Origin of the sequence: Streptomyces aurantiaciflavus, from assembly GCF_049808595.1 — a bacterium.
GTDB lineage: Bacteria > Actinomycetota > Actinomycetes > Streptomycetales > Streptomycetaceae > Streptomyces.
This window is the reverse complement of sequence record NZ_JBNCAQ010000014.1, coordinates 101,411-158,511: the sequence shown is the minus strand read 5'-3', so window position 1 is coordinate 158,511 and position 57,101 is coordinate 101,411. Positions and strand designations below refer to the sequence as shown.

The 57,101-nt window shown below is 70.4% G+C and carries 50 protein-coding genes and 1 tRNA gene (1 of these 51 cut by a window edge); 30 read left to right on the top strand and 21 right to left on the bottom strand.

From position 1 onward, the window contains the following. The 4 genes from ACPT94_RS19155 to ACPT94_RS19140 all read right to left on the bottom strand — a co-directional run. A protein-coding gene (locus tag ACPT94_RS19155; protein ID WP_425246379.1) for a helix-turn-helix transcriptional regulator crosses the window boundary here: on the bottom strand, positions 1-1,306 show its 5' portion. Its footprint begins 1,487 nt before the window's first position; only the first 1,306 of its 2,793 coding nucleotides appear in the window; its start codon is at positions 1,304-1,306; the stop codon falls past the left edge of the window. Continuing rightward, positions 1,296-1,748, bottom strand: a complete 453-nt coding sequence (locus ACPT94_RS19150; RefSeq protein ID WP_360333224.1) for a helix-turn-helix domain-containing protein — start codon at positions 1,746-1,748, stop codon at positions 1,296-1,298. Before ACPT94_RS19150 ends, ACPT94_RS19155 begins: the two co-directional genes overlap by 11 nt. Before the next feature lie 553 nt (positions 1,749-2,301). Beyond that, positions 2,302-2,916 carry an FMN reductase gene (locus ACPT94_RS19145; RefSeq protein ID WP_425246378.1) on the bottom strand — a complete coding sequence of 205 codons (615 nt, stop codon included), beginning with the start codon at positions 2,914-2,916 and terminating at the stop codon, positions 2,302-2,304. Continuing rightward, positions 2,913-3,998: an LLM class flavin-dependent oxidoreductase gene (locus tag ACPT94_RS19140; RefSeq protein ID WP_425246377.1), complete on the bottom strand. Its 1,086-nt coding sequence runs from the start codon at positions 3,996-3,998 to the stop codon at positions 2,913-2,915. The genes ACPT94_RS19145 and ACPT94_RS19140 overlap by 4 nt, the downstream gene beginning before the upstream one ends. A 398-nt stretch (positions 3,999-4,396) precedes the next feature. Here ACPT94_RS19140 and ACPT94_RS19135 point away from each other — a divergent pair, with 398 nt between their 5' ends. The 6 genes from ACPT94_RS19135 to ACPT94_RS19110 all read left to right on the top strand — a co-directional run bounded on the left by ACPT94_RS19135 (position 4,397) and on the right by ACPT94_RS19110 (position 10,942). Then, positions 4,397-5,764 (top strand): cytochrome ubiquinol oxidase subunit I, encoded by a 1,368-nt coding sequence (locus ACPT94_RS19135; RefSeq protein WP_425246376.1) that lies wholly within the window; start codon positions 4,397-4,399, stop codon positions 5,762-5,764. Then, positions 5,757-7,046, top strand: coding sequence for a cytochrome d ubiquinol oxidase subunit II (locus ACPT94_RS19130; RefSeq protein ID WP_425246375.1), 1,290 nt, complete (start codon positions 5,757-5,759; stop codon positions 7,044-7,046). The genes ACPT94_RS19135 and ACPT94_RS19130 overlap by 8 nt, the downstream gene beginning before the upstream one ends. Continuing rightward, entirely contained in the window at positions 7,043-7,942 is a 900-nt protein-coding gene (locus ACPT94_RS19125; RefSeq protein ID WP_425246374.1) for a 6TM ABC transporter family protein, read from the top strand. Before ACPT94_RS19130 ends, ACPT94_RS19125 begins: the two co-directional genes overlap by 4 nt. Beyond that, positions 7,876-8,775 (top strand): ATP-binding cassette domain-containing protein, encoded by a 900-nt coding sequence (locus ACPT94_RS19120; protein ID WP_425246373.1) that lies wholly within the window; start codon positions 7,876-7,878, stop codon positions 8,773-8,775. The genes ACPT94_RS19125 and ACPT94_RS19120 overlap by 67 nt, the downstream gene beginning before the upstream one ends. Continuing rightward, on the top strand, positions 8,772-10,409 hold the full coding sequence (locus ACPT94_RS19115; protein WP_425246372.1) for an ATP-binding cassette domain-containing protein: 1,638 nt from the start codon (positions 8,772-8,774) through the stop codon (positions 10,407-10,409). The genes ACPT94_RS19120 and ACPT94_RS19115 overlap by 4 nt, the downstream gene beginning before the upstream one ends. A gap of 140 nt (positions 10,410-10,549) precedes the next feature. Further along, positions 10,550-10,942: a hypothetical protein gene (locus ACPT94_RS19110; protein ID WP_360333203.1), complete on the top strand. Its 393-nt coding sequence runs from the start codon at positions 10,550-10,552 to the stop codon at positions 10,940-10,942. Between the two features lie 154 nt (positions 10,943-11,096). Here ACPT94_RS19110 and ACPT94_RS19105 read toward each other — a convergent pair whose 3' ends face one another. The 4 genes from ACPT94_RS19105 to ACPT94_RS19090 all read right to left on the bottom strand — a co-directional run bounded on the left by ACPT94_RS19105 (position 11,097) and on the right by ACPT94_RS19090 (position 13,723). Continuing rightward, complete coding sequence (locus ACPT94_RS19105) at positions 11,097-11,690, bottom strand: O-methyltransferase (protein WP_425246371.1); 594 nt, start codon at positions 11,688-11,690, stop codon at positions 11,097-11,099. 122 nt (positions 11,691-11,812) lie between these two features. Next, positions 11,813-11,888, bottom strand: a tRNA-Trp gene (locus tag ACPT94_RS19100). 58 nt (positions 11,889-11,946) lie between these two features. Beyond that, entirely contained in the window at positions 11,947-12,618 is a 672-nt protein-coding gene (gene lexA / locus ACPT94_RS19095; RefSeq protein WP_360333198.1) for a transcriptional repressor LexA, read from the bottom strand. Positions 12,619-12,826: 208 nt separating this feature from the next. Then, positions 12,827-13,723, bottom strand: coding sequence for a helix-turn-helix transcriptional regulator (locus ACPT94_RS19090; RefSeq protein ID WP_489686586.1), 897 nt, complete (start codon positions 13,721-13,723; stop codon positions 12,827-12,829). A 186-nt stretch (positions 13,724-13,909) separates the two neighbouring features. On the opposite strand from ACPT94_RS19090, the gene ACPT94_RS19085 reads away from it, so the two are divergent. The 4 genes from ACPT94_RS19085 (at position 13,910) to ACPT94_RS19070 (ending at position 16,470) form a co-directional block, all read left to right on the top strand. Continuing rightward, positions 13,910-14,692 carry an SDR family oxidoreductase gene (locus ACPT94_RS19085; protein WP_425246370.1) on the top strand — a complete coding sequence of 261 codons (783 nt, stop codon included), beginning with the start codon at positions 13,910-13,912 and terminating at the stop codon, positions 14,690-14,692. A gap of 188 nt (positions 14,693-14,880) precedes the next feature. Further along, complete coding sequence (locus ACPT94_RS19080) at positions 14,881-15,096, top strand: tautomerase family protein (RefSeq protein ID WP_360333190.1); 216 nt, start codon at positions 14,881-14,883, stop codon at positions 15,094-15,096. A gap of 153 nt (positions 15,097-15,249) precedes the next feature. Beyond that, positions 15,250-16,047, top strand: a complete 798-nt coding sequence (locus tag ACPT94_RS19075) for an SDR family oxidoreductase (protein ID WP_425246369.1) — start codon at positions 15,250-15,252, stop codon at positions 16,045-16,047. Between the two features lie 300 nt (positions 16,048-16,347). Continuing rightward, positions 16,348-16,470, top strand: a complete 123-nt coding sequence (locus ACPT94_RS19070) for a hypothetical protein (RefSeq protein ID WP_425246411.1) — start codon at positions 16,348-16,350, stop codon at positions 16,468-16,470. Here ACPT94_RS19070 and ACPT94_RS19065 read toward each other — a convergent pair. Beyond that, a complete protein-coding gene (locus ACPT94_RS19065; RefSeq protein ID WP_425246407.1) occupies positions 16,418-16,828 on the bottom strand; it encodes an aldehyde dehydrogenase family protein in 411 nt (136 codons plus the stop codon). The two genes, ACPT94_RS19070 and ACPT94_RS19065, sit on opposite strands and share 53 nt — an antisense overlap. A 975-nt stretch (positions 16,829-17,803) precedes the next feature. On the opposite strand from ACPT94_RS19065, the gene ACPT94_RS19060 reads away from it, so the two are divergent. Together ACPT94_RS19060 and ACPT94_RS19055 are read left to right on the top strand one after the other, a co-directional pair. After that, positions 17,804-18,772: a beta-xylosidase family glycoside hydrolase gene (locus tag ACPT94_RS19060; protein ID WP_425246368.1), complete on the top strand. Its 969-nt coding sequence runs from the start codon at positions 17,804-17,806 to the stop codon at positions 18,770-18,772. A gap of 55 nt (positions 18,773-18,827) precedes the next feature. Continuing rightward, positions 18,828-20,864, top strand: coding sequence for a glycoside hydrolase (locus ACPT94_RS19055; protein ID WP_360333178.1), 2,037 nt, complete (start codon positions 18,828-18,830; stop codon positions 20,862-20,864). A gap of 276 nt (positions 20,865-21,140) precedes the next feature. Here ACPT94_RS19055 and ACPT94_RS19050 read toward each other — a convergent pair whose 3' ends face one another. The 5 genes from ACPT94_RS19050 to ACPT94_RS19030 form a co-directional block, all read right to left on the bottom strand. Then, positions 21,141-23,525, bottom strand: coding sequence for a beta-xylosidase/alpha-l-arabinosidase (locus ACPT94_RS19050; RefSeq protein ID WP_425246367.1), 2,385 nt, complete (start codon positions 23,523-23,525; stop codon positions 21,141-21,143). 172 nt (positions 23,526-23,697) lie between these two features. Then, complete coding sequence (locus ACPT94_RS19045) at positions 23,698-24,516, bottom strand: carbohydrate ABC transporter permease (RefSeq protein WP_360333172.1); 819 nt, start codon at positions 24,514-24,516, stop codon at positions 23,698-23,700. Next, positions 24,513-25,424: a carbohydrate ABC transporter permease gene (locus ACPT94_RS19040; protein ID WP_425246406.1), complete on the bottom strand. Its 912-nt coding sequence runs from the start codon at positions 25,422-25,424 to the stop codon at positions 24,513-24,515. The genes ACPT94_RS19045 and ACPT94_RS19040 overlap by 4 nt, the downstream gene beginning before the upstream one ends. 41 nt (positions 25,425-25,465) lie before the next feature. Further along, complete coding sequence (locus ACPT94_RS19035; RefSeq protein ID WP_360333169.1) at positions 25,466-26,749, bottom strand: ABC transporter substrate-binding protein; 1,284 nt, start codon at positions 26,747-26,749, stop codon at positions 25,466-25,468. Positions 26,750-27,005: 256 nt separating this feature from the next. Beyond that, positions 27,006-28,052 carry a LacI family DNA-binding transcriptional regulator gene (locus tag ACPT94_RS19030; RefSeq protein WP_425246366.1) on the bottom strand — a complete coding sequence of 349 codons (1,047 nt, stop codon included), beginning with the start codon at positions 28,050-28,052 and terminating at the stop codon, positions 27,006-27,008. A 226-nt stretch (positions 28,053-28,278) separates the two neighbouring features. Between ACPT94_RS19030 and ACPT94_RS19025 the strand changes: the two genes are divergently transcribed. Next, positions 28,279-30,546, top strand: a complete 2,268-nt coding sequence (locus ACPT94_RS19025; RefSeq protein ID WP_425246365.1) for a glycosyl hydrolase family 95 catalytic domain-containing protein — start codon at positions 28,279-28,281, stop codon at positions 30,544-30,546. Positions 30,547-30,827: 281 nt separating this feature from the next. Here ACPT94_RS19025 and ACPT94_RS19020 read toward each other — a convergent pair whose 3' ends face one another. Both ACPT94_RS19020 and ACPT94_RS19015 read right to left on the bottom strand, forming a co-directional pair. Further along, on the bottom strand, positions 30,828-31,328 hold the full coding sequence (locus ACPT94_RS19020; RefSeq protein ID WP_425246364.1) for a ricin-type beta-trefoil lectin domain protein: 501 nt from the start codon (positions 31,326-31,328) through the stop codon (positions 30,828-30,830). An 8-nt stretch (positions 31,329-31,336) separates the two neighbouring features. Further along, complete coding sequence (locus ACPT94_RS19015; protein WP_425246363.1) at positions 31,337-32,083, bottom strand: RICIN domain-containing protein; 747 nt, start codon at positions 32,081-32,083, stop codon at positions 31,337-31,339. A gap of 556 nt (positions 32,084-32,639) precedes the next feature. On the opposite strand from ACPT94_RS19015, the gene ACPT94_RS19010 reads away from it, so the two are divergent. Both ACPT94_RS19010 and ACPT94_RS19005 read left to right on the top strand, forming a co-directional pair. Next, positions 32,640-33,290 (top strand): DsbA family protein, encoded by a 651-nt coding sequence (locus tag ACPT94_RS19010; RefSeq protein ID WP_425246362.1) that lies wholly within the window; start codon positions 32,640-32,642, stop codon positions 33,288-33,290. A gap of 43 nt (positions 33,291-33,333) precedes the next feature. Next, positions 33,334-34,986 (top strand): aquaporin, encoded by a 1,653-nt coding sequence (locus ACPT94_RS19005; protein ID WP_425246361.1) that lies wholly within the window; start codon positions 33,334-33,336, stop codon positions 34,984-34,986. On the opposite strand, the gene ACPT94_RS19000 is transcribed toward ACPT94_RS19005, so the two are convergent. Continuing rightward, on the bottom strand, positions 34,916-35,869 hold the full coding sequence (locus ACPT94_RS19000) for a helix-turn-helix domain-containing protein (RefSeq protein ID WP_425246360.1): 954 nt from the start codon (positions 35,867-35,869) through the stop codon (positions 34,916-34,918). The two genes, ACPT94_RS19005 and ACPT94_RS19000, sit on opposite strands and share 71 nt — an antisense overlap. A 286-nt stretch (positions 35,870-36,155) precedes the next feature. Between ACPT94_RS19000 and ACPT94_RS18995 the strand changes: the two genes are divergently transcribed. The 9 genes from ACPT94_RS18995 (at position 36,156) to ACPT94_RS18955 (ending at position 46,634) form a co-directional block, all read left to right on the top strand. After that, entirely contained in the window at positions 36,156-38,435 is a 2,280-nt protein-coding gene (locus ACPT94_RS18995) for an ATP-binding protein (protein ID WP_425246359.1), read from the top strand. A gap of 45 nt (positions 38,436-38,480) precedes the next feature. Next, positions 38,481-38,675, top strand: a complete 195-nt coding sequence (locus ACPT94_RS18990) for a ferredoxin (RefSeq protein WP_425246358.1) — start codon at positions 38,481-38,483, stop codon at positions 38,673-38,675. Next, the gene (locus ACPT94_RS18985) at positions 38,672-39,799 is read left to right on the top strand and encodes an NAD(P)/FAD-dependent oxidoreductase (protein ID WP_425246357.1); all 1,128 of its coding nucleotides are present in this window, start codon (positions 38,672-38,674) and stop codon (positions 39,797-39,799) included. Before ACPT94_RS18990 ends, ACPT94_RS18985 begins: the two co-directional genes overlap by 4 nt. A gap of 35 nt (positions 39,800-39,834) precedes the next feature. Next, entirely contained in the window at positions 39,835-41,019 is a 1,185-nt protein-coding gene (locus ACPT94_RS18980; RefSeq protein WP_425246356.1) for a cytochrome P450, read from the top strand. 126 nt (positions 41,020-41,145) lie between these two features. After that, the gene (locus ACPT94_RS18975) at positions 41,146-41,313 is read left to right on the top strand and encodes a hypothetical protein (RefSeq protein ID WP_425246355.1); all 168 of its coding nucleotides are present in this window, start codon (positions 41,146-41,148) and stop codon (positions 41,311-41,313) included. A gap of 227 nt (positions 41,314-41,540) precedes the next feature. After that, positions 41,541-42,782, top strand: a complete 1,242-nt coding sequence (locus ACPT94_RS18970) for a PP2C family protein-serine/threonine phosphatase (protein ID WP_360333141.1) — start codon at positions 41,541-41,543, stop codon at positions 42,780-42,782. Between the two features lie 173 nt (positions 42,783-42,955). Then, complete coding sequence (locus ACPT94_RS18965) at positions 42,956-45,010, top strand: DEAD/DEAH box helicase (RefSeq protein WP_425246354.1); 2,055 nt, start codon at positions 42,956-42,958, stop codon at positions 45,008-45,010. 330 nt (positions 45,011-45,340) lie between these two features. Beyond that, positions 45,341-45,736, top strand: a complete 396-nt coding sequence (locus tag ACPT94_RS18960) for a GNAT family N-acetyltransferase (RefSeq protein ID WP_425246353.1) — start codon at positions 45,341-45,343, stop codon at positions 45,734-45,736. Positions 45,737-46,085: 349 nt separating this feature from the next. Then, positions 46,086-46,634, top strand: coding sequence for a tellurite resistance TerB family protein (locus tag ACPT94_RS18955; protein ID WP_360333131.1), 549 nt, complete (start codon positions 46,086-46,088; stop codon positions 46,632-46,634). Positions 46,635-47,068: 434 nt separating this feature from the next. Here ACPT94_RS18955 and ACPT94_RS18950 read toward each other — a convergent pair whose 3' ends face one another. After that, positions 47,069-47,620 carry a GNAT family N-acetyltransferase gene (locus tag ACPT94_RS18950; protein ID WP_360333128.1) on the bottom strand — a complete coding sequence of 184 codons (552 nt, stop codon included), beginning with the start codon at positions 47,618-47,620 and terminating at the stop codon, positions 47,069-47,071. A gap of 51 nt (positions 47,621-47,671) precedes the next feature. On the opposite strand from ACPT94_RS18950, the gene ACPT94_RS18945 reads away from it, so the two are divergent. Continuing rightward, on the top strand, positions 47,672-48,304 hold the full coding sequence (locus ACPT94_RS18945) for a TetR/AcrR family transcriptional regulator (protein ID WP_425246352.1): 633 nt from the start codon (positions 47,672-47,674) through the stop codon (positions 48,302-48,304). Between the two features lie 144 nt (positions 48,305-48,448). Here ACPT94_RS18945 and ACPT94_RS18940 read toward each other — a convergent pair whose 3' ends face one another. After that, positions 48,449-49,366: an alpha/beta fold hydrolase gene (locus ACPT94_RS18940; protein WP_360333122.1), complete on the bottom strand. Its 918-nt coding sequence runs from the start codon at positions 49,364-49,366 to the stop codon at positions 48,449-48,451. 117 nt (positions 49,367-49,483) lie between these two features. Between ACPT94_RS18940 and ACPT94_RS18935 the strand changes: the two genes are divergently transcribed. The 3 genes from ACPT94_RS18935 (at position 49,484) to ACPT94_RS18925 (ending at position 52,457) form a co-directional block, all read left to right on the top strand. Next, a complete protein-coding gene (locus ACPT94_RS18935; RefSeq protein WP_360333119.1) occupies positions 49,484-50,128 on the top strand; it encodes a TetR/AcrR family transcriptional regulator in 645 nt (214 codons plus the stop codon). A gap of 362 nt (positions 50,129-50,490) precedes the next feature. Then, positions 50,491-51,282 (top strand): aminoglycoside adenylyltransferase family protein, encoded by a 792-nt coding sequence (locus ACPT94_RS18930; RefSeq protein WP_425246351.1) that lies wholly within the window; start codon positions 50,491-50,493, stop codon positions 51,280-51,282. A 545-nt stretch (positions 51,283-51,827) separates the two neighbouring features. Beyond that, a complete protein-coding gene (locus ACPT94_RS18925) occupies positions 51,828-52,457 on the top strand; it encodes a hypothetical protein (protein WP_360333113.1) in 630 nt (209 codons plus the stop codon). Positions 52,458-52,801: 344 nt separating this feature from the next. Here ACPT94_RS18925 and ACPT94_RS18920 read toward each other — a convergent pair whose 3' ends face one another. Continuing rightward, positions 52,802-53,305, bottom strand: a complete 504-nt coding sequence (locus ACPT94_RS18920; RefSeq protein ID WP_360333110.1) for a GNAT family N-acetyltransferase — start codon at positions 53,303-53,305, stop codon at positions 52,802-52,804. Positions 53,306-53,448: 143 nt separating this feature from the next. Here ACPT94_RS18920 and ACPT94_RS18915 point away from each other — a divergent pair, with 143 nt between their 5' ends. After that, on the top strand, positions 53,449-55,284 hold the full coding sequence (locus ACPT94_RS18915; protein WP_425246350.1) for a glycoside hydrolase family 15 protein: 1,836 nt from the start codon (positions 53,449-53,451) through the stop codon (positions 55,282-55,284). A 333-nt stretch (positions 55,285-55,617) separates the two neighbouring features. Here the strand turns inward: ACPT94_RS18915 and ACPT94_RS18910 are convergent, their stop codons facing one another. Continuing rightward, the gene (locus ACPT94_RS18910) at positions 55,618-56,325 is read right to left on the bottom strand and encodes an alpha/beta fold hydrolase (protein ID WP_425246349.1); all 708 of its coding nucleotides are present in this window, start codon (positions 56,323-56,325) and stop codon (positions 55,618-55,620) included. Between the two features lie 126 nt (positions 56,326-56,451). Here ACPT94_RS18910 and ACPT94_RS18905 point away from each other — a divergent pair, with 126 nt between their 5' ends. Continuing rightward, a complete protein-coding gene (locus tag ACPT94_RS18905; RefSeq protein ID WP_360333104.1) occupies positions 56,452-57,021 on the top strand; it encodes a TetR/AcrR family transcriptional regulator in 570 nt (189 codons plus the stop codon). Positions 57,022-57,101: the final 80 nt, after the last annotated feature.

Here is a 57,101-nt window from a genome sequence, read left to right as displayed (position 1 = left end):
ACAGCTCACCGACCCACGAGGGATCGCCGGTGTTCTGGGCGGCTCGCAGCGCCATCGCATACCGGCGCGCCCGGTCAGCGGGCGCGGGGCTGCACTCGGCGGACCGCTGCAGCGCCTGGGCCACCGTGAACAAGGCGCCACGCAGCTCAACGAGTGCGGCGGTGTCCTCCAGGGCCGCCGCCACCGACTCGTCCTGGCCCACGCATGCGGCGGCCAGGTGCCAGGCACGGCGGGCCGGGTCATCCGTGAGGGCGGCCGCCAGGTCCCTGTGCGCCTGCTGCCGCAGGCCGGCGGGCGCTGAGTGATAGGAACCCGCGCGGGCCAGCGGATGCCGGAAGACGACCCGTCCTTCCGCGACGGTCACGAGCCCGGCTTCCTCGGCGGGTGTCCAGGCCCCGAGATCCTGCCCCGCTCCCGCTGCGGTCATGATCGTGGGGAGGTCCTCGTCCGACGCCGCGGCGTACAGAAGGAGTCGCTGGGCCGCCGTCGGCAGGCCGCGCAGGCGGGAGGCGTACAGCTCTTGGATGCGTTGCGTCTGCGGCACTCCGCCGCCGGGCAGTACGCCTGCCCCGCCCGTTCCGGCCGCACGGCACAGTTCGATGACGGCAAGGGGGTTTCCATCGGCCTGCCGCAGCAGCTCGATCCGCGTCCGGCCGGTCGGGACGTGCGGCTGTGCGTCCAGTAGTTCGGCCGCGGCCTGTGCGGTCAGCGGCCCCAGCAGCAGGGTGCGCAGGTCCGCCGGAAGCCCGTCCGGGGGTGTCTGCCCGCGTGCCGCCAGCAGGACCGGCATGTCCTGTGCCGTGACACGGCGCATCACGAAGCTGAGAACGTCGAGGGAGTCCCGGTCGAGGTGCTGGACGTCGTCGACGGTCAGCAGCACGCGCTGCCGCCGGCAGACCTCGGTCAGCAGCGTCAAGACCGCCATGTGGAGGGACATGGGGTCGGCAGGCCTGTCGGCGGGAGCCATGCCGAACGCCGTCTCGAGTGCCGTCCGCAGATGGTCGGGCAGCGCGGCGACGTCGGGCAGAACCGGGAGGAGCAACTGGTGCAGGGCCGCGAAGGAGCGTCGTGACTCGGCCTCGATGCCCTGACACGCCAGCACGAGCGTTCCGTTGTCTCGTGCGTGGTCGACGGCGACCGCCAGCAGCCTCGACTTACCGGCGCCGGCCTCACCGAGCAGGAGCAGCGTCCGCGGTGCGGTCCTCCCCTTCCCGAGGGTGTCGAGGATCTGAGCGATCTCCACTTGTCGGCCCACCAACGGTAGGCCGGGTACGGGGCGATGGGTGGTGCCGTGCTCAGTTCCCATGCTGGTCCTCGTCGGTTCGGCCGGCCCCCGGCCGGCAGGTGTCACGCCACTCTCTGGGGGAGATCCCGTACTCGGCCCGGAAAGCCCGACTGAAGTGGGCGGCGCTGGTGAAACCCCACCGGCGTGCCACTGCGGCAATGGTCAGACCCGTCGCCTCGCGGTGCCCCAGGTCCCGCAGGGACGCCTCCAGTCGGCGGCTGCGGATCCACCGGCCGACCGTCGTACCCTCGCCCTCGAAGAGCTTGTGCAGGTAACGCACGGAGATGTGATGGGCGCGGGCGATGGTCTGCGGGGTCAGATCCGGATCGGCGAGATGCCGGCCGATGTACGCCCGGATCCGCAGCAGCATCACCGTGTCCCCGCTCCGGGCTCCCTCGGAGATCCTGCCGAGCCGTTCGTCGGCCAGGACGGTCAGGATGTCCACGACGAGGCGGGCGATCACCTCGCGGGTGTGCGCTCGGTACGTTCCCGTCGTGTCCGCGAGCCGGGTCAGACAGGCGGACAGCAGCCCGCCCAGCGCGGTGTCGGGGTCGAGGGGAGACGCCGTGAGCTGCCGCAGGTCCGACTCGCTCAGGCCCAGGACCTGTCGGGGCCGAGCGGCACGAACTGCTCGTCGGGATCCGCGCCGCCCCGGAACGCCCGGAGACCTTGCCGCACCGCGGCCGCGTACCCCTCCGCCAGGAGCCGGGTCTTGCCACTGCCTGGGGCGCCCTCGACGCACACGACCCCGCCGTGGCCACGGGCAAGGGCGTGAGTCGCGTGTCGATGAATGCGAGTTCCTCGTCCCGGCCGCGGACCGGCGCCTGTGCGGCACCCGTTCTGCCGGAGGGGAGCCGTGTCGTACTCCGGTCCACGAGCCATCCCGGAAAGCCATGGCCGCGCGGAATGCAGCTGTGGCAGGCGTGCGGCGCGCTGAATCTGCGCGAAGCATGCCATACCAGTGTGAACAGCTGGAATGTCCTACGACGCCTCCCGATCGGGTGACTCTTACGTCCTCAGTCGAACCGCAGGTCGGAGAGCTGCCGCTCGAGCGCGGTGATGTCGTCCTCGGGCGTCTCCTCGGCCGGGCGGGCGGCCACCAGGGCAGCCAGTTCGCCGCCCGCCCGCCGGATGCGCGCGGGCAGGCCCTCGGTGTACTCGTCGCCGCCGGATCCCCAGTCCTCGGACGCCGCGTACACCGCGGTGGGGACGACGACGGCGCGCAGGTAGGCGAAGAGCGGGCGCAGGGCGTGTTCCAGGACCAGTGAGTGGCGGGCCGTGCCTCCGGTAGCCGCGACGAGCACCGGCCTGCCGGTGAGGGCGGCCGGGTCGATCAGGTCGAAGAACGACTTGAAGAGCCCGCTGTACGAGGCGGTGAACACGGGCGTCACGGCGATCAGGCCATCGGCGCCCGTCACCGCGTCGATCGCGGCGGCCAGCGGCGGCGGAGGGAAGCCGGTCACGAGGTTGTTGGCGACGGCGACGGCCAGCTCCCGCAGTTCGATGACCTCCGTCTCCGCGTCGTGGCCCTGACCGGCGAGCTCGTCACGCGCCGACTCGGCAAGACGGTCGGCGAGCAGACGGGTGGAGGACGGGGTGCTCAGCCCGGCGGACACGGCGACGAGCTTCATGCGGCGGACACCTCCTGAACGCGCCGCAGCGACTCGTGGGTGGGAGCGTCCGGCACATCGGCCGGGCGACCGATCGCGAACTCCTTTCGCAACACAGGCACCACTTCCTCACCGAGGATGTCGAGCTGCTCCAGGACGGTCTTCAGGGGCAGCCCCGCGTGGTCCATCAGGAACAGCTGCCGCTGGTAGTCGCCGACGGTCTCGCGGAAGGACAGCGTCCGCTCGATGACCTGCTGGGGAGAGCCCACCGTCAGCGGGGTCTGCTCGGTGAAGTCCTCCAGCGAGGGGCCGTGCCCGTAGACGGGCGCGTTGTCGAAGTAGGGGCGGAACTCCCGTACGGCGTCCTGGGAGTTCTTCCGCATGAAGACCTGACCGCCGAGGCCGACGATGGCGTCCTCGGGCCGGCCGTGCCCGTGGTGGGCGTACCGCCGCCGGTACAGCTGGACCATCCGCCTGGTGTGCTCGGCCGGCCAGAAGATGTTGTTGTGGAAGAAGCCGTCACCGTAGAAGGCGGCCTGCTCGGCGATCTCCGGGGAGCGGATGGAGCCGTGCCAGACGAACGGCGGCACGCCGTCCAGCGGCCGGGGCGTGGAGGTGAACCCCTGCAAGGGCGTACGGAACGTGCCCTCCCAGTCGACGACGTCCTCGCGCCACAGCCGGCGCAGCAGCGCGTAGTTCTCCTTGGCGAGGTTGATGCCCTGCCGGATGTCCTGCCCGAACCACGGGTAGACCGGGCCGGTGTTGCCGCGGCCCATCATCAGGTCGACGCGCCCGTCGGCCAGGTGCTGGAGCATCGCGTAGTCCTCGGCGATCTTCACCGGGTCATTGGTGGTGATCAGCGTCGTGGCGGTCGAAAGGATCAACTTCTCGGTCCGCGCGGCGATGTAGCCGAGCATCGTGGTCGGCGACGACGGCACGAACGGCGGGTTGTGGTGCTCGCCGGTCGCGAAGACGTCCAGGCCGACCTCCTCCGCCTTCACCGCGATGGCGACCATCGCCTTGATGCGCTCACGCTCCGACGGGGTACGGCCGTTGGTCGGGTCGGGGGTCACGTCCCCCACCGAGAAAATTCCGAATTGCATGGGGGCCTCTTCGTTCCGGCAACTGTTCGGGTGCCCGCAATGTAGGCACCGGTCGAACGGCCGTCATGCCTGTGCGCGCAGCGGAGCTTGCCCGTCAGCGCCCTCTCCGGCCGGGCGTGGTCCGCCGCTGCCTGTGCGACCGCAAGTATGCAGCGTCGGGCAAGTGCAGGGGCGCTCGTGGGCAATCGTCGTACCCGGTCAGCCGTCTAGCGTGGCTGGGTCACAGGGTGGTGATCACGTCCCGCCCCCTGGTCGGCACGGCCGCGGCGACGGACCCGCACGCGACAGGCGGCCCCGGCGAAAGCCCACCGGGGTGCCCCGTGCCTGATGCCTCGCCCAGCGCGGGCCGTGAACACGCGCGGGCCCCGCCAAGAACCGTTGCCTCCCCGGGAGTGCCCATGGCTTCGTCAACCGTCGTCGAACTGTCCCGGTGGCAGTTCGCGATCACCGCGATCTTCCATATGACCTTCCCCGCGCTCACCGTCGGCCTCTCCGTGCTCCTCGCCGTCGTGTACACGGTCCACGTGCGCACGGGGAACCCGCTGTACCTGCAGATCTTCCGGTTCTGGAAGAAGATCTTCGCCGTCGGCTTCGGCCTGGGCGTCGTCGCGGGCACGGTGATGACGTTCGAGTTCGGCCTCAACTGGGGCGTGTACGCCCACGCGGTCGGGCCGGTCATCGGAGTCACCATCGGCATGGAAGTGATCACCGCCTTCTTCCTGGAGGCGGGGTTCATCGGCCTGATGCTCTACGGGGACGGGCGGATCCGCCCGCGCACCATGGCCCTGGCCAGCTGGATGGTCGCCTTCGGAACCCTGCTGTCCACCACCTGGATCCTGTCGGCCAACAGCTGGATGCAGGACCCCGTGGGCTACGAGAGGGTCGACGGCCAGTTCCACGCCAGGGACTGGATCAACATCCTGCTCAACCCCGCCTTCGCCCACCGCTTCCCGCACATGCTGCTGGCCGTGCTGATCAGCGCCTCCTGGTTCGTCGGCGGGATCTCCGCCTGGTACCTGGTGAAGAACCGGGTCCACGCCCAGCCCATGGCCCGCCGCTGCCTGTCCGTCGCGCTCGGCGTGCTGGGGGTGTTGATGCCGGTGCAGTTGTACGTGGGGGACGGCACGGCGGTCTTCATGGGGCAGCACCAGCTCCCCAAGCTGGAGGCGTTCGAGGGCAACTGGAAGAGCGACAACAACGGCTACAACCTGCTCGTCGTCCCCGACACGGGCAAGGGCGAGAACAGACTGCACGTCGAGATTCCCCACCTCGGCTCGGTCATCGCCCAGGACCTCAGCGGCAGGACGACGACGCCCGGCCTCCTGCAGACCCCGCCCGACGAGCGCCCCAACATGTGGACCACCTTCTACGGCTTCCGCGCGATGTACTTCACCGCGCTGCTCATGTTCGGCACGGCCTTCGCGGGCGTGGTCCTGCGCATGCGGCGGCGCCTGTTCGACTCCCCGCGCTTCCTGCGGTGGATGGTGTGGATGACCCCGGCCGGAATCATCGCCATCACCGGCGGCTGGATCGTCGCGGAGACGGGTCGGCAGCCGTGGGTGGTCTACGGCCAACTGCGCACCGCCGACGCGGTCTCCCACCTTTCCGTGTTCGAAGTCGCCGCCAGTCTCGCCGGTTTCGTCCTGCTCTACGTCACCCTGCTGGCCATCTGGGCCCGCTACATCGTCCGCACGGTCAAGGCCGGCCCCGAGGCACTGCCCACCGGGCCCGCCTCGCCCGACGCATCGGAGGCCCTCGTTGCTTGAGTACGCCAGTTACGCCCTGGTTCTCTTCTCGCTCGGCATGTACGTCGTCCTCGACGGCTACGACCTCGGGGTGGGCATGCTCAGCCTGGTGGCCCGGCCGGAGCGCCGCCGGGAGTACGGCGAGATCGTCGCCACCGCCTGGGACGCCAACGAGAGCTGGATCATCCTGGCCGGTGTCGTCCTCTGGGCCGGCCTGCCGGGCGCCTACGCCGTGATTCTGCCCAGTGTCTACCTGCCGTTGATCGGCATGCTCATCGCCGTCATCCTGCGCGGGCTCGGCCTGGAGATGCAGAGTGCGGCCGACGGCTACCGGCGAGGCTGGGCCCTGCTGTTCGGCGGGGCCTCGCTGGCCGCGACCGTGTGCCAGGGTCTCGTCCTCGGCACCGTGCTCACCGGCCCGAAGCAGTACGACGGCGTCTTCCGGGGCGGGGCCTTCGACTGGCTCGGCCTCTACGGCGTGCTGTGCGCGCTCGGCCTGGTCGCCGTCTACCTGCTGGCCGGGGCCGCCTGGCTGCAGGACAGGACCGAGGGCTGGTCGCGGTCGGTCGTCCGCCGCACCGGACGGTCGCTGCTGGTGGTCACCGCGGTCATGGCGGTCGTACTCGGCCTGCTGCTGCCGAGCGCCGACCCGCAGCAGTCGCAACTGAACCAGCCCGTGCGCGCCGTGCTGTTCTGGCTCACGGTCGTCGCCGCCGTCGTGGCGGGTGCGGTCGCCTGGCACGGATTCGGCCGTCGTCCCGACTGGCGGCCGTTCGCCGCCGTGGCCACGATGACGGTCTGTGGGCTGCTGGGTCTGACCGTGGTCTCCGTACCGGTCGTCGTACCGCCCGGACTGACCGTCCATCAGGCTGCGAGCCCGCACTCCTCCCAGCTCTTCCTGGTCCTGGGCGTCGGACTGTGCATGCCGTTCGTACTGGCCTACAACGTCTACGCCTGGCGCAGCTTCCGCGGCAAGTACATCGATCCGGTGGAGCGTCCGATCCCGCCGCTGCCCGCCCGTACCCATCCCCTGGCGGTCTCCCCAGCGCCCTCCGGCGCCCTGCGGACGATCGTGCGACGGACCCTGCTGGTGGTCCTCGGCATCCTGGCGACCGCCCTGTCGCAGGACGTGTTCGGCGGTGTGGCCGACTGGATCGGCCCGGTCGGCGTCACCGTCCTGGGCTGCACGGCGCTGACCGCCTGGATCGTGGGCGACCGCCGCGACCGGCGCGCCGGGTACTTCCACGCGGACATCGCGGATGTCACGGGCAGCGCGGGCAGCGGGGCGGAGACCACCTCGTGAGCACCACCGCCGTGCTCCTGGACGACCTGGCCGCTCACAGGGCCGAAGACCCGGTGCCCGCCCGGTTGAAGGAATGGGCGGCCGTCGGCCGGCGGGAGCTGCGCCGCGCGGGCCTGCTGCGCGGCACGGCCCAGCTGGGCACGGTCATCTGGGCGGGCGGACTCTCCTGGGGCGCCCAGCGCGGCCTGTCCGCACTCCAAGGCGCCCCCCACCCCGCGGCGGCCGTGCTGCTTCCCGCCCTCCTCATAGCGGCCGGCGTCGCTCTGCGCGCCGTACTGCTGGCCGCGGGCGACGCGGCGGCCGCGCGTGGCGCCCGCACCGTACGCGAGACCCTGCGCGGCCGGCTCATCGAGACGGCGCTGCCCGCCCGCGGCCCGGCGCGCACCGCCCTGGACGACGCGGCACTGGTCCAGGCCGCCGACGGCGAGGTCGGCCAGCTGACCGACTGGCTCACCGACTACCTGCCCGCGCGGACCACCATGCTGCTCGGCAGCGGCGTCACCCTCGCAGCGATCGCCTCCCGCAGCTGGTTCGTGGCCCTGCTCGTGCTGGCCGCCACCCCACTGCTGCCGGCCAACCTCAAGGTCATCGGCCTGGGCACGCAGACCGCCGTACGCGCCCAACTCGCGGCGATCCGCACCCACCAGGCCCGGCTGCTGGACCATCTGCGCGGCCTGCCCACCCTGGTCGGGCTCGGGGCGCACGACCAGGCGGCCGGTTCGCTGGCCTACCCGGCCGGGAGGTCGCCGGTCGCACCGAGAAAGTACTGCGGATCGCCTTCCTGTCGACCGCGTGGGTCGAACTGCTCATCACGGGCACCCTCGCAGTGGTGGCGACCTACTGCGGACTGGCACTGCTCGACTACCTGGACCTGCCCGTCGTACCGGACCACATGAGCCTGTCGGCCGCGCTGTTCGTCCTCGTCCTGGTGCCCGCCTACTTCGCGCCGGCCCGGGAACTGGCCGCCGGCTACCACGCCCGTGCCAGGGCGACCGCGGCCGCCGGCCTGCTGTCCCAGGTCCTGGACGCGCCTCCCGAGACCGTGGTGCCGCCTGCCCGACATACCCGACGGACCGCCTCGCCCCCCGGGGTGTGTCTGGAAGCCGTCACGGTCCGTCACCCCGGACAGGAGACACCCGCGCTGGACCGTGTCAGCGTGAACCTCGCACCGGGGCGGTGCCTCGCCGTCACCGGCCCCAGCGGAGCCGACAAGTCCACGCTGCTCGCCGTCGCGGCGGGGCTGTACGCCCCGCACGGTGGACGCGCGCTCCACCTGCTGAACCGCGTGCCGGTTCCCGCCGACCCCAGCCGGGTCGCCTGGGTGGGCCAGCCCGCGCACCTGCTGCCCGGCACCCTGCGCGAGAACCTCCTCCTCGCCCGGCCCACCGCGAGCGACCACGACCTGCTGGACGCCGTCGCCTCCCTCGGCTTCGACGATCTCCTCGCCGCGCTGCCGCAGGGGCTGGACACACCGCTCGGCGAACGCGGCACCGGCCTGTCCTCCGGCCAGTCCCAACAACTGGCCCTCGTCCGGGCGTTGCTGCGGGACGCACCCGTGCTGTGCCTGGACGAACCCACCGCCCACCTCGACCCGGAGGCGGAGCAGCGCGTCCTGTCCGCGCTGCGCACGCTGGCCCGCGCACGTACGGTCCTGCTCGCCACCCACAGTCCCGCGCTGCTGCCGCTGGCTGACCACGTCATCACGCTGGACCATGGGAGAGCCCGATGAACCGGATCAGCGCCTGGCGGCTGCTGCGCACAGCGGCTCCGCGTCGCGCCCTCCTGACCGGCATGCTGTTCGCCGCGGCGGCAGAACTCAGCGGCGCCGCACTGCTCGGTGTGTCCGGCTGGTTCCTGACGACCTGCGCCCTGGTCACCCTCCAGGCCAACACCACCTGGTCCTGGATGTACCCCTCGGGCGCCGTCCGGGCACTGGCCCTGACCCGCACCGGTCTGCGCTACCTCGAACGCCTGGACAACCACCGGACACTGCTGGCCGCCCAGGTGGCCCTGCGAGCTCGGCTGGCCCGCGGCGCTGCCCGCCTCACCCCGCGTGAGTTGCGCGGACAACGCGACGGGACGCTGCTCACTCGGCTCACCGCCGATGTGGAGACCGTCGCGGGCCTGCCCGCGAACGCCGTCGCACCGCTGGTGGCGGCGGTCACGACCGCGTGTCTGGTCGAGGCACTGCTGCTGTGGGCCATGCCTGTCCTGGGTATGGCCCAACTCGCTGTCTGGGCCGGCGGCCTCGCCTGCGCCCGGCACGCCCACCGAAGTGCACGTGCCCAGCTGGCCGACGCCGCGGAGGCCAGGGCCGCATTCGGTACCGCGATGCTCGGCGGTCGAGCCGCCTTCAACGAGCTGCGATGCCTGGACGCCCTGCCGCAGGCCCAGCGGACGGCGACGAACGCGATGGCCGCCGTCGAGTCCGCCGAGTGGGCCGCTGCCCGAGCCGAGCGGCACGGCCGTCTGGCGCTGCGTCTTCTTGCCGCATCGGGGCAAGCGGCGGTACTGGTCATCGCCCTGTGCGCCGCCCCGGCCCAGCCGATCGCCGTCGCGGTGGGCGAGGTGCTGCTCGTCGCCGCCGGGTGGGAGCTCCTGGAGAGGCTCCCCCGGCTGACGCAGCACCTGGCTCAGGCCAGGGACGCAGCCGGGCGCCTCGCCGCTCTCTCCGCCGAGGCGCGCCCGGCGGGCCGACGGCGGGAGCCCGTCCGTTCCGTCGGGACGGACGGCCTCCCGCTCACCGGTTCGCTCACCGCACTCACGATGACCGTGCGAGGCCCCGGACTGGTTCTGGTCACCGGTTCCAACGGCAGCGGGAAGTCGACGCTCCTCGGCCAACTGGCCGGGCGCGTCCCCGCACCTGCCGGCACGGTCCTCCTCGACGGCACGCCCGTGCACGAACTGCCTGCTTCGGCCGTCGCCGAGACGGTCACCCTCGTCGAGGCCGACGACTGGCTGGCCGACGACACGGTCGCGGCCAATCTGCGTCAGGCGGCGCCGTCGGCCGCCGCCACAGTGCTACGGGCCGCACTGGAAGTGGTCGGCCTGTCGGCCTTGTCGCTCGACACACCGGTGGGCCCCGGCGGACGCCTGCTGTCGCAGGGTCAGCGTCGGCGGCTTGCCACGGCACGCGCCGTACTGAGGCGCCCACCGATCCTCCTGCTCGACGAGCCGGTGGCCGGCCTGGACCGTCCCACCGCCGAGGCACTCCTGGCCGCCCTGCCCGAGGCACTGCCCGAGACCGCACTGGTGATCGCCCTGCAGGAGCAGGACCTTCCCCTGCTCAAGCGGACACCCACCGTCGTCGTGCGGCTCGGTCAGGCCACCGAACGACCGCTCCGGCCCGAGAGAGTGGCCTAGCAGGACCCACCGCGAGGACAGACAGCCACAGACTTCCAGGACGGCAACGACGCCGTGATCACCACATCCACGCGTGATCGCCCACTGCATGTGGGCGATCAGGCCACTGTCGTGGTCAACGACCGATAGCGTCAGCAACCGTGACCACATCTTCCTGGTATGTCTTCGTAGAAGAGGACACTGAAGAGCGTAAGAGCGTGGAGAACGGCAGCTTCTCCGTGCATCGCTGGCGTCTGGTGGAAAGTCAGCACGTCGAGGGAGGCAAGCAGCAGGCCGAAGTTGCGGCACGAGAGCTGGCTCTCGGTCGCGACCCGGACCCAAGTTTCACCAACGGCCGAGGGGCACCCGGGTCCCGGCCCGGCCGCAGCGTTTTCCGGATGCAGGACGGGTCATGGCTGGTGAAAGTCAAGTACCGCCTCGCAGAAACGCACTACCGAGTGAGCATAGGTGAGCTCATCCACACAGAAGAGGAGACAGAGGGTGAATGGCCCTCCAAATCCAAAAGAGGGCTCAAAGAACTCTTCGGGCGTTAAGTCATGCTGCCGAACGGCTGGCTGAGCCACCCAGGATCGCTGACAGTTCTTCCTGTCTCGGCCCCTGCGGCTCGCAAGCGTAGCGGGAAGGGCATCCGCTGGGGTGGCAGACCGGCCCCCGCAGCGTGATCAGGAACCCTTCAAGCCTTCCTGCCTAGAGGCGGCGTGCCCCGACAACCGCTGAACTGGCTGGTGTCGTGAGTACTTCAGTGGCGTCCAGGGCTGGATGAGTGAGGTAGAACAGGCGGAGCTCATCCACTTCGCCACCGAAACGAGGCGGCCAATGGGGCAATGGGGTGAAGTCGTCCAGGATGAGAAGGCCACCGGGGGCGAGCAACCCGACTACCCGCTGGGGGTCGTCGCGCTTGCCTCCGCCGTCGCAGAAGAAGACATCGAAGGGCGCGTGCCGCTCAAGCAGCCGCCAGTCCCCGATGAGGACGCTGACGCGGTCATCGTCCTCGAAGACACCGGCCGCTCGACGGGCCAGTTCCTCGTCCTGCTCCACGGTAACCAGGCGGGCGCCGGCGCCAAGCCCACTGTGCAGCCAGGCGGTACCCACGCCCGAGCCGGTGCCGCTCTCCGCGATGACTCCGTGGGGTTTCGCAGCGGCCGCCAGCCTGAGCAATCTGCCCACCTCAGGGCTACAACTCTTCTTGAAACCCACCTCGGAGGCGACACGCTCCGCGGCCACCACGCGAGGCGGAATCGCACGCCCTGCCATGATCACGAATCCCTTCGCCGTGAACATGAGGCTATCCGCCAGCAGAGGAGGGCGCGACCGCGGTGGAAGCGGTGTATTACGCGCGGGCCCGCGGCAGCGGAAGGGCGGCGCCCCCGTCGGCGCGGGATCCCAGACGCCGACGTACTCGGTGGCAGGGGTGGCAGGAGTCGAACCTGCGGCATCCGGTTTTGGAGACCGGCGCTCTGGCCTCTGAGCTACACCCCTTCGGTGGGTGACAGCCTGGCACGCCGACCATGCGGATCTCCAAGGGTTTTCCGACTTCTCAGAGCACCCGCAGCACGCCGACGACCTTGCCGAGGATCTGCGCCCGGTCGCCGGGGATCGGCTCGTAGGCGGGGTTGCGAGGCATCAGCCATACCTGCCCGTCCTGCCGGCGCAGCACCTTGACGGTCGCCTCGTCCTCCAGGAGCGCGGCGACGATGTCACCGTGGTCGGCGCTGTCCTGGCGTTTGATGGTCACGATGTCGCCGTCGCAGATCGCCGCGCCGATCATGCTGTCGCCGGAGACTGTCAGGGCGAACAGCTCACCCTCGCCGACGACCTGGCGGGGCATGCAGTAGACGTCTTCGACCATCTGCTCGGCGAGCAGGGGCGCGCCGGCGGCGATCCGTCCGACGAGCGGCACGTCGACCGGGGTCTCGCTCCGGTTGCCCAGGTCGGGTGCCCACGAGGGCCTCACCCGGTAGGCGCGGGGCCGGTGCGGGTCGCGGTAGAGGACACCCTTGCGTTCCAGTGCCGTCAGTTGGTGGGCGACCGAGGACGTGCTGGCGAGGTCGACGGCTTGGCCGATCTCCCGCATCGACGGCGGGTAGCCCTGCCGGTCGACCCTTTCCGTGATGTAGGAGACGATGGCCGCCTGGCGGGGCGTCAGCTCGCCCTCAGCGGTCCGAGGCCCCGGGGGACGGCCCCGGCGGGCGGGCGCGGTGTTCTCCATTCCCGGCACCTCCGTGCAAGATCGCTCGGAATGAGCCTAACCTGCGATCCGGCGAAAATGGAACATCATTTCGATCCCGGTCCCCGCATGGCCTTCGGTGAGTAGTGGCGGCATATGGGCATGCCAAGTGGCCGCAGCACCCCACTTCGCCCCACTCCAGCAAACATTTCCAGCTCTCCCAACCGTGACCCGCGTATCCATGGCTGAATCACGAAGGGGTGGACCGGCTGAATTCCCCGCTCTGACGTCGGTGGCGTAGGTGCAGGTGGCCGGGAGGCTGCCAGGTGGTGGGCGCGAGCAAGCTCAGCTGGGTCGCGCCCTCGGTGCCGGGCGGGGCACCGAACCACAGCAGGCGCTGGCGTCCGTCCTCGCTGAACACGCTGTGGCAGTCCAGCTCGATGACGCCCAGGGCGGGGTGGACGATGCGTTTGTGGTCGGTTCGCCGGAGGGCGACATCGTGGGTGTCCCAGAGGGCGGCGAACTCCGCGCTGCGTCCGCGCAGCACGGCCACCATCCGGGTCACCTCGGTGTCGCTGCCGCGCCGGGCGGCGACCGCCTGGAGGTCGGCGACGAAGACCCGGGAGTGGTGGGAGTGGTCCTCGGGCGGATAGAGGGTCCGGGCCCCGGGGTCGGTGAACCAGCGGTAGACAAAGCTCGCCTCCAGCCCGCGCTGCGCCGGGGGCCGGCCGACGAGTGCGATGGCCAGCGGGTTCTGGACGAGGGTTTCGTGCAAGTCGGTGATGACCTGGGCAGGAGTGGTGGTGAGCTGGTCCAGCAGGCCGAGCAGGCCGGGTTGCACCTGCGCGGTCGGGCCGTGTGCCACTGGGGGAAGGGGCCGGTCGGCGAGGCGGAACACATGGTCGCGTTCGTCGCCGTTCAGGCGCAGCGCCCGGGCCAGCGAGGCCAGTACCTGGGCCGAGGGCTGGGCGCCGCGTCCGCGTTCCAGCTCGGTGTAGTAGTCCGCGGACAGCCCTGCCAGGTGGGCGACCTCCTCACGCCGCAGACCGGGCACCCGGCGCCGCGGGCCGGTGGGCAGGCCCACGTCGGACGGGCGGATCCGGTCGCGCCGGGACCTGAGGAACACAGCGAGTGCCAAATGCTTCACATCTCCCATGGTCGCGCGCACGGGGGCAGGCAAGCCAGGGGTTGGCAACCCCTGGGTGGCCACAGCCCTGGCTGGGGCGGGCAAGTCGGACCAGGCTGAAGCCACGAGCGGGCACCTTCACCGGCGTCCCGGCCACGATCCGTTCGCCGTGGCATCCCCTTTCCGGCACCTCTAGCAGGAGTGTTGATGTCTGCCCAGGAGACCGCGGACCGCTACCCCGCGTCAGATCCCCGCGCCGACCGACCTGGCGTCGCCATCGTCACGGGCGGCTCGCGCGGGATCGGCCGCGAGACGGTGCGCCGGCTGGCGGCCGACCGATTCGCCGTCCTGATCGGTTACGCGGGCAACCGCGAACTGGCCGAGGCCGCCGTCAAGGACGTCACCGCCGGCGGCGGCACGGCGATCGCCGTCCGGGCGGACGTCGCCGACGAGCAGCAGGTCTCCGCGTTGTTCGCCACCGCGGAGGCCGAGTTCGGGGGCGTCGACGTCGTCGTCCACGCGGCCGGCCGGGCCTTGCTCGCGCCCATCGCCGAACTGGATCTGGCGGAGCTGGACGCGCTCCACCGCACCAACGTCCGCGGGACCTTCGTCGTCGCCCAGCAGGCCGCGCGGAGGATCCGCAGCGGTGGCGCGATCGTCACCTTCTCCACGTCCGTGGTGGGCCTGGCCTTTCCCGGCTACGGTGCCTACAGCGCGAGCAAGGGCGCCGTCGAAGCGCTCACGCTGATCCTCGCGCGCGAGCTGCGCGGCCGGGACGTCACCGTCAACGCCGTGGCCCCCGGCCCCACCGCCACCGATCTGTTCCTCGAGGGCAAGGACGAACAGACCATTGCCCGGCTGGCCGCCCAGCCCCCGCTGGAGCGCCTTGGGACCCCCGCCGACATCGCCGACGTCGTCGCCTTCCTCGTCTCCCCGGCCGGCCACTGGGTCAACGGCCAGGTCGTCCGCGCCAACGGCGGCATCATCTGACGGCCCCAGCGCGGTGCACGGCGCCGCCACCCGGCGGCCACCCACCCCACAGACCCCAGCCCCGACAGCGGCGGAGTCCTCTCCGCGATCACCGTCGGCACCCGCGCCGAGATCTTCCCCCGCGTCGGGCTGGACGGCCTGCCCACCGCAGGCAGCTTCCCGTAACCACCTGTCGAAAGAGAACCACCATGCCGTTCGCGAACTTCAAGGTCCCTGCCGGAAGCCTCGACGAGAAGCAGAAGGAGACGATCGTCGCCCGTACCACCGAGCTGTACGTCGAGATCTACGGCGAACGCGCCCGGGCCAACACCATGGTCCTGGTCGAGGAGGTCCTCGACGGCGGATGGGGCATCGGCGGCAATGTCCTGACCCTGGCCATGCTCCAGCAGCCCACCGAGGACTGAGCCCCGGACGAGCCAAGGCCGGGGTCGAACGGTCTGCGTCCTTCGGTCACCCTCATGGTGGGTCCGACCATGCGCCGCCTCACCGTTGAGGGCATGGTGCGTGACCGACAAAATCGGGTGCTGTGTAAGGGACGGTCCGCAAGGATGAGGATCATGGGTGGCGAGACGCGGGTGCGAAGCCGGGAGGACGCGGGTGAGGCGCGGCGCCCACTTGCCTTGGTCACGGGGGCGGGACGTTCGGCGGGGATCGCGGCGTCCGTGGTGCTGAATCTGGCCCGGGCCGACTGGGACGTGGCCTTCACGTACTGGACTCCTTATGACGCGCGAATGCGGTGGGGCGTGGAGCCTGGGGCGCCCGAGGAGCTGCAGCAGAGGTTGGCGTCCCTTGGGGCGAGAACACTTGCGGTGGAGGCGGACCTGAGCGACCCGGCGGTACCGACTCAGCTCTTCGACCGTGTCGAGCGCGAACTGGGGAACGTCACCGCGCTGGTGCTCTGCCATTGCGAATCAGGCGACTCGGGCCTCTTGGACACCACGGTGGAGAGCTTCGACCTTCACTTTGCGGTCAATGCACGGGCGACCTGGCTGCTGATCCGGGAGTACGGGCTGCGATTCCGCGGGCGGCACGGAAGCGGTCGGATCGTCAGCCTGACCAGCGACCACACCGCCGGCAACCTGCCCTATGGGGCGAGCAAGGGTGCAATGGACCGGATCACGCTGGCCGCCGCCCGCGAGCTCGCCCACCTGGGTGTGACCTGTAACGCCATCAATCCCGGACCGACCGACACCGGGTGGATGACCGATGAGCAGAAGGCGGACATGATCCGCTTCACGCCCCTCGGACGGCTCGGCGTGCCGCAGGATTGCGCGAATCTGGTCACGTTCCTCTGCTCGGCGGAGGGCGGATGGATCAACGGCCAGCTTCTCAAGAGCGATGGCGGTCTCGGGTAGCCGCGCGCTGGAAGCATGCTTCACGGGCACTTCCGGCCGGCGGCGTCGGCGGCTTGGGCGCCCCAGTCTCCGGCGGCGGCCGCTGCCACTCGACGACGACGGTGTTGGGCACGAGGTGGAGCGCCAGCCAGGAGTCGCCGTAGCCGATGACCGCGGGCGCCGCGCCGGTCGGCACCAGGCGTACGCGTACGGCGGTGGAGGCCGGATCGCGGCCCGCCGCCTGGGCAGCATGGGCAGACAGCGCTTCTACAGTGTGCGCAGCGAGCAACACCCGGTCACAAGGAACGCCTGGACGAGGCGATGATGCGGTCGGCGGCGCTGCGGGTCTCCTACCGCCAGGGCAGTGCCGTCATCCGGCGTGCGCTGGAGCTCACCGGTCACGCTCACCTGGGCCTGCGGGTGGGCGCCGCGCGCAACACCTGACCTCTGGGGACTCCTGGGGTTGGCGCAGATGGCCGCCGGCACGCTGCGGGAGGCCATCGAGACGGGCGTGCAGGATGTGGGCTCCAACGGAGCGGGCCGCGTCCACCGCCGCCGCGACCCGATCGAAGGCGGCACGGCTGATGAGCGGCCCCACGTGGGTGCGCGCCTCGGCGGGGTCGCCGACGGCGAGGTTCTGAAGAGGCGCCCACGAGCCGTTGGAGCGCGTCGGACGCAGGTGTGTGCCTTCAAGAACGGAAATTTCTGCCGCGTTCTCCTTCGCCGATCGGCACAATGTGCGGGACCGGCGCGAACGCTGCCTACGCGGCTTCGGCGGAAGACGAGACGGCCACAGCGACATGAAAGGCGTAACGTACCAATGCGCAGCCATCGGGGATTGACGGATCGTCGCGGCCTCGGCCATGGGGAGCGATTCTCGTTCTCCATGGCGCTGATGGTGGTGAGCCTGCTGTGGATGGCACGAGACATGGCTCTGTGGGCGACCGTGCTGTGCGAGGCCGGCGCCGTGGGAGGAGCGCTGGGGATGCTCTACTTCGGATGGCACTACATGCGCTCACGCTTCCCTTCGTGACGAGAGACTCCGTGAGCGGCTCGCCGAGTTGGCCGGCGGGGCGTGCGAGTCGTGGAAGCAGCGCGCCGGTCGGCCGACGCCTTCCGGCCTGCCCCTGTGCGGCCTCGTCGCCCTTCCCCCACCCCCCTCGTGTGCTGCCGCCTGCCGTTCCGGCACCTCCTGGTAGGAACCGGTGAGTGCCGCCGTCCTGCAGTGGGCGGCCGGTGACAGGTTCTTACCGGAACCCCTACTGACGCTCAGGCCTCCAGCTTCACCCCACGGAGGCGCAACCACCCGGCTTCGCCGTGGACCGGCCGTCGGCGGCGCCCGCGATCGGCTCGGCGAATGATGCGATCGTCGCCAAGCCATGGGCAAACAGCGGATGACGGATACAGAGGTCTGGCTCAGGTCACGCGTCCGGCACTTACCGGCAGTTCGAAACTTCCATCGACTTTCGGATCGCGCTCCTTCATGGATGTTAGAGGGAGTCCCGGACGTGTCAACACTGTGTGGCCAGTCAGCTGACTGCCGACACCCTCGTCGACCGTCAGGGATGGACCGGCAGTCACCCACCCCGATGACTCCGGGTCGCCCGATCACCGAAACATTTCGGCGTCATCAGCGAATCCTGCGAGAGGCATTGACGGGATGTGTCAGCCTCCTATCATCCTGGATGCTCGACACGTCAGTCAGCGTTCGCACTCTCGAACGAGCAGGACCAACCCGCCCCGCAGTGCTCCCTCGCAGAGAGAACGACACATGGATATGTCATGCTCTCGCCAACACGTAGATCGCCGCCGCGCGCTGACCGCCGCCGGCGGTCTGGTCACCGGTGCCTTCCTGGCGCTGGCGGGGCCCTCCCACAACGCCGCTTCCGCTCCCGCCCGGAGGCCGGCCCTGGCGGCCGCCGGGCAGTACGCGAACCCGGTGATATGGCAGGACTTCGCGGACATCGACGTCATCCGTGTCGGCGACACCTACTACGCCTCGGCCTCGACGATGCACTACTCGCCGGGCGCACCCGTCCTGCGCTCGTACGACCTGGTCAACTGGGAGATCGCCGGTCACTCGGTGCCCGTCCCCAGCCCGGCCGTGCCCACTCCACCCCGCCAGGTCACCCCCATGACCGGCGTGGACACCTTCGACGGCACGACCCTCAAGCCGAGGTGGGAGTGGAACCACAACCCGGACAACACCAAGTGGTCCGCCGGCAACGGCCTGACGCTGCGCACCGCGACCGTCACCAACGACCTGTACTGGGCCCGCAACACCCTCACTCACCGCGTCCAGGGTCCCACCTCCACCGCCACGGTCCAGATCGACCACACGGCGATGCGGGACGGCAACCGGGCCGGGCTCGCGCTGCTTCGTGACTCCTCCGCGTGGATCGGTGTCAGGCGCGAAGGCGGCACGACGCGGGTGGCCATGGTCAGCGGGCTGACCATGGACGGCAGCTGGACCACCACCGGCACCGGCACCGAGCTCGCGAGTGCGGCCCTCTCGTCAGGCCGCATCTGGCTGCGCGCGACCGCGGACATCCGCCCCGGCGCGGCACGCCCCGGAACCTTCTCCTACAGCACTGACGGCACCAACTTCACCCGACTCGGGCCCGCTTTGACCATGGGCAACGACTGGCGTTTCTTCATGGGCTACCGATTCGCCCTCTTCGACCACGCCACGCAGACGCTCGGCGGCGCGGTCCGCGTCCTGCGGTTCGAGCTGTCGACGCCCTGATCCCATCCGATCGATCGCACAGCGCAACCCCCCACCCAACGGTACGAGGAGAACCATGAACCCGCTGAAGCGGCTCGGCCGTCGCCGAGCCTCGGTGTTATCCCTGGTGGCCGTGGCCGCCCTGGTGACACCCGTCGCCGCGACAGCCGCACCCGACGCTGTCCGGGCCTCCACTCTCGGCGCCCAAGCGGCCCAGTCCGGACGGTACTTCGGGACCGCCGTGGCCGCCGGACGCCTCGGCGACGGCACGTACTCCACGATCCTGGACCGCGAGTTCAACTCGGTCACGCCCGAGAACGAGATGAAGTGGGACACGACCGAGCGCTCCCGCGGCTCGTTCAACTTCGGCCCCGCCGACCAGATCGTCAACCGGGCGACGGCGCGCGGGCAGCGCGTGCGCGGCCACACCCTGGTCTGGCACTCCCAGCTGCCCGGCTGGGTCAGCTCCATCAGGGACGCCAACACGCTGCGCAGCGTGATGAACAACCACATCACCACCGTGATGAACCACTACAAGGGCAAGGTCTTCGCCTGGGACGTGGTCAACGAGGCCTTCGCCGACGGCGGCAGCGGCCAGCACCGCTCCTCGGTGTTCCAGAACCTGCTGGGGGACGGCTTCATCGAGCAGGCCTTCCGCACCGCACGGGCAGCCGACCCGTCGGCCAAGCTCTGCTACAACGACTACAACATCGAGAACTGGAGCGACGCGAAGACCCAGGGTGTGTACCGCATGGTGCGCGACTTCAAGGCGCGCGGCGTGCCCATCGACTGCGTCGGCCTCCAGTCCCACTTCGGGGCGGGCGGCCCGCCTGCCGGCTTCCAGACGACGCTGGCGAACTTCGCCGCTCTCGGCGTGGACGTCCAGATCACCGAGCTGGACATCGCGCAGGCGCCGACGACCGCGTACGCGAACACCGTGCGGGCCTGCATGAACGTCGCACGCTGCACCGGCATCACCGTCTGGGGCATCCGCGACAGCGACTCATGGCGCAGCGGAGAGAACCCGCTGCTGTTCGACCGGGGCGGCAACAAGAAACCCGCCTACCAGTCAGCGCTCACCGCGCTGGGCGGCAGGGCGGCGGCAGGCGGCACAGCCGCGCCCGAGACCGCCGCGGCCCGTTCGCCCCGGTCAGCAGCCGCGCTGCCCGGCAGCTTCCGCTGGAGCTCCAGCGGCGCGCTGATCGCCCCGAAGCCGGACGCGACCCACAACATCGCGGGGATCAAGGACCCGTCGGTCGTCCACTACAACGGCAAGTACCACGTGTTCGCGAGCACCGCGAGCTCCTCCGGATACAACCTGGTGTACCTGAGCTTCTCCGACTGGTCGCAGGCGGGTTCGGCCACGCACCACTACCTGGACCGCACCGCCGTCGGCGCCGGCTACCGGGCCGCACCGCAGGTGTTCTACTACGCGCCGCAGCGGCTGTGGTACCTCGTCTACCAGACCGGCAACGCCTCGTACTCCACCAACCCCGACATCAGCAACCCCAACGGGTGGAGCGCACCGCGCAACTTCTACTCGTCGATGCCCGACATCATCCGGCAGAACATCGGCAACGGCTACTGGGTCGACATGTGGGTGATCTGCGACAGCGCCAACTGCTACCTGTTCTCCTCCGACGACAACGGGCACCTCTACCGGTCCCGGACGACGGTCGGCCAGTTCCCCAACGGCTTCACCGACACCGTCATCGCGGCGCAGGACTCCAAGTACGCGCTGTTCGAAGCGAGCAACGTGTACAAGGTCCAGGGCAGCAACCAGTACTTACTCCTCGTCGAGGCCATCGGATCGGACGGCCGGCGCTACTTCCGCTCGTGGACCACGAGCAGCCTCGCCGGCTCGTGGACACCACTTGCCGCGTCGGAGAGCAACCCGTTCGCCAAGTCGGGCAACGTGACGTTCCCCGCCGGTAGTTGGACCCGGGACATCAGTCACGGCGAGATGATCCGCGCGGGTTACGACCAGACGCTCACGATCCCGGCCTGCAAGCTGCAGTACCTGTACCAAGGCATGAACCCCAACGCGAGCGGCGACTACAACAACCTGCCGTGGCGACTGGGCCTGCTCACCCAGACCAACTCGACCTGCTGACCGCATGGGCCCCGCACCGCGTGCGGGGCCCATGCCGCAGCCGCCAGGCGGCGGGGCGTGGTGGAGGGACAACGCGGCACGGCCGTCAGCACCCGCCCGCTGGACCTGGCCGGCATCGGCACATGTGGCTCGGTCTGCTGAGCCATGCCCTGACACGCGGCCTCTCGGCCCGGGCCGCCCACGCGCGGAGCAGGGCCCCGGCTGCGTCGACCAGGTCCGCGCAGCCGCCGGCCGTCGGCCCCGGGTTCCGGCCAGGTCAGTCAGGCAGTCAGTCAGTCAGTCAGGGAGCACCGCCACGTGCGTGGTCATGGTGCGGGTGTGGTCGACGAAGCGCTCGTCTCCTTGCAGGGTCACCTGGACGGGGACGCCTGCGTCGCCCGCCGACTGGCCGACAGTGAGCTCGAGCTCGCCGGGCTCGACGCGTCGGCGCAGGTCTGCCCCGGTGAAGCTGGTCATGTCCGCGTGAACCTCGAACTCGACGCCACGAGTTTCACCGGCGGCGAGGTCGACGCGGGTGAAGCCGATGAGCTGACGGACGGGGCGGGTGACCGAGGCGACCGGGTCGGTGAGGTAGAGCTGGGGCACGCACGTGCCTGCCCGCTCGCCGGTGTTGGAGACCCTCGCCCGTACCGTGATCGTCCCGTCGACGGCCACAGCGGCTTCGTCGACGGATACGCCATCGATCTCGAAGGTCGTGTACGACAGACCGTGCCCGAACGGAAACGCGGGGGTCGGGTCGATGTTGCTCACGCCGTCGCTCTTGAGCGCGAGCGGAGGCGCCAGGTAGGTGCCCGGCTGGCCCGCCTCGTCGCCCGGGATCTGGACGGGAAGGCGCCCGGAGGGGTTGACCCGGCCGGAGAGGACGCCGGCGATGGCCGCCGCGCCTTCCTCTCCGGGAAAGAACGCCTGCAGGGCCGCGTCGGCTCGCCGCGCGTGCCGCCCGATCGCGTACGGACGGCCGGACAGGACGACCAGGACGACTCGGTCGGCCGCGTCGAGGACGGCCTCCACCAGTTCTTCCTGCGCTCCCGGGAGCGTCAGTACGCCGACGTCGCAGCCCTCGCCCGACGTGCCGCCGCCGAACATGCCGGAGCGGTCGCCGACGACGAGGACCGTCACGTCGGCCGCCGCCGCCACGGCGACCGCGGCGGCGATGCCACTGCGGTCGTCCCCGGTGACCGGGCAGCCGACCTCGTGGTGTACCTCGGTGGCGGGGAACTCCCGCCGGAGGGCGTCGAGCACCGTGGGCGCGTCGATGCCCAAGGGGGCGTCGGGGTGGTGGGGAAGGACGTGGTTGGGGAACGAGTAGCAGCCGAACAGGCACCGGACATCGTCCGCGGCGGGGCCGATCACGGCGATGGAGCGTGAGCCGGCGAGCGGCAGAAGGCCTGAGGGGTTGTCGAGCAGGACGACGGACTCCTCAGCCAGCCGGCGGGCGATGGAGCGGTTGCGCGGCGAGTCGAAGTCCGCCGGGACGGTGTACTGCCGGGGACTCCAGCCGGGGTCGAGCAGGCCGAGTTCGGCCTTCTGGGTCAGGACCCGCAGCACCGCGCGGTCGAGAAGGGCGGTGGAGACGCCGTCGTCCAGGAGCGCTCTGCCGTAGCCGGTGGTGTGCGGCAGTTCGACGTCGATCCCGGCCCGGAGTGCCGAGCGGGCCGCTTCCCGGACGTCGGCCGCGACGTGATGCAGGGAGGCGAGGAACGCGATCGCCCAGTAGTCGGACACCACCGTGCCCTCGAAGCCCCATTTCTCGCGCAGCAGCCCGGTCAGAAGCTCCTCGTTGGCCCCACAGGGCACGCCGTCGATGTCGTTGTACGCGTTCATCACCGAGCCGACGCGACCGTGCACCACCGCCTTCTCGAACGGGGTGAGGATCATGTCCGCGAGTTCCCGGGGACCGATGGCGGCGGGGGCGTGGTTGCGGGCAGCCCGGGAGGCGGAGTAGCCGGCGAAGTGCTTCAGCGTGGCGATGACACCGGCCGACTGCAGACCCTTCACGTAGGCCAGGCCCAGTTCCGACACGAGGTACGGATCCTCGCCCATGGTCTCCTCCACCCGGCCCCAACGGTAGTCCCGTACGACGTCCACGACGGGGGCCAGGCCCTGGTGCACGCCGACAGCCGCCATGTCCGAGCCGATGGCCGCAGCCATGCGGTGGACGAGGCCGGGGTTCCAGGTGGCCGCCCAGGCGAGCGGCGTGGGGTAGACCGTGGCCTGCCAGGCGTTGAGTCCGGTCAGGCACTCCTCGTGGGCGATGGCCGGAATGCCGAAGCGGTTCGCCGCGGTCACTCGCTCCTGGTACTCCGCCAGGCGCCTGCGGCCCGTCTCGGGGGCGACCGGGGCCGTGCCGAAAACCCGGGTCAGATGGCCGAGGCCGTCGACGATCGCCTCTTCGAAGCTTTCGGCGCCGCGGAAGGTGTCCTGCATGGGAGCCACGTCCCCGGACATCTCGTGGCCGGGCCAGGTGCTGCCGAGCTGTGCGATCTTCTCGGCTTCGGTCATGGCGTCGAGGAGGGCCCGTGCGCGAACGGACACCGGCAGGGCGGGGTCGTTCCACAGCCCGGTCGTCGGGCGCTCGTCGCTGATCGTCAAGGTCGCATCCGTTTCTCTTGCGGGCGCGCGAGAGCCGCGCGGTGATGGAGGGAAGTCGAGGGCGTCCATGAAGGACTGCCGGTTGGGACGGTGAGTCGGGCCCGGGCCCCGGTCCGGCGGTCGCGGGGAGGCGGACAAGCCGGACAGCGTCAGGGTGAGGTGGTGATCGGCGCCTGCCGGCGCCCGGGCCCCGCATCGGGTGGTGTCCCGCCTCCGCGGACCTGGCAGGACGCCGGTTCCGTCATTTCCCGCCGGCGCCCATCAGACCCGCGACGAGGGCCCGGCGGGCGAAGAGGTAGACGACGAGGATGGGTACCGCGGACATCAGGACCGCGGCCAGCAGGGCCGGGACGTTGGCGCCGTACTCGGAGACGAAGTTGTACAGGCCCAGCGTCACCAATTTGGTGTCGTTCGACTGGGTCATGATCAGCGGGAACAGGAAGCCGTTCCATGCCTGGAGGGCCGTGAAGACGGATGTGGTCGCGATGGCGGACTTCGACATCGGGACGACCAGCGTCAGCAGGGTCCGGGCCGGGCTCGCGCCGTCCAGGGCCATCGCCTCGTACAGCTCGGTGGAGATGTCCCGCATCCCGCCGCTGAGGACGAGCACGCTCACCGGCAGGGCGAAGGCCGCGGTGGGCAGGATGATGCCCCAGAGGGTGTCGTAGAAGCCCAGGTCGTTGATGATCAGGAAGAGGGGGATGATCACCGCCTGGGAGGGGATCGCGAGGCCCAGGAGGAACAGGCGGAACACGCCTTTCGTGATCCAGCCCCGCCCACGCACGACCGCGTAGCTGATCGGTATCGCGAGCGCCAGCACGATGGCGACCGTGGCCGCCGCCACGACGAGCGTGTTCCAGATGTACTGCAGGAAGCCGCTGTCCAGGACGGTGCGGAAGTTCTCCAGCGTCGCCTCGGAAGGGGTCGAGACGGGGCCCTTGTCGGTGTACGTCGTCTGCGGTTGCACCGCCGTGTTGACCAGCGCGTACAGCGGGACGCCGATGATCAGGAGCCAGACGAGGGCCGCGACGCCGGCCGCGTAGTTGGGGCGGGTTCTCACAGCCCCTCCAGGGTGCTCGTCATCTTGTCGTAGCCACTCAGCTTGGTGAGCACGACCGAGGCCGCGGTGGCGAGCAGGAGCAGGAAGCTCGCGATGGCGCTGGCGTAGCCGTAGTCGTAGGTGCGGAAGGCGGTCTGGTACATGGAGAAGGGCAGGATCGAGGTGTCGGTGCCGGGGCCGCCGTTGGTCAGCAGCAGGACGATGTCGAAGGCCGTGAGGCCGCCGACGACCATGAAGATGCTCGAGGTGATCATCGTGTTGCGCAGCTGCGGCAGCGTGATGTGGAAGAACTGCCGGACCCTGCCCGCGCCGTCGATCGCGGCGGCCTGGTAGAGCGTCTGCGGGATGGCGCGGGCCGCGCCCTGGTAGAGCAGGCTGTGGAAGGGGACGAACTGCCAGCTGGTCACCAGGACCAGGCAGACGATCGCCCCCGTCTGTGTGCCGAGCGGGTTCGTGTCGCCCGGGAAGACCCGGCCGAGCGTCGAGGGCAGGCCGAAGTTCGGATCGAGAAGCTGGCGCCACATGATGGACGTGGCCGCGGTGGAGAGCAGCAGCGGCAGGAAGAAGATCGCGGACAGGACTGCGCGGTTGCGCTGCCGGCCGGCCGACCAGACGCCCAGCAGGATGCTGATCGGTGCCTGGACGGCGATGTTCCCGACCAGCAGGACGCCTGTGACGAGGGTGGACTGCCAGACCTGGCTGTCGCCGAAGAACCGCGACCAGTTCTCGGTACCCGTGAACTGCGGGGCGCTCAGGCCGTCCCAGTGGGTGAAGGACAGGTAGAGCACCCCGGCCATCGGTGCGACGGCGAAGACGACGAAGAACAGCAGCCCGGGCACCGCCCAGGCCACGCCGGGCCGCTCCAGGGTGGGAGGAGCGACCCGGTCACGGACCCGGTGCTTGCGCACGGACCGCGAAGTCGTTGCGGAGACCACGTGGACGTGCCTTCCTACTTCTTGATCGCCAGGACCGCGCTGACGAACTGCTGCGGCGAGCTCTGCCCGTTGAAAAGCTTCTGGATCTCCGTCAGCAGCGGAGTGCCGAGTGTGAGGCCGAGGGCCTGGTCCCAGGACTGGGTGAAGGACGGGGCCTTCTGCACCAGGTCGTACTGGAACTTCGCGTACGCCGGGTCGGGCGCCTTGGCGAGGAGCTGCTCGGCGTTGGTGGTGACCGGCACCTCGCCCTTCTCGATCAGCCCCTGGACGTAGGCGTCGCTGTAGGTGGTCTTGAGGAACTCAGCCGCGGTGTCCTTGGCGGCGGAGGTGGTCACCGAGATGTAGTTGGTGGGGTTTCCCACGATGTTGCCGACGTCGCCCTTGCCGCCCTCGACGCTCGGGAAGGGCACGTATCCCAGGTCGTTCTTCGCGAAGTCGGGGGCCTCGCTCTGCTGGGTGGCGTACTCCCACGAGCCCATCAGGACCATCGCCGCCTTGCCCTTGTTGAGCAGGGTGGCGGTGCCGCCGGGGCCGTAGTTGACCGAGCCGAAGTTCTTGCCGAAGGCGCCGCTGTCCACCAGCTCCTTGATCATCTGGGCGGTCCTGAGGATGGCCGGGTCGTTCCACTGGGACCAGTCGCCGTTCTGGATGCGTTCGAAGAGCACCGGGCCCGCGAGGCGGTCGACGAGGTACTCGATCCACATCAGCTCGGTCCAGGAGGAGCTGGCGTTGCCCGCGAGCGCGAAGGGTGTGACGCCCTTGTTCTTGAAGACCTTCACCAGGTTCTGCAGCTCGGTGTAGGTCTTGGGCGGCTGAACGCCGGCATCGGCGAAGACCTTCTTGTTGTAGAAGAGGAAGACGGGCTGCGTACCACGGCACGGGATGCCGACCAGCTTGTTGTCGACCTTGCCGGCGGCCAGCGCGGAGGGCAGGAAATGCGTGCCCAGCATCCCGTCGAGCTCGACGAGCTTGCCCGCCTTGACGTAGTCGTCGAGGCTTCCGCCGCCCCAGTTGAAGAACATCCCGGGCATCTTGGACGAGCCCATCGCGGTCCGCAGCTTGTCCTTGTAGCCGTCCGAGGCGATCACGGACAGGGTGACCTTGCCCTTGCCGGTGGAGTCGAAGGTGTCCACGGCCGCCTTCTGGACCGAGTTGGTCGGGTCCTGCAGCGTCCAGAAGTCCACGGTCCCCGTGGGCGAGGAGGCGGAGCTGCCGGACGAGCCGCAGCCGGCCACGGTGACGCTCACCGTGGCGGCCGCCGTGGCGGTGAGGAACCACCGTCGGGACACTCTGTTCATCGTTGAACACCTTTCGATTCGGCAGGATCCCGTCGCGGGTGTGCTTCACCCCGCAGGCCGTCCCGGGCCTGGCTGCGCTGAGGGATGTGAGTCGATGGCCATGACCGTCAGGTGCTGTCGCACGAGATGTGCGTACCGTCGCTCCTGCGGTTTCGCTGGCGTCGGCCACGCTAAGCGGCGGGATTCGGCCACGGCAATGTCGGAAGAGGATCAGTTCCGAAAGACTTTCGCAGTCCGAGGTCTTGCCGAATCGGCGTCAGGAGGATCCGTGACCCACGGTTGCGGGCGGCGCTGTCGACACGCGCACGATCAATTCGGTCGCGAGTTCCCTGCGCGTCGTCGCGGGCGGCGTGCCGTCAGCCACGCGCAGCAGGACGCGCGTGGCCTCCTGGCCGAGCTCCCGGAACGGCTGTCGTACGGCGCTCAGTGGGGGTGAGGCCATGGCGGCCACCAGGGTGTCGTCGAACGACACCACCGACAGGTCGCGCGGGACGGCGATGCCGAGCCGCCGGGCGGCCTCCAGCACGCCGAGAGCCTGGACGTCGCTCGCGGCGAACAGGGCCGTCGGCCTGTCGCGCCGGTCCAGGACGCCGCGGGCCGCGCGCAGGGCCTCGCGGTAGTCGAAGTCGGTCGACCGGACGAGCGCGGGGTCGTAGGGGATCCCGACCTCCGCCAGGGCGGCCCGATAGCCGTGCAGGCGGGCGGATCCGGCCGGCGAACTCGAACGTCCGGCCAGCATGCCGATCCGGCGGTGCCCGAGGTCGATCAGATGCTGGACGGCGGTCGTCGCGCCGTGCCAGTTCGTCACCCCGATGCTCGGGATGTCCGCGGACGGTGCGTTCAGGGGATCGACGAGCACCACCGGCAGCCGCTGCTCCCGGATCCGGCGCTGCTCCTGCTCCGCGAGAGCGGAGATGACGATGACGACACCCGCGGCGTCCAGCTCCACCGACTTCTGGAGCCACTGCGCTATCGAGCGCCGGCTCGTCGTACCGACCGTCGTGTGGACGCCCGACTCGGTCGCCGACTCCACGATGCCCCGGACCACCTCCAGGGTGTAAGGACCGGCCAGATCCCGGAACACGGCCAGGATCTGCCGAGGTCGCCGCGCCCCGCTCTCCCACGTCCGGACGTAGCCGCGTTCGGCCAGCAGCGCCTCGATCCTGGCCCGCGTCGCCTCGGACACGTCGCGCCGCCGGTGGACAACCTTCGAAACGGTCGCGAGGGAGACACCGACGTCGTTGGCTATCGAGGTGAGAAGCCCATACTGGGCGTCGCTGCGCGACCTGGCTGGGCCCGTCACTTCGGCGTGAACCTCCCTGTCGCGTCCACTGACTGTGCGCTGAGTGAAAGTACACGCCCGCCCGATCACGGAGCGCGGAGCCAAAGCCCCGAAACATCCGTCCACCTGCGGGAATTCGGCGACTTTCGCGCTTACGAAAGTCTTTCGCGGCGTGAGCGGCCACCTCTTGTAGGCTCCCCCGCATCCTGTTCGAGTCACTCAGGCGCGTCACCTTCGGGAGGCCGGAATGCCGGTGCACAGCATCCACGACACACAACCCGCCGACCGCTGGGAGGACGCCTTCCTCTCCGGTAACGGCGAGGTCGGGATCATGGTGTTCGGGCATCCCCACCGGGAACGGATCGTGCACAACCACCACCGTTACGTGCTCCCCAACGGGTCCCTCGGGATGCGGCCGCCGGCCGTTGCCGATCGTCTCGAACACGTCCGCGATCTGATTCTCGCCGGGGAACGGGAGCAAGCCCAGCGCGAGTTCTCCGACGGCAGGGCCATGGCCTGGACCCAGCCGTTCCACCCCGGGCACGTGCTCCACCTGGACGGTCCGGCCGACGAAAGCCCCCTGCACGACTACCGCCGGGTCACGGACTTCACCACGGGCGAGGTGCGGGTCACCTGGTCCGACGGGGAGCGGGACTGGGCGCGGCGTGCGTTCGTCTCACGGACCGACGCCGTCGCCGTTGTCGAGATCACGGGTCCTCGGCTCGCCCTGTCCATAAGGCTCTCCGGAGAGTTGCCGGGCAGACCTTCCGAGGTCACCCTCTCGGCGTCCGCGCACACCGCCGGGGACGGGGAGGCGTCGCTCGCCATCGTGGGCGTGTACCCGCCGGGGGCCGGCGCCGCGGGATTCGCAGGCGTGTCCCGGGTCGTGATCAGCGGCGGTCGGATCACGGTGGAGGGGGACGTGGCCCATGTCGAGGGAGCGGCACGCGTGGTGGTACTGACCCGGATGGACCGGTCGGCGCCCCTTCCCCGCGCCGATGCGCTCATCGCGGGCCTTGCCGAGCTGCCCGCCGACTATGACGCGTTGTTCGCCCGCCATGCGCCCGTCCACGGGAAGCTCTACGGCCGTGCCGAACTCGACCTGGGCGTGTCCGACAGTGACCGCAGTCTCCCCGTGGGCGAGCTGATCGCCCGCGCCGACGCCAGGACGCTGGACGGCGCGCTGGTCGAGGCGCTGTTCCACTCCGGCCGCTACCTGCTGCTCAGCTCCAGTGGCGTACTCCCGCCACGGCTGACCGGACTGTGGCTCGGTGAATGGGGCGCCGCCTGGTGCGGCGACTACACCACCGACGCCAACATCAACCTCCAGATGGCCGGGGCGGTCCTCACCGGCATGCCCGAACTCATCGCGCCGTACACCGGCCTGATCGGCGGGCAGATCGACGACTGGCGCACCAACGCCCGCACGATCCACGGCACCCGCGGCATCCTCGCCCCCAGCCGGACCGACGGAGAGCACGGACTGCTGTTCCACCTGGACGACGACTGGCCCTGGGCGATGTGGGTGGCCGGCGCGGACTGGCTGCTGCTCCCGCTGTACGAGTACTGGCAGGCGACCGGTGACGACGACTTCCTCGCCCGCACGCTCGCCCCCTGGCTCGTCGAAGCGGCGGTCTTCTTCGAGGACTTCCTCACCCGCGAGGACGCCGACGGGCACGTCGTCCTCGTCCCGTCCTACTCGCCCGAGGTGGGCCCGAAGGACGTCCGGGGCGTGGCCGGGGTGAACGCCACCATGGACGTCGCCGCGGCCCGGCACGCGCTGACCACCGCCGCCGACGTCTGCGCGCACCTCGGCATCGAGCAGGCCGCCGTCGACCGCTGGCGCATGCTGGCGCAGCGGCTGCCGCCGTACCGCGTCGACGACCACGGGGCGCTCGCCGAGTGGGCGTGGCCGGGACTGGAGACCGCCGACGACCACCGGCACATCAGCCACCTCCACCCGGTGTGGCCCCTGCACGACATCACCCCCGACGACACCCCTGACCTGGCCGCCGCCGCCCGCGAGGCGCTGCTGCGCCGTGGCGACGAGAACACGTCCGCGCACGGCAGCCTGCACCGCGCCCTGGTCGCCGCACGTCTGAAGGACAGCGCCACCGCCAAGGCGAACATCCTCAAGATCCTCGGCCGCGACATGGTCTTCCGGTCACTCATGACCTCGCACAACCCCGACCTGGAGATCTACAACGCGGACGCCGCCCACTGTCTGCCCGCCGTCGTCGTGGAAATGCTGCTCGACTCCAGGCCCGGGGTCGTGGAACTGCTGCCCGCCCTGCCCACGGAGTGGCTCTCCGGGAGTCTGCGCGGTATCGCCACGCGGGCCGGGGTGAGCGTCGACGAGCTGACGTGGGACCTCACGGAGGGCTTCGCCCGGGTGGTCCTCACCTCACCGCTCTCGCGGGACGTCACCCTCGTGTGCCGCGGTACCGCGGAGCAGCGACAGACCGTGCATCTGCTGCCACACTCCCCCACCACAGTGACCGTCCCACTCCTCTGACGCGGAGGGAGACAGGCACCTGACGGGCGCCCCCGGTCCGCTGCCTCACTGGGCAGTGACTCCGCGACGCACCGACGCGGAGGTGCGCGGCACCAGGTGCGTCGCCGGCTCGATCCGCGACGAGACGGACGGCTGTCCCCCGGACAGACCCGTGGGGGGGGGGGGGGCCCCCCCCGCGCGGGGCCCCCCCCCGCCCCCCCCACCCCCCCACAACCCCGGGGGGGCCCCCGGGACCCCCCGGGGGGGGGGCCCGCACGGGGGGCCCCCACCCACGGGGCGGACTATGCCCGGCTCCACCTCTGGGTGGCGTTGCCGAGGGCCGTCCACAGTTGCGCCTTGGAGCCGTTGGCCGTGCCTCCGTTGGTGACGTCGATGGCCAGTCCGTTGGAGCGGTTGATGACGGATCCGTCCACGCGGAACCACCACTTCTGGCTGGTCTTGCCGTTGCAGGTCCACAGGATGAGCTGGGCGCCCGCGGTCGTTCCGTCACCGGCCGCGGCCAGACACTTGCCCGCGACGCGGAGTTCACCGGCCGTGGTCTGCGTGATGGTCTGGTTCCCGTTGCCGGAGCAGTCGTATATCTGGACCTGTACGCCCGTCTGGCCGTTCGGGACGTCCAGGCAACGGCCCGAGTTGGCGCCCTTCAGGGTGAAGGTGCCGTCCGTCGGCAGGGGGTCCTGGACGAGTTGCCAGTCCTGCGTGGCGTTGCCCGCCGACGTCACGAGGGTCACGGAGCCGTTCGCCGTCGTGCCCGTCATGTACAGGTCGGTGTTCCTGACCAAGCGGAGCTTTAGTAGCCGTCGGTGGAGGGGACGAGGGTCCACTGCTTGTCGGTGGCTCCGTCGTCGACCCACTGGGCGAGCTTCTGCCCGGCGGTGGCGTTGCCGGTCCAGATGGCGACGGAGCGGCCGCCCGCTTTGTTGAGCAGGGTGACGTCGTTCCCCTTGGTGGTCAGGTGCCAGCGCTGGGTGTCGTCCGTGACGTTGCGGTCCCGCAGGACCAGGTCGGGGACGTCGCCGGTGAGGTTGGCGTCCTGCGTCTTGTCGGCGTCCGGGCTGAGGGCTTGACCGGTCGCTCGGTTGACCAGGGTGCTGTAGGTGCCTTCGGACCGGCCGAGGTCGACCTCGGCGTAGCGCACAGGACCGGCACCCGTACCGAAGTCGGCCTGAAGGGTGAGAACGCGTCCCGTGCCTTCGACGTACTGGAGGGTGCGGCTGTACCCGGCGGCGATCGGAGTCTGGTACTCCTTCCAGGTACCGGTGCTCTCGCCGGACTCGTTCATCCAGACGCTGCTACTGGCCCCCGTGTTGTAGACGATCCGTCCGTCCGGCAGCGCGACGATCACCGGGCTGCCGCCCGTGGACAGCGTGTGTCCCCCGGAGGGCACGGGCAGGTTGGTGACCGGGAGGTCCGTCACGCTGGTCGGGTAGAACTTCAGCGGGTCGTCCGCGAGCCTGTACCGGGCGACCGTTCCGCCGCCCCAGTACTCGTAGGTGAGGAACCATTTGCCGTCGGTGGTGGGGGCGATCGTCGTCATGCCCGGGCGGCCGCCACCGATCTCCGTCTATACGCGGCTGGGCTGTCCAGTCGGTCCATCGCCGAGATCCTGCCGTACATCGACGCTCCTGCCCCTGAGAACTCCGAGGCCGCGCTGGAGCGCCTGGCGCGGGAGCGGGACCGGCTCTCCCAGCGCATCGCGGACCTCGTCCGCACCCGGAACAAGCTGGACGAGGCATTGGCCAAGTGCGCGATGGATCAGGTGCGTTCGCGGCGTTCGTAGCTGGTGATCGCTTTCGCGAAAGTCCATCGACCGACCGACCGGCGTACAGGTGCGCGTGTGTATGCGTAGGAGCCTCGGCGCTCCATGGCGGTGACCACGCCAGCGCGCATCCGGCTTGTGGACGCTGGGATTACGTGCGGCCGGCAGCCCTGCGGCGGGGCCACAGCGAGGGCGACTCACAAGGCTGTCGCTTTTTCACCATGGTGCGTCGTCTGCGGACCCAGGAGGAACCGTTTCCCGACCATAGCTTTGAGCGTGTCAGCCCGGCCGAGACAGGGAGCCGGGTGACGGAATCCGGAAAGGACGACACGTGATGAGCTCCGTGAAGCCTCTACGACTGACGTACGCCTTCGACGCCTACTGCGGCTGGTGCTACGGCTTCGGCCCGGCCCTGCACGAGTTCGCCGCCGCCAACGCGGAGCGGATCGAGCTGCGGGTGCTGTCCGGCGGCCTGTTCACCGGGTCCCGCGCGCTGCCGGTGTCGGCCTACCCGCACATCCCGGGCGCCAACGAGCGCATCGCCCAGCTGACCGGCGTCACGTTCGGCGAGGGCTACCGTGCCGCGCTCACGGACGGAGCTGTCGTGATGGACTCCGCAGATGCCGCCACGGGCCTGGTCGCGCTGCGCAGCCAGCCGGGCGCGAACGCCCTGGATGCCGCCGCTGCGATGCAGCGCGCCTGGTACGTCGACGGCCGCAGCCTCTCCGACGCCGAGGTCTACCGGGACCTCGCCGCCGACCTGGGCCTGGACGCCGACGCGGTGGCAGCCGCGTACGCCTCGCCCGCCGCCCGCACCGAGGCGGAGGCCGACTTCCTCGAGGTGCGCCGGCTGGGCGTCGACGGCTACCCGACGCTGCTGCTGCACACCGCACACGGCACCGACCGTCTGGGCGGCCCGGTCTCCTCGGCCGACGCGCTCACCCACGCCCTGGACCAGCACCTGGCCGCCACCGCAGGCGCCTGAACCCACCCCACCCCTTATCAACACCCTGAAAGGCGATACCACCATGTCGACCACCCTGACCTACACCGTCCACACCGCCGGTGACACCGGCCTGCACAAGTCGTCCGTCCTGATCACCGGCGAGCGCGAAGCCCTGCTGGTCGACGGCCAGTTCACCCTGGCCGAGCAGCACCGGGTCCTGGCTGACGTCATCGACAGCGGCAAGGAGCTGACCACCGTCGTGGTCACGACCTCCGACCCCGACTACTACTTCGGCCTGGAAGTCATCCGCCAGGCTTTCCCGGACGTGAGGATCGTCGCCACCGCCACCACCGTGGAACGGATCAAGGCCAGTTGGGAGAAGAAGCTCAAGACCTGGGCGCATCTGGGCCGGAACCTGCCCACCGAGGTGATCATTCCGGAGGTGCTGGACGGGGACCGCGTCAGCATCGAGGGCCACGACTTCGAACTGCGCGGCGGGCACCCGGACCTGGTGTGGCGCACCGAGTACCTGTGGCAGCCCGAGGACCGCGCTGTCGTGGGCGGGGTCCTGCTCTTCGCCGACCTGCACGTCTGGACGGCCGACACGCCCACGCCGCGTGAGCGGGCCGCCTGGGCCGAGACGCTCGCCGAGATGGAGCGGCTCGCCCCGCGCTTCGTGGTGGCCGGCCACCGCTCCGCCGACTCCGCCACCGACGCCTCCGTGATCGCCTACACCCGCGCCTACCTCGCCGAGTTCGAGAAGGAACTGGCCGGGAGCGGCAACGACTCCCAGGCGCTGAAGGCCGCGCTCCTCGAGCGCCACCCGGACCTGGGCCTGCTGGTCGCCCTGGACCTGGGCACCAAGGTCGCCACCGGCGAGATGACCTGGGGCTGCCCGTGGCACCCCGCCGCCGGTGTCCCCCCGGGGGGGCCCCCCGGCCGGGGGGGGGGGGGGGCCCCCGGGCCCCCCGCCGTCGCCGGGCGGTCCGCGACCCCGGGCGGCACCACCGCCCGGGCCGCGGCCGCCATGGAGTTCGCCCTCACCGGCGGCGTGCTCTTCGTCCTGGTCACCGCCGTCCGCTGGGTGATGGTCTCCCCGCTCAGCCGGGCCCTGCCCGGGTCGCACCTCCAGCTCGCGGCCGTGGCCGTGATCGTCGGGGCGGCGCTCGTGTGGGCGCTGTCCTCCCCGTGGGGCCGCTGCTCCGGCGGGCACCTCAACCCGGCCGTCACCCTCGCCCTGTGGGTGACCGGCACCTTCCCCGGCCGCCGTGTCCTGCCGTACATCGCCGCCCAGCTGGCCGGATCCCTGGCCGGCAGCGGTCTGGCCCGCCTCGTGTGGGGCCCGGTCGTCGGCGACCGTATGGCCTACGCCGCCGTCCGGCCCGCGCCCGGCTGGTCGGCCGTCGCCGTCTTCACGGCCGAAGCCGCGGCCACCGCCGCCATCCTCGCCGTCGCCCTGCTGCTGATGGCCCGCCCGGCGTGGACGCGCTGGATCCCGCTCGCCCTGCCCGCCGCCACCGCCGTGGTCATCGTCACCCTCGGCACGCTCACCGGCGGGTCCGCCAACCCCGCCCGCCAGTTCGGCCCCGCCCTCTGGGCCCACCAGCCCGTCTACTGGTCACATCTGTGGGTCTATCTGGTGGCGCCGCTCGCAGGGGCGGCCCTCACCGCCCTGCTCGCCCGCCACCGGGCACATCGCCCCGGCCGCTCTCAGCGGAGCGGCCGCGCACGGTAGTACGGAAGGCGATGGGAGACTGACCGGCGCGCTGTTGGAAGTACTTGCTGAAGTTGGTGGCGCTGGTGAATCCGAGCTGTGCCGCGATACGGGAGGCCGATTGGTCGCCGTGCGCCAGGAGGCGTTTGGCTTCCAGGATCACCCGCCGGTCGATGAATTCCTTCGCTCCCACCCCCGCGCCGGCCAGTGTGGCCCGGGAGAGCGTGCGGGGCGAGTAGCCCAGAGCCCGGGCGTAGTCCTCCAGGCGCCGCGTGCGGGTGAAGTCGCGTTCGACCGCGTCACGGAAGTGGACGAAGGTCTCCCCAGGGTCGGGAGCCGGGCTGCCGACCAGTGCGGCGCGCTGCGAAAGGCGCAGCACCAGGACCGCCAGCAGGTGGCGCAGCACCGCCACGTGGGCTTCCAGCTGAATACCGCGCAGCGCCCGGAACTCGAGCGCCAGATGGTTCACGGCCATCTCCAACACGTCGCGGTCCTCGGGGTCGGGAACCCGAAGCACCGGGGCGTGCGGATCGTCCACGCGTGCTGCGGCCACGGCGCCGGGATCCAGGAAGTCGCGCTCGAAGAGGATCAGAGTGCCCTCGGCCTCGGCCAGATCACCCCACTGCTGCACCTGGCCGGGCCGGACCCACAGCCAGGAGCCCGGCTTGAGGGCGTAGGCGGTGAAATCCACCGTGTGCCACAAGGAGCCGCTGGAGAGGGTGATCAGGTGGTGGAACGTCGGCCGCTGCGGTGCCCGCAGCCCCGCCTTGCCCATGCGGACGGCGGCTCGCTCCCGCAGTTCCGCCAGAGACAAGATCTCGACGCCGGTCGGCGTGCCGACCGCGGGAGCGAAGCCGATGTCCGCGATCTCGCGCGGACGGTCGTGTCGTTTTCTCACCGTCACCAGTAGTCACCATGGGGGGAAGGAAGCCTGTCCACCTCTCAGTTTGAGGGGTGTCCGTCACCGAACCCGGCGTGGGTGGCGCCGGCGCCGAGGCATGGCCGCTTCCGCACGGCACCCAGCACGGGGCAGGGCCGGATCACGTCGAAGACTCCGGTCAGGTCGGCCCGTACGGCCGCTCGAACGCGTCCGACGGGTGCAGTCGGCCAGGAGAACGCCCGCCCCTTGCCCCGACCGACAGGTTTCCTTAGCGTTACGCGACGGTTCCCACCACGGGAGGCGAGGGGACGTGACCGGTACGGCATCGGGAAACCTGCCCGCTGTCTTCAGCACCTTCGTGGGGCGGCGGCGGAACATCGCGGAGATTCGCCGCCGTCTGGAAACGGCACGGCTGGTCACGCTCACCGGAGTCGGCGGCGTCGGCAAGACCCGGCTCGCCATGGAGGCGGCGGCCTCGATGAGCAAGGGCTTCCCCGACGGGGTGTGGCTGGTGGATCTGGCCCCCGTACGGGACCCGTCGGCGGTGCCAGGCGCGACCGCGACCGCGCTGGGCGTACCGGACCTCGGGCCCGGCCCCGTCGGTGACCGGCTCGCCGGCCACCTGGCCGCGCGCCGGACGCTGGTCGTGCTGGACAACTGCGAGCATCTGGCCGACGCCTGCGCTCGCCTCACCCAGTCCCTGCTGTCCGCCGCGCCCGGGCTGCGCGTCCTGGCGACCAGCCGCGTATCGCTCGGTCTCACGGGCGAATGTGTGCTCACGGTGCCGCCCCTGTCGGTGCCGGACGAGGCGGTCGAACTGGTGCGCGACCGGGCCGCGGCCGTCCGTCCGTCGTTCCGGATCACCGAGGTGAACCGTGAGGTGGTCACCCGGTTGTGCGAGCGCCTTGACGGGCTTCCGCTGGCCATCGAGCTGGCCGCGATCCGGCTGCGCACCCTGACGGTGGAACAGCTCGTGGACCGTCTGGAGGATCGCTTCGGCCTGCTCACCGCCGGCAGCAGCACGGCCAGGCCGCACCAGCGCACTCTGCGGGCCCTGATCGACTGGAGCCACGAGCTGTGCTCTCCCGCCGAACAGCTGCTGTGGAGACGGCTGTCGGTCTTCGCCGGGGGCTTCGATCTGGAGGCGGCCGAAGACGTGTGCTGCGGCGACGGTTTGCCGCGCGGCGAGATCCTCGACCGTCTCGACCGGCTGGTCGCGCAGTCCGTCGTCCTCACCTCCGAGGACGAGAGCCGGCCGCAGTACCGGATGCTGGAGACCATCCGCGAGTACGGCCGCGGGCGCCTGGCCGAGTCGGGCGAGGAGCGCCGGCTGCTGCGCCGGCATCGTGACTTCTTCCGTGCGCTGGCCGAGTCCTCGGCCTCCGCCTGGTACGGCCCCGGCCAGGAGGAGAGTCTCGCCCGGCTGCGGGCGCAGCACGGCAATCTGCGGCTGGCGCTGGAGTACGACGGCGTGGAGGCAGGCGATGCGCAGGCAGCGCTCGTACTCGTCGCCGCGCTGCGTTTCCACTGGTGCGCCGACGGTTTCCTCGGCGAGGGCAGGGACCGCATCGAGCGTGCCCTGACGGCCGCGCCCGAGCCCACCGCGGCGCGGGCCGGCGCGCTGTGGGCGGGTGCCTGGGCGGCGCTGCTGCAGGGGGACCACCGCACCGCCGACCGCTGGCTGACCGAGGCCGACGAACTCGGCGAACGGCTGGGGGATCCAGTGATCCGCGCCTACGTTCGGGGACTCCGCGGCACCTCCGCCCTGTTTCTGGGGCGCCTGGACGAGGCCGTCTCCTCGTACGAGGGCGCGGTGAGCGCCCAGATCGCGGCAGGTGAGGGACCGGGCGCGTTGTTCTCCCTGTTCCAGCTCAGCGTCGCCCGGGCCCATCTGGGCGATCCGCGGGCGGCCGAGTCGGGGCGCCGCGCGGTCGCCGCGGCCGAGGAGCACGGCGAGCGGTGGTGCCGTTCGTACGCGCTGTGGGCACTGGGCCACGATGCCTGGGTGCGCGGGGACGGCTCCTCCGGGCTGGCGTTCGCACGAGCGGGCCTGGAGATCCAGCGCGGTTTCAACGACTACGTCGGCACAGCCCTCATGCTGGAACTGCTGGCCTGGATCACCGCCTCGGACGGTGACCGCGCGCGGGCCGGACAGTTGCTGGGTGCCATCCGCGCCCTGTGGCGGAAGATCGGCACCGGCATCGCCGCGTTCGGCCCGCATCTGGCCGAGCACCACGCCCGGTGCGAGGAGACGGTCGTACGAGCTCTGGGGCGGGCCGCGTACGAGCGGGCGCTCACAGAGGGCGGCGTGCACGACGCCCCGGGGCTCGCCATCGCCCACGCCCTCGACGCTCCTGCCGCACGGGCCGAGCCAGGGGTCGCCGCGGATCCGCTGAGCCGCCGTGAGCGGGAGGTGGCCGCGCTCGTGGCCCGTGGCATGAGCAACCGCCGGATAGCGGCGGAGCTGGTGCTCTCGCCCCGTACGGTCGACGGCCACGTCGAGCACATCCTCGCCAAGCTGGGCTTTCGCTCCCGTACGGAGATCGCCGCCTGGGTGGCCGCGCACACGAATCAGGTACCCACCCCGTAGAACCACCCATGGTCCCCCGCGGCCCCCGCGCCGATCGTGGTCGGCATGCTGCACATCGACGTGGACGAAGACCGCTGCGACGGCTTCGGATTCTGTGAACTGGCCGCGCCCGAGGTCTTCGGGCTCGACGACGAGGGCGTCGTCACCGTCCTGCTGCCCGACGTCCCGGACGGCCTGGCCGCCAAGACCGAGGCGGCCACCCGGGCCTGCCCCGTGGCCGCGCTGCGGGTACGGCGATGACGGCGGCCCGGCGCGCGGTCGTGGTCGGCGGCTCCCTGGCGGGCGCCACGGCGGTGGACGAACTGCGGGCCCAGGGCTGGGACGGCCCGATCACTCTCGTCGGTGACGAGCCGCGGCCCGCCTATGCCCGCCCGCCGCTGTCCAAAGGAGTGCTGAAGGGCACCGAGGCCGCGGACGCCGTGCTGCTGCCGACGACCGGTGAGGCCGACGTTCTTCTCGGTGTCCGGGCCACCGGTCTGGACCTCGGCACCCGTCGCGTGCGGGTGACGGACGGCGACGGGAGCCCGTACGACATCCCCTACGACAAGCTCGTCATCGCCACCGGGGCACGGGCCCGCGCCCTCGGCCACCCGGGTGAACGTGTCCTGCGCACCCTCGACGACGCGCTCCGGCTGCACACCGAACTCACCCGCGCCCGCCGCCTGTTGATACTGGGTGGCGGCTTCCTCGGCATGGAGATCGCGTCCGCCGCCACCGATCTGGGTGTGTCCGTCACGGTCGTCGACGTCCGGCCGCCGCTGGTCGCCAGCCTGGGGGGCTATCTGGCCAGGCTGTTCGGTGAGGCCGCCCGCGAGCGGCGGGTCCGGACGGTGGTGGCGCCGGACGGGGTGACAGCGATGCCGTACGGCGCCCGGCTCGCCGACGGCTCACGGCTGGAGGCCGACCTCGTGGTGACGGCGGTCGGCTGCCTGCCCAACGTCGAGTGGCTGGAAGGCTCCGGGCTCACGCTGCTCGGCGGCGTCGTGGTCGACGAGCGGTGCCGAGCCGGGTCCCCGGACGTCGTCGCCGTGGGCGATGTCGCCGCCTTCCCCACCGGGGACGGACGCTTCCGGCGCACCCCGCACTGGGACAGCGCCGTCGCCCAGGCCCGGGCCGGGGTGGCCGCCCTGCTGCGCGGCGACGAGGCGCAAGCCCACGTACCGCGGCCGTATTTCTGGACCGAGGCGTTCGGGCTCGCCGTGAAACTGGCCGGCACGCTGCCCGCCGTCGGACAGCCGGTCGTCCTCAAGGGCTCGCCGGCCGAGCGCTCGGCGCTGCTGCGCTGGGACCGGCCGGGCGGCCAGGTGGCCGCGGCCCTCAACCACCGCATCCCCGTCGCGCGCCTGCGCGCCCTCGTCCCCTGAACCGCCCTGAATCCCCCACCGTCAAGGAGATCGTCATGACACTCGCCACGCCCGCTCTCACCTCCGACGCGGACCTGTTCAGCGACCAGGCACTCACCGATCCCTACCCCCAGTACAGGAACCTGCGGGACCTGGGCCCAGCCGCCTACCTCACCCGCCACGACCTGTGGTTCGTCTCCCGCTACGAGCAGGTGCGTGCGGCGCTCGGCGACTGGGAGACCTTCTCCTCCGCGCAGGGGATCGGGCTCAACGACGGCTTCAACCAGGCGTGGAGCAGTGCGCTGATCAACATGGACCCGCCCGCACAGACCGAGCAGCGGAAGCTGTTCACCGAGCGGCTGTCCCCGCGCGCCCTGCGACCGGTGGCCGAGGACATCGACCGGCGGGCGCGGATGCTCGTGGACCGGCTGCTGGAGCGAGGGTCCTTCGACGCGGTCACCGATCTCGCGCAGGACCTCCCGGTCCACGTGATCATGGACCTGATCGGCTGGCCGCAGGAGGGCCGTGACCAGTTGCTGGACATGGCGGCCGGCTGGTTCGACTCGGCGGGCCCCGAGGTGCCGCGTACGGCGGCCTCCGTACCGAGGGTGGAGGCACTCATGGCATACCTCGCCCAGGTCGTCGCCAAGGAGAACCTCGTCCCCGGCGGCTTCGGCTGGACCATGCTCGACGCCCACAAGAACGGGCAGATTCCCGTCGAGGGCGCGATCGGGCTGCTCGCCGGCTATGTGGTGGCCGCGTTCGACACCACGATCTCCGCCCTGTCCAGTGGCGTGTGGCTGTTGGCCCGCCACCCCGAACAGTGGGAAGCACTGCGCGCCGACTCGTCGCTGGTGCCGTCCGCGTTCAACGAGATCGTGCGGATCGAGAGCCCGATCCAGCTGTTCTCCCGGGTCACCACGCGCGAGGTGGACCTCGGCGAGGGCGTCGCCCTCCCGGCGGGCGCCCGGATCCTGCACAGCTATGGCGCCGCCAACCGCGACGAACGCCATTTCCCCGACCCCGACCGGTTCGACGTGCGCCGCAACCCTGTCGACCACCTCGGCTTCGGCTTCGGCAACCACGGCTGCGCCGGCCAGGGGCTCGCCCGCCTCGAGGCCCACGCCGTCCTGTGTGCCCTCGCCGAGCGGGTGCGGCACATCGCACTCGACGGCGAGCCGGTGCGCGCCCTGAACAACATCACACGGGGGTTCGCCGCGTTGCCGGTCCGCGTGCGCTGACGTCCAGAGGGTGATGCCCCGCGTTGATCAGCCGGAAGACCGGCTCTGGATGAGTGGCGTCAGGATCCTGTCGACGATCGCGCCTATGTCGCCGTCCGTGATCGGTTGGCCTCGGAGGGGTTGCCAGTGAAGCACAAGGGCCACCACGACGGAGACCTCGAGCGAGTGGTCCCCGGATGGCGCCGCCGGGCGTGGGGGCAGATCGCCGCGTTCCGTGGCGTGTGCCAGCACGTCTTCCACGGCTTGATGCAGGGAGTCGACGGCGTGCGCGGGCGCCCCGTGCTGCTCTTCTGAAGCAGCGATCGCCCTCATGCCCAGGCGCCTTACCCGCGGCCGGGCCGCTCCCCCAGCCGTGACGCCGACTTTGCTCACACCGGCAGCCCCATCACGGCGGCCCTTCGCCGCCGCGGGCCACCTGCCCCCGAGCCGGCGTCCGAATCCGCCTCCGGCGAGCCCGGGAGCGGGATCACTCGTAGATTGGAGGTGTCGGCAGCCGCGCTCGCGGCCACGGAGAGCGCGTAATGACAGCAGAGATCGACTTCACGGAGTTCTTCGACGCCACCCCGAGCCCGTACCTGGTGCTGGACACGGACCTGGTGATCCGCTACGTCAACCGGGCATGTCTGCAGACCACCGGGCGGAGCAGGGGCGAGCTGGTCGGGAAGTTCTTCTTCGACGCCCTGCCGGGCAATCCCGGTACCCCCGACGACGACGCGCAACGGAATCTGGAGGCGTCGATGCGCCGGGTCCTGGACACCGGGAAACCGGACACCCTGGTGCTGCAGCGATACGACATCCCCGCCCCCGACCAGCCAGGCGGGTTCGCGGAACGCTGGTGGTCCGACACCAACACCCCGATCGCCGGGCCTGACGGCAACGTGAAGTGGATCGTCCAACGGGCCGAGGACGTCACCGCCTTCATCCACTCACGCCGGGCACGCCAGCTCACCGAGGAGTTCACCCAGCGGGAGAAAGGCATGGCGGCCGAGCTGTACGCGCGGGCCCGCGAGCTGCACCGGCTGAACCAGGAACTCCGGCAGGCCCACGCCCGCGAACGGCAAGTCGCCGTCACCCTGCAGGAAGCCATGCTCTACGTCCCCGACCTGGACCGGCACACCGGGCACATCGCCGTGCGCTACCTGCCGGCGACCACCTCACTCAACGTGTGCGGCGACTGGTACGACGTCGTCGACCTGCCACCCGACCGCTACGCCGCGGCGGTCGGAGACGTCGTCGGCCACGGGCTGCACGCCGCAGCCGTCATGGGCATGCTCCGCAGCGCACTGAGCGCAGTCATCCGCGCCATTCCCAGCCCCGCCCAGGCACTGGAAGTCCTCGGCCTGTACGCCCGCTCCCTGGACGGCGCCACAGCCGCGACCGCGGTCAAGGTACTCATCGACACCCGCAGCAGACTGATCATCTACAGCGATGCCGGGCACCCACCGCCCGTCCTGCTCCGTTCCGACGCCACCTGCGAGCTGCTGGACCAAGCGACCGATCCACCGCTCGGCGCCCGCCCCCACCATGTCCCCCGCCCCCAAGCCAGCCTCAACTACACCCCGGGGGACAGCCTCGTGCTGTACACCGACGGCCTGATCGAGCGTCGCGACGAGGACATCGACGCCGGCCTGGCACGCCTGACCACAGCCCTGACACAGGACCACCTCCTCGCCCCTGACCAGCTGGCCGACGCGCTGCTGGCCCGCCTCGACGTCGCCGGCGGCGCACCGGACGACATCGCCCTCATCGTCATCCGCCTGTGACCCGACGCGCCCTGGTGATCCACCACGAGCCGCCGAACTGTGCTACGTTTTCAGGGTTGCAGTTGTGGTACCCATGGACTTGTGTGCGCCTGAGGGGAATGCTTCTCCTCCAGGCGCATTATTTGTTTTCCGGCGTCTCCGGATGGGGCCTCTGCCTACAGAAGGAGAAGGTCATGGCACAGGGAACCGTGAAGTGGTTCAACTCTGAAAAGGGTTTCGGCTTCATCGCGCAGGACGGCGGCGGCCCCGACGTCTTCGCCCACTACTCGAACATCGCGACGCAGGGCTTCCGTGAGCTCCAGGAGGGCCAGCGGGTCTCCTTCGACGTCACGCAGGGCCAGAAGGGCCCGCAGGCGGAGAACATCGTCCCCGCCGTCTCGCCGGACGCGTACCCCCCCCCCGGGGTCCGCCCCGGGCCGGGGCGCACCCCGGTTTGCGCTGTTTTCAGGAAGGCAGACAACCGCATGCCCCGCAGGCCCCAGAAGTCGAACCGCCGCTCCTCGTCACCCCGACCGTCCGCGTCGTCGCCAAGGGAGTTCCGGCTACCGGAAAGCACGACACCCGCACTCCCCGCCGTCGAGGACTTCGCCGGTCTGGACATGCCCGCCGGGCTGCTGAAAACCCTCACCACGCAAGGCGTCACCACCCCGTTCCCCATCCAGGCCGCCACGCTGCCCAACTCGCTCACCGGCCGTGACGTGCTGGGGCGGGGACGCACCGGCTCCGGCAAGACCCTCGCGTTCGGGCTGGCGCTCCTGGCCCGCACGGCCGGACTGCGCGCGGAGTCCAAGGCGCCCCTCGCCCTCGTGTTGGTGCCCACCCGTGAACTCGCCCAGCAGGTGACGGACGCGCTGACCCCCTACGCGACGGCGGTGAACCTCCGGCTGGCCACCGTGGTCGGCGGGCTGTCCATCACCAAGCAGGCCGGTGCACTCCGGCGCGGCGCCGAAGTACTCGTGGCAACTCCGGGCAGGCTCAACGACCTCGTGGAACGCGGGGACTGCGTGCTCGACAGCGTACGCATCACGGTGCTGGACGAAGCCGACCAGATGACGGACATGGGCTTCCTGCCGCAGATCACCAGGCTGATCCAGCAGGTACGGCCCGACGGCCAGCGCATGCTCTTCTCGGCCACTCTGGATCACAACATCGACCGCCTGGTGCAGCGATTCCTGACCGACCCCGTGGTGCACTCCGTGGACCCGTCCGCGGGAGCGGTGACGACCATGGAGCACCACGTGCTCCACGTCCCGGACGAGACCGACAAGAAGGCCGTCACCACGCGCATCGCGGCCCGTGACGGCCGGGTCATCCTCTTCCTCGACACCAAGAGGTCCGCCGACCGGCTCACCAAGCGGCTCCTGGCCGTCGGTGTCCGCGCGGCGGCACTGCACGGAGGCCGCTCCCAGCCGCAGCGCAACCGCACCCTGGAGCAGTTCAAGAACGGCCAGGTCACCGCGCTGGTCGCCACGAACGTCGCGGCCCGCGGCATACACATCGACGACCTCGACCTCGTCGTGAACGTCGATCCCCCCACCGACCACAAGGACTACCTCCACCGGGGCGGCCGCACGGCCCGTGCCGGTGGCTCCGGCAGCGTGGTCACGCTGGTCCTGCCCGAGCAGAAACGGGACGTCACCCGGCTCATGTCGGACGCGGGCATCCGCCCCCGGGCCGTCCGCATCACGTCGAGCCACGCGGAACTGGCCACCATCACCGGCGCACGTGAGCCTTCCGGCGTGCCCGTCACCATCGAGGTGCCCCAACCCACGACACCGACCGCGTCCCGCCCGGCCCGGAAGACCGGCACCGAGCCCGGCAAGCCCTCCGGTCGCCGACGCCGAAACGGCGGAGGGGCCGGAACCTCGACAGGTGCTGCCACCGCGACGGGAGGCCGGGGCTCGGACCGTCGGGCCGCTGCCAGGACGACAGCGGCCAGTGGCACTTCCGCAACCGGCGGGCGCGGTCCCGCCCGCCGCGCGGGAGCCGGCCGGGCCACGGGCGGTGCCGCCGACAGGGGAGGCCGCAGTTCCGATCGCCGGGCCGCGGCCGGGGCGGCGGCCGGCGGAGTCACGGGCGGTGCTGCCGGCACCGGCGGCCGCAGTTCCACCCGCCGCGGCGCTCGCTCTGACACGTCTGTTGGACGGCAGGGCAAGCAGGCTGGGCCGGCGGGGAGCCTTGAGCAGCGCCGGGACGGCACGGGAGCCGGGGGCACAGACATCAGGTGACCACGTCGGCCGGCGTGTAGGGCTGTTGACCGGGATGAACAGCCTGGACGCCGGCGTCCTCGTACCGTTCGGGCGTGAGGGTGAGCAGGAAGCGGCCGACGGGGAAGGCGGCGGAGGGGCGGGGGGGCGTGGACGGCGCGGATGGCGTGGACGGTGGTCCAGGAGTACTGGCATGCAGCAGCTCGGTAGTCGTACCGACGGCCTTCCCAGCCTCCGCACCCTCGTCAGCGCAATGTTCGGCCGCGCCGGATCTCAGCTGCTCCGCAGGCGGGTTCTCCTCGCTCCATGATCCGGTCAGTGCAGCGCTCGGCACGAGCATACGATCGGGGCGTGACGATCAAGTACGAGTGGCGGGGCGACTTCGACAACGCCTCCCTCAACGCGCTCCACGCCGACGGCTTCGGCCACCCGGTCGCTCAGAGCGACTGGCGAGCACGGCTTGAGCGCCACAGCCTCGGCTGGGTCTGCGCACGGGAAGACGGCTCTCTGATCGGCTTCGTCAACGTCGTGTGGGACGGCGGAGTCCATGCCTTCATCCTGGACACGGTCGTCGCCCAGCATTGCCGGTCGAGGGGAGTCGGAGCCGCGCTCGTCGCCACTGCGGCCGAGGAAGCCCGTGCTGCGAAGTGCGAGTGGCTTCACGTCGACTTCGAGGAGCACCTGCGTTCGTTCTACTTCTACGCCTGTGGTTTCAAGGAGACGGCAGCCGGGCTGATCGCCCTTTAACGCGGCGGCCAAGCACTTGGCCTGAGACACCGGAATCTCAGCCGTCACGCCCAGTGGTGCCACCACACAAGTGGGCCAGAGCCCGCTCTCGCTCACGAAGCCACGCAGGTGACGCGTCCGCGGCCTGCTGTGCCGGCCCCGCAACGTGATGTGGCTGCCCGTCAGTTGCGCTGCAACGCTCGCAGTAGGTGGTTTTGGCTGGGAGCCATGGCAGAGGGCAAGGCCTGGGAGCTGCCGGCGCAGAATCAGGGCACTTTGTGGAACCTTTACCCGGAGGCCGGCCGTTGGTCTGGTGAGCGCGCGCGAGCGGGTTCGCTAGATGACTCCGACGAATACCGAGGTGACGTCAATGGCAGTGTGGGACCGGCTCAAGGACCAGGCCAGGGCTCTCCAGCAGTCTCAGGGCGGCCGCGGTCCGACCGGCGGACACAGTCGCGGCGTGGGGTCCGGCGGTGGGACACGCGCTCAGTTGGTCAGCGCGTTCAAGACGCAGCTCAACTCCCTCAAGACCGAGCTGAAGAGCGGTGCGTACCGGGACGCGAGCATGGCGATGTGCGCACTGGTCGCGGCCGCGGACGGGCACGTGGATCCGGCCGAGCGGCAGCACGTCGAGTCGATGATCCTGAGCAATGAGGTGCTGCAGAACTTCCCGCCGGAGCAGCTGCGTCAGCGCTTCAACAAGCATGTGGACCAGCTGAGCCACAACTTCCAACAGGGCAAGGTCGAGGCGATGCAGGACATCGCGAAGGCCGCCAAGAAGCCGACCGAGGCGAGGGCGGTGATCCAGACCGGCATCGTCGTCGCCGGTGCTGACGGCGACTTCTCCCAGGCCGAGCAGATGATCATCCGGGAGGCGTGTACGGCGCTGGGAGTGGCTCCCGCCGAGTTCCAGCTCTGATCTGCGCTTGCGGTGGTGTTCCCGGCGTGCTGAAGCGCTGCGCACCAGCCTGCCGTCCATCCGCTGGGGACCATCATCGCGGGCCCGGGGTGCAGCGCCACGCCTGGACGCGAGCGTGACGTTGGCCTTCACGAGCCGTTGTGGCCGTGAAGGCCGACGTCACGGTTCTCCGTGCTCGCGGGGACGGTCCCCGGCTCGCTGTGGGCTCGAGTGATGTACCAGCTCCACACCGCGGGTGGGGCTCCAAGACCCCGCACCACACATCCAAGCCGCGTTTTGAGCGGGCTGCCCTCTCCGGCAGGAGACGCCGGACCTGGAAGCGCGACCGCTGCTTCGCGCCGCTCACCTCACGCAGGACGGCGAGCACCCGTCGTACTTGTGCTTCGCAAGGGTCTTGAAGCGACTGCATGTTGGTCTGGCAGAGCCGTCGCCCGTCAGTGACCCTGCGCTCGCCATTCGGGAGCAAGGATCGCCCAGAGCTGCTTGTCGTAGCGCACGCCCTCGTACGGCCATGCCTTGCGCCGTACGCCCTCCAGCGTCATGCCCAGCCGCTTGGCCACCGCTGAGCTGCGGTCGTTGTCGGCCCGGCAGTGCCACTCGGCCCGGTGCAGCCCCCGGGACGTGAACGCCCAGTCCAACAACGCGCCACACGCTTGCGTGACGAGGCCGTGGCCCTCAGCGGACGACTCCAGCCAGCAACCGATCTCACACGAACCGACAGCAGCGTCGAAATCGGTGAACATCACACCGCCGACCAGCACCCCATCCCGCCAGATGCCGTACAGGCGGGCGCCGTCGCCGGCCTGGCGTTCGGCATACCGCTTGAGCGTGGCCCGCGCCCCGTCCACATCGTCGGTGACGAACGCGGGCCCGACCCACGGACGAATGTGCTCGCGCGCCCGGTCCACATGGTCAGCGAACTCCCCGGCATGCCATACCTCCAGCGGAGCAAGGCGAGCACCGTCGCGCAGCGACAGCGAGAACATGAGCGCCTCCCCATTCACATAACAAACGTTACGTCAATGTACCGTGACAGCATGCCACGCACCAAGGGAGATCACGAGGCCCGCCGACGCGACGTCTCAGAAGCGGTCTGGCAGGTCATGGCCACACGCGGCTTCGCCGGCCTGACCCTGCGCGCCGTCGCCGCCGAACTCGGCGCGACCACCGGCCTGCTCACGCACTACTTCCCCACCAAGCGCGCCTTGGTGGAGTACGCGCTTGACCTGCTCGAACAGCGCACCGTCTCCCGCCCTCGCCGCCATACGGGCAAAGGTCTGGCCGCCCTCAGGGACGCACTGCTGGACATCCTGCCGCTGACCCCGGAGGCCACCGACAGCAACCGGATCTGGGTCTCCTCCTGGGACGCCGCACTCGCGGACCCTGACCTGTGCACGGACTACGCCCGCAAGTACGCCCAAAGCCGCGACAGGCTGACCGACCGGGTGGCCGCAGCCCAGGAACTCGGCGAACTGCCCCCTGGCAACCCCGTACACATCGCGGCCGGCGCTCAGTCCTTCGTTCTCGGCCTGGTGGTCCAGGCCCTGTTCGCCCCGGCGACGTTCCCGCCACAGCGGCAAGTCGAGCTCCTGGACGACTACCTGACCACCCTGACCGCCCGCACTGATCCGACGACCGTCACTCGACACGATCCCGACGGCGGGCTCTGAGGACCGATGATCGCCCGCTGCCGTGGCCCTGAACACTGGCCTACGTGATCCCGCGGCAAGGCATCAGGCGATACCACGGGTCTCGCGCGAGAGCACCCGGCAGGGGGATCCGCCGTCCCCGGGCCCGTCGGATGTGGGGGGGTGTCAGTCGACGGAATCCATGAAGCTCAGCATCCGGCGGTTGACCTCGTCCGCGTGGTCGATCTGGGGTCCGTGGCCGGTGTCGGAGATGATTTCGGCGCGGGCGCCTGGTATCAGGCGTGGGACGCGCTCGACCTGCCTGTGCGGGTGCACGAGCAGGCTTCGCTTACCGAGCAACAGGTAGAGCGGCGTGTGGATGGTGGACAGTTCGTCCTCGGACAGAGGCAGTGGGGCGGGACGGCGTATGCGGTAAGCGCGAACGCCCAGCCTGATCATGGTGCGTAGCTCCGGCACGACGAGGACCGGCTGTTCCAGCCACGCTGCCAGTCGTGGGCGTAGCGCCTTGGGTGCGAAGGTCGCGAACAGGCTGGCGAAGATCCAGACGAAGAAGCGCAGACCTACCTTTTCCAGGCCGCCGGGGTCGAGGAGCGTGACCGAGGCCAGGCGGTCGGGCTTGCGGTGCGCTTGGTTCAGGGCCAGCCATCCGCCGTAGGAGGAGCCGACCAGGTGCACGCGTTCGAGGCCGAGCGCGGCGAGTGTCTCGTCCAGCCACTGTGCGGCGCGTTCGGGTTGATGGATGGGTCCGCGCTGGACGCTGCGTCCGGGATCGCCTGGGGTGTCGATCGCGTAGACCGGACGGGCGGCGCTGAGAGCGGGGGTGTTCGGGTACCACATCGCAGAGCAGGAGCCCGCTCCGTGCACCAGGACGACGGGGGTGCGCGACTGGGCGGCCGGGTCCGTGGGGCCGTACTCGTAGACGTGCGTGGTGCCGAAGGAAGTCTCCACGTCCGTTTCCGCGCGAGCGGGCGCTCCCAGCGCATAGACCGCATCGCAGGCCGCGAAGTAGCGGTCGCGCCAGTCATCGCTCACATAGCGGCCGACGTCGGCCTGGGTACGGGTCGTGGTCTGGGACACGGCCACCTCCGGTTGTCCTGTCGATGTTTTGTGGTACGAACGTATCACCTTGATGATACGGCTGTATCATCAAGGTGGGTGGAACCAACCGGCCAGTGGAGACAGCGAGCGAAGGAGCGGTCGATGCCCAAGCGCGTGGACCACGCAGAGCGGCGTACCGAGATCGCCGAGGCGCTCCTTCAGGTGGCGGCGCGACGTGGGCTGCACGCCGTGGGTATGCGCGATGTGGCAGCGGAGGCGGGCGTCTCACTGCGGCTGGTGCAGTACTACTTCGAGACCAAAGAGAATCTGCTGCTCTACGGGCTGCAGCATCTGGCCGAGAGATTCGGGAGCCGGGTCACCGCGCGGCTTCGCGCCGCCGGCCGGAGTCCGGGACCGCGCGCGATGATCGAGGCGATGCTGATGGCGGCATTGCCGACCGACGAGGAGAGTCGCACCTTCCACCTCGTCTACACGTCCTACGCCGTTCTGTCCGTCACCGACCAGGCGCTCGCCTCTCAGCCCTTCATCAAGAACCCTGATGCCGCCGAGAGCGCCCTTGTCGAACTCCTCAGGCAGGCAGGGGAGAGCGGTCTCCTTCAGCCTGGTGCGGACGCGCGACTGGAAGCTGTCAGCCTGCTCGCCATGTCTGCGGGACTCGGCACCAGCATCCTTGTCGGCCAGCGCAGCCCGGAGTCGGCCGCCGCGGTCCTGGACCACCACCTGGACCGGATCTTCCGAAGCGATCCTGCCGACGCGGGGACACGGGCGCGGGAGCACCACAGGTGACGGTGAGCGGGCGGCGCTCGGGGCGTCTGTCGGTGGCTTGACTGATCGCTGCGCGGCCCGGCTCCCGCACCCGGCCGTGAGCTGATCGCCGAGCGCGAGTGGCTGCCGTTGTTGTTCCTGCTGCCCGCCCACTCGCCCGACCTCAACCCGGTCGAGGGGGTATGAGCACCAGTCAAACCCAGCCTGCCAACCTCGCCGTCGTAGCCCTCGACCACCGGGCAACGCTTGTCCGTAATCGGCGCAGACGCCTCCGGTGCCGGCCAGGCACCATCGGCGGCTTCATCACCGGGACCGGCCCTGCCCGCGGCATCCCCGCATCTGCCTGACCAGCCGACATCAGAAAATGCTGTGCGGTCCAGCGGATGACGGGAGACGCTGATGCAGTGCATCAGGTTCAGGAGATCGTGGGCCTTGTCGACGGTGTGCTGGGCCAAGACGTCATCGGTACCTACCTCCACGGCTCCTCCGTGCTCGGCGGCCTCAGGCCGGCCAGCGACCTGGACGTGCTGGTCGTCTCCCGGCGGCGAATGGACGAACAGGATCGACGGACACTCCTCGATGGACTGCTCCGGATCTCCGACCCCCGAAACAAGGTCCGCCCGGTCGAGCTCACCGTGGTCGTCCAGTCCGAGGTCCGACCGTGGCGATACCCGCCGACCGGCGACTTCCTCTACGGCGAGTGGCTGCGTGCGGAGTACGAGGCCGGGGAGGTCCCCCAGCCGGAGCCGATGCCCGATCTGGCCCTGCTGATCACCATGGCGCTGGCCGGCGACCACCCCCTCACCGGCCCGCGCCCGGCGCAGGTTCTCGACCCGGTCCCGCAGGCCGACCTGGTCCGGGCGAGCGTGGCGGGTGTCCCAGGCCTGCTCGACGACCTGGACAGCGACACCCGCAACGTCCTGCTGACCTTCGCCCGCATCTGGACCACGCTCGCCACTGGCCAGATCAAGTCGAAGGACGCCGCCGCCGACTGGGCCCTCGCCCAGCTCCCGCCCGAGCACCGCGCCGCCCTCGAACACGCCAGGCAGCTGTATCTCAACTCCCGCTATTGCGAGGAGAGTTGGAGCGACGGAGTGCAGGCACAGGTGCGTCCACATGTGGACCGGGTGCTCGCTGAGATCGACCGCCTGCGCACCCGAACCCATCGGATGTGAGGGCCGCTGTCTCACGTCCCGGGTGTCAAACGTGACGGTGGTCCACCTGCACCCTGCCGAGCTCCGCGCTTCCGCGCGTCCGCATGTCGCCCGTTCTCGGCTGTCCGGCTGCCGGCCCTCCAGTGCGCCTTGCGCGTGAACGCGAGGAGGCCCTTGGCAGACATGGAGTCGTCGCCCGCTTGTGCGGGCACTCATCGCAGCAGACCGTGGAACTCCTCGATCGGCTGGTGACCGTCCGTGTTGTCATCACCTGGCAACACCCGCAGGACACCGACGACGTGCTGTGGCACAACAGCCGCAAGGCACCACCGCACCCCGCACACAGCACGGGAAGGCGCCGGTACCGACCCATTGCCTGCTCCCTGCCCAGCAGTGCCGAGCCTTGCAGAAGAGAACAACCAACCTCTCATCCGTAGTATCACTACAACACGACAGAGCAGTAACTGACGGACGCAGGACCCGTTGGAAAGGGTGCGTATCAACTCCCACACACAACAAGGGTCCCCGGCCCTGGCCTGTGAGGGCCATGAAGGAGCGTGACAATCATGTCTGACACCACGACCGCACCGAACGGGGTGACCTCCCAGTACGCAGCCCAGGTGGCCAGTGACCTGGAGCGCAACGTCAAGGAACAGGAACGCATCGCCGGTGAAATCGCGACGCTACAAGAGCAGTTGGCGACTCTGGAAAAGGACCGCACCGTCCTGCTGAACGTCCAGCAGGCCCTCGGCATCGAGCCCTCCCCCGCCGCACCGGCGGACGAACCGGTCACGGCAGTACCCGCCCCCCGCAAGAAGGCCACGGCCGCGGCAGGCACCGCCAAGCAGACCAAGGCCAAGAAGTCCGCCCCGCCGGCCCGCAAGCCGGCCGGCAAGAAGAAGGCAGCCCCGACCACCACTGCCGAGCCGGCTCAGCCCTCGCTCGTCTCCCTGGTCCGCGAGCACCTGGCCGCCCAGAACGAACCACGGTCCGCAGCCGAGGTCGCCCAGTCACTCGGGCAGCAACACCCCGAGCGCAACATCAAAACCACCGTCGTCCGGACCACACTCGAAGGACTCGTAGCCAAGAACCACGCCCAGCGCACCAAGCAGGGCACGTCCGTCTTCTACGCCTCCCCCGACGCGCCCCACTCGACCGCGGACCAAGAGCAGCCAGAGCAGGACAAGACTGCCTGAAGGGCAGTGCCCAACAGATCGAGAGCCGAACCAAAGCGTCAACGGCAACCACAGCCGAGCTCAATCAGCCTGTTCAGGGGCGTCCGGGGTACCCACTCGGGCGCCCCGCGCTCCTCGTTGCGCTCCGACGGCGGCGCCCGATGGGCGATCGACCCCAGACCCGGCGACATGCGCGACGGGATGGCCGGAGCGGACACGTTCGACCAGCAGCCGCCTGCCGTGAACGGTCAGCCGGGCATTACGGTGGGACACGAAGACCTCCGTGCGGTGCGTTCCCAGACAGCTCCACCACATCGGAGGCCTTCGCCATGTTCAAGACCCACCAGTGTCAACAACACTCGTGATCAATACACCTGGAGCCCGAGGTCGCGCTGATACCACGTGCCTGGCTCACCGGAGAGGTGGGCCGGGTCGGCCGGGCCGACGGGGACGAAGCCGGCTTTGGTCAGCACCTTCTGGGACGCGGCATTCCGGCGGGCGGTGGCCGCCCGCAGTGTGCGCAGCCCGTACTGGGCCGCCGCCAGCCGGCACAACTCCCTGACGGTCACGGTCGCCACACCACGGCCGGCGACATGCTGCGCGACCCGGTAGCCGAGTTCCGCGGTGTGGTCTTCGATGTCGACCAGATTGAACCTGCCGAGTATCGAACCGTCCTCGGTGACGAGCACGTGGAAGGCGCACATGCCGGCCTCCTGCTCAGCCAGCAAGGCGTCGTACCGGTCGGTGAACTGATCGAAGAAGTCGTCGCCGCGGTCGGGAACCGAGGCAGCGAAGTAGGCGCGGTTCGCCAGCTCGAAGGCCAGGACCGCCGGGGCATGATCAGCATGCAGCCGCTTCAGTTCGGGCATTGCCCGACCTTACCCAGGCAGTACGCCGAGGTCACCTGGTTTCCGTCGGCGGCAGACAGCCCCAGGCCCGGGCCACATAGCGATCTACGACGGGAGTACTAGGCTGGAAGCCTCGCCGGTGCGGGTCGGGCCAGGGAGGTGCGATGACGGACATGTCGAGCTACCCCTACGCACACCAGGGCACCCGCTACCTGCCGATCGCCGAGCACGGGCTGATCGGGGACCTGCGCAGCGTGGCCCTCGTCGGGACGGACGGCACGGTCGACTGGTACTGCTGCGGCGCCTTCGACGCCCCGAGCGTCTTCGGCTCGATCCTGGACGCCGAGCGCGGCGGCCGCTTCGAACTCGCGGCGGCCGTACCTGCACGGACCAAGCAGTTCTACTTCCCCGACACCAACGTCCTGATCACCCGGTTCTTCACCGAGGACGGGGTCGGTGAGGTGCAGGACTTCATGCCGGTGACCGGCGGGGCCGCCGAGGCGGAGCGGCACCGGCTGATCCGGCGCGTGGTGTGCGTGCGCGGCGCCCTCCCGTTCCGCACGCGTGTGGCCCCGCGCTTCCACTACGGCGCCCTCCCGCACACCCTCCGCATGGCGGGCGATGTGGCGGTCTTCGAGTCCGAGGAGCTGTCCCTCGCGCTGACCGCCACGGTGCCCCTGGAGACCGACGGGCCGGACGTGCACGCCGACTTCAAGCTCTCCGAGGGCGAGTCGGCGGTGTTCGCCCTCGACCGGGTCGGCGGGCAGGTGCGTCCGCGCCAGTGCGCCCACCACGAGGCGGAGGCGGAGTTCGCCGCCACGGTCGCGTACTGGCGGCGCTGGCTGTCCGCCTCCGGGTACCGGGGCCGCTGGCGGGAGATGGTGCACCGCTCCGCGCTCACCCTGAAGCTGCTCACCTACGCGCCCACCGGGGCGATCGTCGCCGCGCCGACCACCAGCCTGCCCGAGCAGATGGGCGGCGAACGCAACTGGGACTACCGTTACGTCTGGGTGCGCGACGCCGCCTTCTGCGTCTACGCGCTGCTGCGGTTGGGCTTCACCGGCGAGGCCGAGGCGTTCATGGAGTTCGTGACACGGCACATCAGTCCCGGCGACGGAAACCCCTCCGGTCCCCTGCAGATCATGTACGGCATCGACGGGCGCACGGACCTGACGGAAACCGTGCTCCTCCACCTGGAGGGCCACCGCGGCTCCGGGCCGGTGCGGATCGGCAACAGCGCCGCGGACCAGCTCCAGCTCGACATCTACGGCGCTCTGATCGACTCCATCTACCTCTACGACAAATGGGCCCGGCCCGTCTCCAGCGCCCAGTGGGACGACGTGTGCGCCCTCGTCGACTGGGTCTGCGCGCACTGGGACCAGCCCGACGAGGGCATCTGGGAGACCCGCGGCGGCCGCAAGGACTTCCTGTACTCGCGGCTGATGTGCTGGGTGGCGATCGAGCGGGCCATCCGGATGGCCAACCGGCGCGGGCTGCCCGCCGACCTGTCCCGCTGGCGGGAGTGCCGCGACACGATCTACCGGCGCATCCACACCCGGGGCTGGTCCCGGAACCGCCGGGCCTTCGTGCAGTACGAGGACGGGGACGTGCTGGACGCGGCGCTGCTGATGATGCCGCTGAGCAAGTTCATCGCCCCGACCGACCCCAAGTGGCTGTCCACCCTCGACGCGCTCACCCACGACCTGGTGTCGGATTCCCTCGTCTACCGCTACGACCCTATGGCCAGCCCCGACGGAGTGCGCGGTGACGAGGGCACGTTCTCCATCTGCTCCTTCTGGTACGTCGAGGCCCTGGTACACGCCGGCCGGCTGGACGAGGCCCGGCTGTCCTTCGAGAAGATGCTGACGTACGCCAACCATCTGGGCCTGTACGCCGAGGAGATCAGTCGCACCGGTCAGCAACAGGGCAACTTCCCGCAGGCGTTCACCCATCTGGCGCTGATCAGTGCGGCCTTCAACCTGGACCGGGCGCTGGGTTGACGACCCGGGTTCCGGTCCCGGCGGACGTCTGGAGGGTGCCGTCGCCCGCGGCCCGCGCCCACCGGGTCATCCGGATCTGCGAGCGCCAGGGCGTCCCGGCCCTTGCCGCTGGGGGAACCGGAGGCGAGGCCGAGGTCGAAGGCCATCCAAAATCACCGAAGAACGCCCGTAAGGGCAAAGGCAATTGCTCTCCTTGCGTTGCTCGTCGATCGGACGTCAGGCCCGAATGGCTCGAGCGGGATGCGCATGGCGCCGGAGTCCCGGCGCTGAGACTCGGTACAGGAGCCACCGCCACCGGAGCCGAGCGCCGCGGTGGCGGTGGCGAGAGGAGGTTCAGCGAGTGGTCCTGGCGGCCTCCACGATCAGGTCGGCCACCGCGTCCGGCTGCGAGATGGACACCGCGTGGGACGCTTCGAGGCGCACGACGTGCGACCCGGCGCGCTCCGCCATGAACTCCTGCGCCTGGGCCGGGATGGCGTTGTCCTGCGTCGCTATCAGCGCCCACGACGGCAGGGTGCGCCACGCCGGCTCGCCGGACAGCTCGGCCGTCAGCGCCTGCTGGCGCACCGGGCGCTGGGTGACCGCGAGGACGCTCGTGGTCGCCTCGGGCAGGTCCCCCGCGATGACGTCCCGGAAGTGCTCGGGCAGGATCCGCAGCTCCGGCTCGCCGTCGTGCTCGATCACGGCGGTGGTGTCCGGCCCCATCTTGGCACCGGGGAAGCGGGCGGCGTTTTCGAGGGCGCTCTCGCCCTCGTCGGGCTGGAACGCGGCGACGTAGACCAGGGCATCGACGTTGGACGCCTCGCGGGCGGCGCGGGTGATCACGGCGCCCGCGTAGGAGTGGCCCACCAGGACGACCGGGCCGTCCACGGCCTTGCTCACGGTGGCGACGTACTGCGCGTCGGACTCCAGGCCGCGCAGCGGGTTCGCTGCGGCGACGGTGGTGTAGCCGCGTTCCTGGAGCCGGGCGACCACGCCATTCCACATGGTGGAGTCACCGAAGGCACCGTGGACCAGGACGATCGTGGGGGTGGTGTTCAAGGGGCTTCATCCTCTTCAGGCAGAACGATCGGTCTTTCTGGCAGAAAGAATAGTCATTCTTCCTCGCAACGCAATGTGGCGTGGCCAACAGTGCAGAACGATCGGTCTTTCCCTACGATGGCGTCTATGACGACCGCCCCGGACATCCACCCCAAGGACCGGCTGCTGCGCACGGCGTCACGCCTGTTCTACGCGGAGGGCATCCACGCCGTGGGCGTCGACCGCCTCGTCACCGAAGCCAAGGTCACGCGCGCCACCTTCTACCGGCACTTCCCCAGTAAGGACGACCTGGTCTCCGCCTACCTCAAGACCACCGCAGAGGGGATCCGGGACGCGGTCGGGCGCGCGCGAGACGGCAAGTCGCCGCGCGAGGCGCTCCGCGCGGTCATGGCCGTGCTTGGCGACGCGACCCTCGAGGACGGCTTCCGCGGCTGCCAGTTCCTCAACGCCGCCGCGGAGTACCCCGACCGCGCCCACCCGGTGCGCTCGGTCATCGACGACCAGCGCACATGGTTGTTCGAGGTGCTGCGCGACCTCTCGGCCGACCTGGGCCACCCAGACCCCGACCACGCCGCCCGCGTACTCGTCCTGCTGCACGACGGCGCGTTCCAGGCCGCAGAGCTCGACGACGCCGCAGTTGTCCGCGAAACGCTGCGCCGGGCCGTCGACGGGGTATTCCCCGCCCAGGACGCCTGACAACCGGCCGTGGGGGGGGGGGGGGGGGGGGGGGGGCGGGCGGGGCGGGGGGGGCCGCCCCCCGGGGGGGGGCGGGGCGC

What these genes read in the sequence shown, in the direction of transcription:
- ACPT94_RS19115 (WP_425246372.1), top strand. Translation starts at nt 8,772, where the DNA reads ATGAACCGGATCAGCGCCTGGCGGCTGCTGCGCACAGCGGCTCCGCGT.
- ACPT94_RS18920 (WP_360333110.1), bottom strand. Translation starts at nt 53,305, where the DNA reads ATGCCCGAACTGAAGCGGCTGCATGCTGATCATGCCCCGGCGGTCCTG.
- ACPT94_RS18965 (WP_425246354.1), top strand. Translation starts at nt 42,956, where the DNA reads ATGGCACAGGGAACCGTGAAGTGGTTCAACTCTGAAAAGGGTTTCGGC.
- ACPT94_RS19065 (WP_425246407.1), bottom strand. Translation starts at nt 16,828, where the DNA reads ATGTCGCTGTGGCCGTCTCGTCTTCCGCCGAAGCCGCGTAGGCAGCGT.
- ACPT94_RS19080 (WP_360333190.1), top strand. Translation starts at nt 14,881, where the DNA reads ATGCCGTTCGCGAACTTCAAGGTCCCTGCCGGAAGCCTCGACGAGAAG.
- ACPT94_RS18925 (WP_360333113.1), top strand. Translation starts at nt 51,828, where the DNA reads ATGTCTGACACCACGACCGCACCGAACGGGGTGACCTCCCAGTACGCA.
- ACPT94_RS19055 (WP_360333178.1), top strand. Translation starts at nt 18,828, where the DNA reads ATGAACCCGCTGAAGCGGCTCGGCCGTCGCCGAGCCTCGGTGTTATCC.
- ACPT94_RS19070 (WP_425246411.1), top strand. Translation starts at nt 16,348, where the DNA reads ATGATGCGGTCGGCGGCGCTGCGGGTCTCCTACCGCCAGGGCAGTGCC.
- ACPT94_RS18905 (WP_360333104.1), top strand. Translation starts at nt 56,452, where the DNA reads ATGACGACCGCCCCGGACATCCACCCCAAGGACCGGCTGCTGCGCACG.
- ACPT94_RS19015 (WP_425246363.1), bottom strand. Translation starts at nt 32,083, where the DNA reads ATGACGACGATCGCCCCCACCACCGACGGCAAATGGTTCCTCACCTAC.
- ACPT94_RS18930 (WP_425246351.1), top strand. Translation starts at nt 50,491, where the DNA reads ATGACGGGAGACGCTGATGCAGTGCATCAGGTTCAGGAGATCGTGGGC.
- ACPT94_RS18945 (WP_425246352.1), top strand. Translation starts at nt 47,672, where the DNA reads ATGCCACGCACCAAGGGAGATCACGAGGCCCGCCGACGCGACGTCTCA.
- ACPT94_RS19085 (WP_425246370.1), top strand. Translation starts at nt 13,910, where the DNA reads ATGTCTGCCCAGGAGACCGCGGACCGCTACCCCGCGTCAGATCCCCGC.
- ACPT94_RS18970 (WP_360333141.1), top strand. Translation starts at nt 41,541, where the DNA reads ATGACAGCAGAGATCGACTTCACGGAGTTCTTCGACGCCACCCCGAGC.
- ACPT94_RS18950 (WP_360333128.1), bottom strand. Translation starts at nt 47,620, where the DNA reads ATGTTCTCGCTGTCGCTGCGCGACGGTGCTCGCCTTGCTCCGCTGGAG.
- ACPT94_RS19105 (WP_425246371.1), bottom strand. Translation starts at nt 11,690, where the DNA reads ATGTTCACGGCGAAGGGATTCGTGATCATGGCAGGGCGTGCGATTCCG.
- ACPT94_RS18990 (WP_425246358.1), top strand. Translation starts at nt 38,481, where the DNA reads ATGCTGCACATCGACGTGGACGAAGACCGCTGCGACGGCTTCGGATTC.
- ACPT94_RS19005 (WP_425246361.1), top strand. Translation starts at nt 33,334, where the DNA reads ATGTCGACCACCCTGACCTACACCGTCCACACCGCCGGTGACACCGGC.
- ACPT94_RS19075 (WP_425246369.1), top strand. Translation starts at nt 15,250, where the DNA reads ATGGGTGGCGAGACGCGGGTGCGAAGCCGGGAGGACGCGGGTGAGGCG.
- ACPT94_RS18985 (WP_425246357.1), top strand. Translation starts at nt 38,672, where the DNA reads ATGACGGCGGCCCGGCGCGCGGTCGTGGTCGGCGGCTCCCTGGCGGGC.
- ACPT94_RS19135 (WP_425246376.1), top strand. Translation starts at nt 4,397, where the DNA reads ATGGCTTCGTCAACCGTCGTCGAACTGTCCCGGTGGCAGTTCGCGATC.
- ACPT94_RS19140 (WP_425246377.1), bottom strand. Translation starts at nt 3,998, where the DNA reads ATGCAATTCGGAATTTTCTCGGTGGGGGACGTGACCCCCGACCCGACC.
- ACPT94_RS19025 (WP_425246365.1), top strand. Translation starts at nt 28,279, where the DNA reads ATGCCGGTGCACAGCATCCACGACACACAACCCGCCGACCGCTGGGAG.
- ACPT94_RS18955 (WP_360333131.1), top strand. Translation starts at nt 46,086, where the DNA reads ATGGCAGTGTGGGACCGGCTCAAGGACCAGGCCAGGGCTCTCCAGCAG.
- lexA (WP_360333198.1), bottom strand. Translation starts at nt 12,618, where the DNA reads ATGGAGAACACCGCGCCCGCCCGCCGGGGCCGTCCCCCGGGGCCTCGG.
- ACPT94_RS18915 (WP_425246350.1), top strand. Translation starts at nt 53,449, where the DNA reads ATGACGGACATGTCGAGCTACCCCTACGCACACCAGGGCACCCGCTAC.
- ACPT94_RS19145 (WP_425246378.1), bottom strand. Translation starts at nt 2,916, where the DNA reads ATGAAGCTCGTCGCCGTGTCCGCCGGGCTGAGCACCCCGTCCTCCACC.
- ACPT94_RS19010 (WP_425246362.1), top strand. Translation starts at nt 32,640, where the DNA reads ATGAGCTCCGTGAAGCCTCTACGACTGACGTACGCCTTCGACGCCTAC.
- ACPT94_RS18935 (WP_360333119.1), top strand. Translation starts at nt 49,484, where the DNA reads ATGCCCAAGCGCGTGGACCACGCAGAGCGGCGTACCGAGATCGCCGAG.
- ACPT94_RS19060 (WP_425246368.1), top strand. Translation starts at nt 17,804, where the DNA reads ATGTCATGCTCTCGCCAACACGTAGATCGCCGCCGCGCGCTGACCGCC.
- ACPT94_RS18980 (WP_425246356.1), top strand. Translation starts at nt 39,835, where the DNA reads ATGACACTCGCCACGCCCGCTCTCACCTCCGACGCGGACCTGTTCAGC.
- ACPT94_RS19050 (WP_425246367.1), bottom strand. Translation starts at nt 23,525, where the DNA reads ATGGACGCCCTCGACTTCCCTCCATCACCGCGCGGCTCTCGCGCGCCC.
- ACPT94_RS19035 (WP_360333169.1), bottom strand. Translation starts at nt 26,749, where the DNA reads ATGAACAGAGTGTCCCGACGGTGGTTCCTCACCGCCACGGCGGCCGCC.